53 protein-coding genes and 1 tRNA gene (2 of these 54 only partly in view) are annotated in these 56276 nt (G+C 71.0%); 35 read left to right on the top strand and 19 right to left on the bottom strand.

Annotated elements, in window-relative coordinates; all coding sequences use genetic code 11:
- A protein-coding gene (locus tag ACT2CW_RS01530; RefSeq protein WP_164435551.1) for a phosphoglyceromutase crosses the window boundary here: on the top strand, positions 1-245 show its 3' portion. 517 nt of this gene lie to the left of the window's left edge; the window shows 245 of its 762 coding nt (coding positions 518-762); the start codon falls outside the window, past its left edge; its stop codon occupies positions 243-245.
- A 98-nt stretch (positions 246-343) separates the two neighbouring features.
- Here the strand turns inward: ACT2CW_RS01530 and ACT2CW_RS01525 are convergent, their stop codons facing one another.
- A complete protein-coding gene (locus ACT2CW_RS01525; protein ID WP_445515236.1) occupies positions 344-1039 on the bottom strand; it encodes an 8-oxoguanine DNA glycosylase OGG fold protein in 696 nt (231 codons plus the stop codon).
- Positions 1040-1213: 174 nt separating this feature from the next.
- Between ACT2CW_RS01525 and ACT2CW_RS01520 the strand changes: the two genes are divergently transcribed.
- Positions 1214-1759 (top strand): GIY-YIG nuclease family protein, encoded by a 546-nt coding sequence (locus tag ACT2CW_RS01520; protein WP_445515235.1) that lies wholly within the window; start codon positions 1214-1216, stop codon positions 1757-1759.
- A gap of 30 nt (positions 1760-1789) precedes the next feature.
- Here the strand turns inward: ACT2CW_RS01520 and ACT2CW_RS01515 are convergent, their stop codons facing one another.
- A complete protein-coding gene (locus ACT2CW_RS01515) occupies positions 1790-2572 on the bottom strand; it encodes a GntR family transcriptional regulator (RefSeq protein ID WP_445515234.1) in 783 nt (260 codons plus the stop codon).
- A complete protein-coding gene (locus tag ACT2CW_RS01510) occupies positions 2569-3051 on the bottom strand; it encodes a GntR family transcriptional regulator (RefSeq protein ID WP_445515233.1) in 483 nt (160 codons plus the stop codon). Before ACT2CW_RS01510 ends, ACT2CW_RS01515 begins: the two co-directional genes overlap by 4 nt.
- A gap of 29 nt (positions 3052-3080) precedes the next feature.
- On the opposite strand from ACT2CW_RS01510, the gene ACT2CW_RS01505 reads away from it, so the two are divergent.
- Together ACT2CW_RS01505 and ACT2CW_RS01500 are read left to right on the top strand one after the other, a co-directional pair.
- Positions 3081-3560 carry an ATP-binding protein gene (locus tag ACT2CW_RS01505; protein WP_445515667.1) on the top strand — a complete coding sequence of 160 codons (480 nt, stop codon included), beginning with the start codon at positions 3081-3083 and terminating at the stop codon, positions 3558-3560.
- Complete coding sequence (locus ACT2CW_RS01500) at positions 3475-4407, top strand: NADP-dependent oxidoreductase (protein WP_182472410.1); 933 nt, start codon at positions 3475-3477, stop codon at positions 4405-4407. Before ACT2CW_RS01505 ends, ACT2CW_RS01500 begins: the two co-directional genes overlap by 86 nt.
- 76 nt (positions 4408-4483) lie before the next feature.
- On the opposite strand, the gene ACT2CW_RS01495 is transcribed toward ACT2CW_RS01500, so the two are convergent.
- Positions 4484-5095: a DJ-1/PfpI family protein gene (locus ACT2CW_RS01495; RefSeq protein WP_182472312.1), complete on the bottom strand. Its 612-nt coding sequence runs from the start codon at positions 5093-5095 to the stop codon at positions 4484-4486.
- A 232-nt stretch (positions 5096-5327) separates the two neighbouring features.
- On the opposite strand from ACT2CW_RS01495, the gene ACT2CW_RS01490 reads away from it, so the two are divergent.
- The 3 genes from ACT2CW_RS01490 to ACT2CW_RS01480 all read left to right on the top strand — a co-directional run bounded on the left by ACT2CW_RS01490 (position 5328) and on the right by ACT2CW_RS01480 (position 7582).
- The gene (locus ACT2CW_RS01490) at positions 5328-6113 is read left to right on the top strand and encodes a GntR family transcriptional regulator (protein WP_445515232.1); all 786 of its coding nucleotides are present in this window, start codon (positions 5328-5330) and stop codon (positions 6111-6113) included.
- Between the two features lie 2 nt (positions 6114-6115).
- Positions 6116-6877 carry a glycosyltransferase family 2 protein gene (locus ACT2CW_RS01485; protein ID WP_445515231.1) on the top strand — a complete coding sequence of 254 codons (762 nt, stop codon included), beginning with the start codon at positions 6116-6118 and terminating at the stop codon, positions 6875-6877.
- Positions 6878-6967: 90 nt separating this feature from the next.
- Positions 6968-7582: a dihydrofolate reductase family protein gene (locus ACT2CW_RS01480; protein ID WP_445515230.1), complete on the top strand. Its 615-nt coding sequence runs from the start codon at positions 6968-6970 to the stop codon at positions 7580-7582.
- A 12-nt stretch (positions 7583-7594) separates the two neighbouring features.
- On the opposite strand, the gene ACT2CW_RS01475 is transcribed toward ACT2CW_RS01480, so the two are convergent.
- From ACT2CW_RS01475 to phoU, 5 genes are all read right to left on the bottom strand, one after another.
- Positions 7595-8800 carry a DUF6777 domain-containing protein gene (locus ACT2CW_RS01475; RefSeq protein WP_445515229.1) on the bottom strand — a complete coding sequence of 402 codons (1206 nt, stop codon included), beginning with the start codon at positions 8798-8800 and terminating at the stop codon, positions 7595-7597.
- A gap of 135 nt (positions 8801-8935) precedes the next feature.
- Positions 8936-9859 carry an FkbM family methyltransferase gene (locus tag ACT2CW_RS01470; RefSeq protein ID WP_445515666.1) on the bottom strand — a complete coding sequence of 308 codons (924 nt, stop codon included), beginning with the start codon at positions 9857-9859 and terminating at the stop codon, positions 8936-8938.
- Positions 9860-10106: 247 nt separating this feature from the next.
- Positions 10107-14303 (bottom strand): nSTAND1 domain-containing NTPase, encoded by a 4197-nt coding sequence (locus ACT2CW_RS01465; protein ID WP_445515228.1) that lies wholly within the window; start codon positions 14301-14303, stop codon positions 10107-10109.
- Positions 14304-14789: 486 nt separating this feature from the next.
- Positions 14790-15020, bottom strand: coding sequence for a hypothetical protein (locus ACT2CW_RS01460; RefSeq protein WP_164435534.1), 231 nt, complete (start codon positions 15018-15020; stop codon positions 14790-14792).
- Positions 15021-15505: 485 nt separating this feature from the next.
- On the bottom strand, positions 15506-16183 hold the full coding sequence (gene phoU / locus ACT2CW_RS01455) for a phosphate signaling complex protein PhoU (protein ID WP_164435532.1): 678 nt from the start codon (positions 16181-16183) through the stop codon (positions 15506-15508).
- Between the two features lie 324 nt (positions 16184-16507).
- Here phoU and ACT2CW_RS01450 point away from each other — a divergent pair, with 324 nt between their 5' ends.
- Together ACT2CW_RS01450 and ACT2CW_RS01445 are read left to right on the top strand one after the other, a co-directional pair.
- Complete coding sequence (locus tag ACT2CW_RS01450) at positions 16508-17794, top strand: sensor histidine kinase (RefSeq protein WP_445515227.1); 1287 nt, start codon at positions 16508-16510, stop codon at positions 17792-17794.
- Positions 17791-18471 (top strand): response regulator transcription factor, encoded by a 681-nt coding sequence (locus ACT2CW_RS01445; RefSeq protein WP_037960596.1) that lies wholly within the window; start codon positions 17791-17793, stop codon positions 18469-18471. The genes ACT2CW_RS01450 and ACT2CW_RS01445 overlap by 4 nt, the downstream gene beginning before the upstream one ends.
- Before the next feature lie 237 nt (positions 18472-18708).
- Here the strand turns inward: ACT2CW_RS01445 and ACT2CW_RS01440 are convergent, their stop codons facing one another.
- On the bottom strand, positions 18709-19428 hold the full coding sequence (locus ACT2CW_RS01440) for a DUF461 domain-containing protein (RefSeq protein WP_445515226.1): 720 nt from the start codon (positions 19426-19428) through the stop codon (positions 18709-18711).
- Positions 19429-20093: 665 nt separating this feature from the next.
- On the opposite strand from ACT2CW_RS01440, the gene ACT2CW_RS01435 reads away from it, so the two are divergent.
- From ACT2CW_RS01435 to ACT2CW_RS01410, 6 genes are all read left to right on the top strand, one after another.
- Complete coding sequence (locus tag ACT2CW_RS01435) at positions 20094-20576, top strand: CarD family transcriptional regulator (RefSeq protein ID WP_009716930.1); 483 nt, start codon at positions 20094-20096, stop codon at positions 20574-20576.
- Between the two features lie 323 nt (positions 20577-20899).
- Positions 20900-21694, top strand: a complete 795-nt coding sequence (gene ispD, locus ACT2CW_RS01430; protein WP_445515225.1) for a 2-C-methyl-D-erythritol 4-phosphate cytidylyltransferase — start codon at positions 20900-20902, stop codon at positions 21692-21694.
- A complete protein-coding gene (ispF, locus tag ACT2CW_RS01425; protein ID WP_445515224.1) occupies positions 21684-22181 on the top strand; it encodes a 2-C-methyl-D-erythritol 2,4-cyclodiphosphate synthase in 498 nt (165 codons plus the stop codon). Before ispD ends, ispF begins: the two co-directional genes overlap by 11 nt.
- Before the next feature lie 194 nt (positions 22182-22375).
- Entirely contained in the window at positions 22376-23773 is a 1398-nt protein-coding gene (gene cysS, locus ACT2CW_RS01420; RefSeq protein ID WP_164435522.1) for a cysteine--tRNA ligase, read from the top strand.
- A gap of 151 nt (positions 23774-23924) precedes the next feature.
- Positions 23925-24875, top strand: a complete 951-nt coding sequence (gene rlmB, locus ACT2CW_RS01415; protein ID WP_138915058.1) for a 23S rRNA (guanosine(2251)-2'-O)-methyltransferase RlmB — start codon at positions 23925-23927, stop codon at positions 24873-24875.
- A gap of 261 nt (positions 24876-25136) precedes the next feature.
- Positions 25137-26885, top strand: coding sequence for a DoxX family protein (locus ACT2CW_RS01410; protein ID WP_445515223.1), 1749 nt, complete (start codon positions 25137-25139; stop codon positions 26883-26885).
- 476 nt (positions 26886-27361) lie between these two features.
- Here ACT2CW_RS01410 and ACT2CW_RS01405 read toward each other — a convergent pair whose 3' ends face one another.
- The 3 genes from ACT2CW_RS01405 to ACT2CW_RS01395 all read right to left on the bottom strand — a co-directional run bounded on the left by ACT2CW_RS01405 (position 27362) and on the right by ACT2CW_RS01395 (position 30124).
- Entirely contained in the window at positions 27362-28162 is an 801-nt protein-coding gene (locus ACT2CW_RS01405) for a nucleotidyltransferase family protein (RefSeq protein WP_445515222.1), read from the bottom strand.
- An 82-nt stretch (positions 28163-28244) separates the two neighbouring features.
- On the bottom strand, positions 28245-28664 hold the full coding sequence (locus tag ACT2CW_RS01400) for a hypothetical protein (protein ID WP_020870433.1): 420 nt from the start codon (positions 28662-28664) through the stop codon (positions 28245-28247).
- 323 nt (positions 28665-28987) lie between these two features.
- On the bottom strand, positions 28988-30124 hold the full coding sequence (locus ACT2CW_RS01395) for an ABC transporter ATP-binding protein (RefSeq protein ID WP_445515665.1): 1137 nt from the start codon (positions 30122-30124) through the stop codon (positions 28988-28990).
- A gap of 177 nt (positions 30125-30301) precedes the next feature.
- On the opposite strand from ACT2CW_RS01395, the gene ACT2CW_RS01390 reads away from it, so the two are divergent.
- From ACT2CW_RS01390 to ACT2CW_RS01360, 7 genes are all read left to right on the top strand, one after another.
- Positions 30302-30374, top strand: a tRNA-Thr gene (locus ACT2CW_RS01390).
- 387 nt (positions 30375-30761) lie between these two features.
- Positions 30762-31019 (top strand): LysR family transcriptional regulator, encoded by a 258-nt coding sequence (locus ACT2CW_RS01385; protein WP_014061570.1) that lies wholly within the window; start codon positions 30762-30764, stop codon positions 31017-31019.
- A gap of 651 nt (positions 31020-31670) precedes the next feature.
- Positions 31671-32399 carry a DNA-binding response regulator gene (locus ACT2CW_RS01380; RefSeq protein WP_445515221.1) on the top strand — a complete coding sequence of 243 codons (729 nt, stop codon included), beginning with the start codon at positions 31671-31673 and terminating at the stop codon, positions 32397-32399.
- A 114-nt stretch (positions 32400-32513) separates the two neighbouring features.
- Positions 32514-33323, top strand: coding sequence for a LuxR family transcriptional regulator (locus tag ACT2CW_RS01375; protein WP_086884556.1), 810 nt, complete (start codon positions 32514-32516; stop codon positions 33321-33323).
- 156 nt (positions 33324-33479) lie between these two features.
- On the top strand, positions 33480-34223 hold the full coding sequence (locus ACT2CW_RS01370) for a thioesterase II family protein (RefSeq protein WP_138916059.1): 744 nt from the start codon (positions 33480-33482) through the stop codon (positions 34221-34223).
- 4 nt (positions 34224-34227) lie between these two features.
- The gene (locus ACT2CW_RS01365) at positions 34228-34956 is read left to right on the top strand and encodes an IclR family transcriptional regulator (RefSeq protein ID WP_233362007.1); all 729 of its coding nucleotides are present in this window, start codon (positions 34228-34230) and stop codon (positions 34954-34956) included.
- 86 nt (positions 34957-35042) lie between these two features.
- On the top strand, positions 35043-36914 hold the full coding sequence (locus ACT2CW_RS01360; RefSeq protein ID WP_445515220.1) for a BTAD domain-containing putative transcriptional regulator: 1872 nt from the start codon (positions 35043-35045) through the stop codon (positions 36912-36914).
- 113 nt (positions 36915-37027) lie between these two features.
- Here ACT2CW_RS01360 and ACT2CW_RS01355 read toward each other — a convergent pair whose 3' ends face one another.
- Together ACT2CW_RS01355 and ACT2CW_RS01350 are read right to left on the bottom strand one after the other, a co-directional pair.
- On the bottom strand, positions 37028-37294 hold the full coding sequence (locus tag ACT2CW_RS01355; RefSeq protein WP_138915062.1) for a hypothetical protein: 267 nt from the start codon (positions 37292-37294) through the stop codon (positions 37028-37030).
- Between the two features lie 119 nt (positions 37295-37413).
- Positions 37414-37911, bottom strand: a complete 498-nt coding sequence (locus tag ACT2CW_RS01350; protein ID WP_182472328.1) for a hypothetical protein — start codon at positions 37909-37911, stop codon at positions 37414-37416.
- Positions 37912-38500: 589 nt separating this feature from the next.
- On the opposite strand from ACT2CW_RS01350, the gene ACT2CW_RS01345 reads away from it, so the two are divergent.
- The 13 genes from ACT2CW_RS01345 to ACT2CW_RS01285 all read left to right on the top strand — a co-directional run bounded on the left by ACT2CW_RS01345 (position 38501) and on the right by ACT2CW_RS01285 (position 50556).
- Positions 38501-38752 (top strand): acyl carrier protein, encoded by a 252-nt coding sequence (locus tag ACT2CW_RS01345; RefSeq protein WP_014061562.1) that lies wholly within the window; start codon positions 38501-38503, stop codon positions 38750-38752.
- Positions 38753-38807: 55 nt separating this feature from the next.
- Entirely contained in the window at positions 38808-40049 is a 1242-nt protein-coding gene (locus ACT2CW_RS01340; RefSeq protein ID WP_037961481.1) for a beta-ketoacyl-[acyl-carrier-protein] synthase family protein, read from the top strand.
- Positions 40050-40201: 152 nt separating this feature from the next.
- A complete protein-coding gene (locus ACT2CW_RS01335) occupies positions 40202-41335 on the top strand; it encodes a beta-ketoacyl synthase N-terminal-like domain-containing protein (protein ID WP_445515664.1) in 1134 nt (377 codons plus the stop codon).
- Complete coding sequence (locus ACT2CW_RS01330; protein WP_445515219.1) at positions 41332-42276, top strand: beta-ketoacyl synthase N-terminal-like domain-containing protein; 945 nt, start codon at positions 41332-41334, stop codon at positions 42274-42276. The genes ACT2CW_RS01335 and ACT2CW_RS01330 overlap by 4 nt, the downstream gene beginning before the upstream one ends.
- On the top strand, positions 42276-43199 hold the full coding sequence (locus ACT2CW_RS01325) for an alpha/beta fold hydrolase (RefSeq protein WP_445515218.1): 924 nt from the start codon (positions 42276-42278) through the stop codon (positions 43197-43199). Before ACT2CW_RS01330 ends, ACT2CW_RS01325 begins: the two co-directional genes overlap by 1 nt.
- On the top strand, positions 43196-44215 hold the full coding sequence (locus ACT2CW_RS01320; protein WP_414082733.1) for a hypothetical protein: 1020 nt from the start codon (positions 43196-43198) through the stop codon (positions 44213-44215). Before ACT2CW_RS01325 ends, ACT2CW_RS01320 begins: the two co-directional genes overlap by 4 nt.
- 31 nt (positions 44216-44246) lie before the next feature.
- Positions 44247-45434, top strand: a complete 1188-nt coding sequence (locus ACT2CW_RS01315) for a beta-ketoacyl synthase N-terminal-like domain-containing protein (RefSeq protein ID WP_445515217.1) — start codon at positions 44247-44249, stop codon at positions 45432-45434.
- Positions 45431-45958 carry a 3-hydroxyacyl-ACP dehydratase FabZ family protein gene (locus ACT2CW_RS01310; RefSeq protein ID WP_445515216.1) on the top strand — a complete coding sequence of 176 codons (528 nt, stop codon included), beginning with the start codon at positions 45431-45433 and terminating at the stop codon, positions 45956-45958. The genes ACT2CW_RS01315 and ACT2CW_RS01310 overlap by 4 nt, the downstream gene beginning before the upstream one ends.
- Positions 45958-46452 carry a 3-hydroxyacyl-ACP dehydratase FabZ family protein gene (locus ACT2CW_RS01305; RefSeq protein ID WP_330807270.1) on the top strand — a complete coding sequence of 165 codons (495 nt, stop codon included), beginning with the start codon at positions 45958-45960 and terminating at the stop codon, positions 46450-46452. Before ACT2CW_RS01310 ends, ACT2CW_RS01305 begins: the two co-directional genes overlap by 1 nt.
- Positions 46453-46508: 56 nt before the next feature.
- Complete coding sequence (gene fabG / locus ACT2CW_RS01300; protein WP_445515215.1) at positions 46509-47255, top strand: 3-oxoacyl-[acyl-carrier-protein] reductase; 747 nt, start codon at positions 46509-46511, stop codon at positions 47253-47255.
- Positions 47256-47281: 26 nt separating this feature from the next.
- The gene (locus ACT2CW_RS01295) at positions 47282-47995 is read left to right on the top strand and encodes a 2-hydroxychromene-2-carboxylate isomerase (protein WP_182472348.1); all 714 of its coding nucleotides are present in this window, start codon (positions 47282-47284) and stop codon (positions 47993-47995) included.
- A 105-nt stretch (positions 47996-48100) separates the two neighbouring features.
- Positions 48101-48307, top strand: a complete 207-nt coding sequence (locus ACT2CW_RS01290; RefSeq protein WP_037961502.1) for an MbtH family protein — start codon at positions 48101-48103, stop codon at positions 48305-48307.
- 161 nt (positions 48308-48468) lie between these two features.
- Positions 48469-50556: an ABC1 kinase family protein gene (locus ACT2CW_RS01285; RefSeq protein ID WP_445515214.1), complete on the top strand. Its 2088-nt coding sequence runs from the start codon at positions 48469-48471 to the stop codon at positions 50554-50556.
- 179 nt (positions 50557-50735) lie between these two features.
- Here ACT2CW_RS01285 and ACT2CW_RS01280 read toward each other — a convergent pair whose 3' ends face one another.
- The 4 genes from ACT2CW_RS01280 to ACT2CW_RS01265 form a co-directional block, all read right to left on the bottom strand.
- Positions 50736-51845, bottom strand: coding sequence for a prephenate dehydrogenase (locus ACT2CW_RS01280; RefSeq protein WP_164425329.1), 1110 nt, complete (start codon positions 51843-51845; stop codon positions 50736-50738).
- A complete protein-coding gene (locus ACT2CW_RS01275) occupies positions 51842-54571 on the bottom strand; it encodes an aminotransferase class I/II-fold pyridoxal phosphate-dependent enzyme (protein WP_445515213.1) in 2730 nt (909 codons plus the stop codon). The genes ACT2CW_RS01280 and ACT2CW_RS01275 overlap by 4 nt, the downstream gene beginning before the upstream one ends.
- Positions 54568-55599 carry a 4-hydroxyphenylpyruvate dioxygenase gene (gene hppD / locus ACT2CW_RS01270; protein WP_164425333.1) on the bottom strand — a complete coding sequence of 344 codons (1032 nt, stop codon included), beginning with the start codon at positions 55597-55599 and terminating at the stop codon, positions 54568-54570. The genes ACT2CW_RS01275 and hppD overlap by 4 nt, the downstream gene beginning before the upstream one ends.
- A gap of 266 nt (positions 55600-55865) precedes the next feature.
- Positions 55866-56276, bottom strand: the 3' portion of a protein-coding gene (locus ACT2CW_RS01265; protein ID WP_445515212.1) for a hypothetical protein. 201 nt of this gene lie beyond the right edge of the window; the window shows 411 of its 612 coding nt (coding positions 202-612); the start codon falls outside the window, past its right edge; it ends in the stop codon at positions 55866-55868.

The raw sequence follows: 56276 nt of genomic DNA, 5'->3' as shown, positions 1-56276 counted from the left end.
CGGACCTCCTCACGGGTAAGACGGTCCTGATCGCGGCCCACGGCAACTCCCTCCGCGCCCTGGTCAAGCACCTGGACGGCATCTCCGACGCCGACATCGCGGGCCTGAACATCCCGACGGGCATCCCGCTCTCCTACGAACTGGACACCGACTTCAAGCCGGTCAACCCGGGCGGCACCTACCTCGACCCGGACGCCGCGAAGGCCGCCATCGAGGCGGTCAAGAACCAGGGCAAGAAGAAGTAAGCCTCCACACGCAAGCCCCCTACCTGCGGTTTCACCGCGCGTAGGGGGCTTGATGTCGCGAGGCCGAGGCTGGGCGTGGGGCTGGAGCGCTGCCGCGTTCAGTCGACCCGTGGCGCGCAGGGGCAGGGCCCGTCCAGGTGGCCGTTCAGGTGGAAGAGGAGCCACTCAAGCCGGTCGGCTGTGACTCCCAGGGACGACGCCCAGCCGTGCATGGTGCTGATGTAGGTGGTGTAACGGGTTGGCCAATGACGCGTGCCGGCCGCCTGCCAGCTGAACCACTTAAGGGCATTCAGTGAATGAAAAACTCGAGTGTCCAGGATCAGGGCCCGGTCACACTCGGTATCGCGGTCGTCGATGGCCGCGAACCACTTCGTGAAGAACGATTGCCCCACCCCGTTGAGGACGAACTGCCTGTAGGCCCCGCTCAGGTCGCCGCTTTGGACCGCCTGGCGCGTGGTCCGGAGGGCAGTGGCGAGGCGGGGGTCGGCCAGGGCAGCCTCGGTGTACCGCGGGCCGCGTCCGTTCGTGGTGCCCGAGCCCCAGATCATGACGGCCACGAACAGGGCACGTAGCCCGTCGGGATCGTCACCAACGCGGTCACGGAGGTCGACCAGGTCGCCCCGACTGATGAGGCGGTCACCACTCCGCCCGCTCGCACATTCAACGCCGACATCGAGTACCTGCGCCGCTCCGTACCGCTCCAGCCGTGGGTGCCACGTGCTGGGGCGGAAGCGCACTGGCTTCTGCCTGCAATCGCGATAGCGGTCAACGAGCTTCTGAAGCTGCTCCATCATGTGCTCTCCCCCCGGAGCCACGGCGACGGTGACGGCGTGGCGTGCGACATAGCGTATGGGAGGAAATGCCAGGAGGGCGCGCTTATCTACTATCCCGGATGTATCAGGTCAGAGCAGTCTGTCGGCGCTGAGCAATAGCCTGGGGGTGTCAGCCGTGGCGCGCCTGGAGGTTTCGTGGAAGCTACCGTTCTCACCAGCCCCGACCGGTTGTGGTCGGCGCAGGAGGTCCTGACCCGGCCGAGCCCCGTCCCGGCGGTCGCGGGAGCTTACGGGTGGTACTTCGAGCAGCCGCCCCACCCGGACTTGGACGCCCGACGCCTGCTCTACGTCGGCATAGCGCCCCGGTACATGGCGAACCGCACCAGCACCCAGAACCTGCGCAAGCGGGTGCGGTACCACTACCGGGGCAACGCGGAGGGCTCGACGCTACGGCTCACGCTCGGTTGTCTACTCGGGCTTGAGCTGCGCCGCGTGGGCAGCGGTAAGCGGATGACCTTCGGCAAGGTCGGCGAGGCCACCCTGAGCCAGTGGATGGCGGACAACGCCCGAGTGTGCTGGATCGAGCAGGAGGAGCCATGGGCCTTGGAGGCACAGCTCATCTCCCGACTCGACCTACCGCTGAACCTCGACCAGAACGGCCACAACGCATTCCACAGCCGCCTGAAGGAGCTGCGGGCCCAAGCACGCCAGCGGGCGCGGGAGTTGCCCATCGGCGCGTAGGCCTATCGGACGGGCGTCCTCAGGGGGCGGTCAGGAGGGAGTGAACTCGTACCGCAGCTCGTAGAGATGCCCGGCCTTGGCCATCACCGTGGCTTCGATGGGGCGCTCGCCGTCGCTGTAGACGACGCGCAGCGTTCGCAGGACGGGGAAGTTCCCCGGCAGGCCGAGCACCGTGTACTGCTCCTGCGTCGGTACGCGCGCGGAGACCTTGTCGACGCTGAGGCGGGGCGGGTGGCCCAGCTCCGCGAGGAGGGCCGGGGTGCCGCCCTTGATCTTGCGGCGGTCCATCATCGCCGTCCCGCGCGCCAGCTCCAGCGGGTAGTACGACTTCACCAGCTCCACCGGCTCACCGTCCAGGAGCAGCACCTGCGCCCGCAGCAGCGCCGTGCCGTTCTCCGGGAGGCGCAGTGCCTCGGCGACGTCGGCGGGTGGGCGGATCTCGGTGACGTCGAGGAGCCGGCTGCTGCCGCGAGCCTGGTGGCCCGCCGCGGCCTCACTGAGCCATCGGTACGGCTCTCCGGGTGCGGCCGGGGCCATGTACGAGGCGGGGCGCATGGTGCGCTGCCGGTGTTCGCGTACGGTGACGGCCGCTCCGGCGCGGCCCACCGCCAGCCCCTCGTCCTTCAGGAGTTGCAGGGCCTTCTGCACGGTCGCGTTCGAGGCGGTGAATCGCTCCTTGAGCCGGGCGGTTGAGGGAAGCCTGGCGCCGGGAGGAAGGTCGCCGGACATGATCTCGTCGCGTAGGTCGGCGGCGATCCGTTCGTGCAGCGACCGCTGGTCGACTGCGTCCTGTTCGGCCTTCGGCACGGTCATCCCATCCTGAGTTCGTAGCGCAGACGCTGGCGTTGGGCGGGCATGGTGATCAGGTCGGCCTGAAGGGGCCGTTCGTGCGCGTCGAGCATGACGCGCTCCAGGCATAGCACCGGCTCCTCCGCGCCAGTCCGCAGCAGTTCGCGCTCCTGCGCGTCCGGCATGCGCGCCGTCACGTCCTCACGCACCCGGCGACCCACATGCCCCAGCTCGGCGAGCAGCGCCACCGCTCCTCCGCGGATCTTCGCGGTGCCCGCGAGGCCGGTGCCTGCGGCGATATGCGCCGGGTAGTAGGAGTCGGTCAGCTCGCACGGCTGCTCGTCGAGGTACATGATCCGGCGCCGTACGACGACCGTATCCCCGTCCTCGAGCCCCAGAAGGCGGGCCACGACAGCCGGAGCGGGAACCTCCCCGGCATGCAGGATGCGCTGCGTCCCACGCCTGCCGCGCGCTGCCGCAGTAAGGATGTCTCTCGCACCCAACTCTGAGGCGGTGACTCGCCAATGCCCTCCTGTACGGTGTCCCGCCGGGCCGGCTGTTCCGGGTACGGATCGAAGCCGCCGAGGAAGAGGTGCGCATCGAAGTACGCGACTCCGGCCCCGGGCGACCGGCCGCCCAATCCCCGCGCACGGACAGCGAGAACGGCCGCGGACTGCTACTCGTAGGCGAACTCGCGGACGCCTGGGGCGACATGACGACGGACCGTCTGATTGAGTCGGCCCACACCGACGTCCTCAACAAGCTCAGGCGCCAACTCGACTGCGCCGAAGGCCATCATCGGCTCCGCGGAGCGGGAGCGCGCCAAGCGCCAGCGGTGAGTCACAACTCGTTCACTCCGCTGACGTGTCCTCTGGCTGTCAGCCTGCCGGGGAACATGAACCCGGTTCCGCATGTTGTTGCTGATCATGAAGGCAATTGCCCTACAGCACTATGGCGGCGCAGACGATCTAGAGCTCATGGAGCTGCCGACGCCGGCGGTCGCGCCGGGTGAGTTCCTGGTCCGGGTCAAGGCGGCGGGCGTGAACCCGGCGGACTGGAAGGTCAGCGCCGGCAATCTCGATGGCGTCATGGAGGCTCGCTTTCCCCTCATCCCGGGCTGGGAGGTGGCCGGGGTCATAGAGGCCCGCGGCTTCGATGCCACCGAGTTCGAAGTCGGCGACGAGGTCGTTGGCTACATCAACAAGGACTGGGCGCAGAACGGCGGTTACGCCGAACTGGTCTCCGCCCCGGCTCGCACCCTGGCACGCAAGCCGGCGTCCTGGGACTGGGCGCATGCGGCGTGCCTGCCGCTGCCCGGGCTGACGGCCTACCAGGCCATCAAGCGAATCAACGTCGGTGAGGGCGACACCCTCCTGGTTCACGCGGCCGCGGGCGGGGTCGGCTCGCTCGGTGTGCAGATCGCCCACGCCCGCGGCGCCCGGGTCATCGGCACCGCCGGCGAGCGCAATCACGACTTCCTGCGCGAGCTCGGCGCCACACCAGTCACCTACGGCGAGGGCCTGGCCGAGCGGGTGCGCCTACTGGCGCCCGGGGGTATCGACGCGGCGTTCGACTGCTACGGCGGCGACGCGGTGGCCGTTTCACAGAGGGTCTTGAAGGACCCGGCGCGGGTCGTCTCCGTGGCCGACCTCACCGTCGCCGACCAGGGCGGCCAGATGGTGTGGGCGCGCCCGAACGCCGACGAGCTGACCGAGCTGGTTGATCTCGCCGAGTCCGGGAAGTTGTCCGTCACCGTGAACCGCTCCTTCCCACTGGAGCAGGCGGCCGACGCCTGGCGGGCTCTCCAGGAGGAGGGCCGCACCCGCGGCCGGATCGTGCTGGACATCGACGCCAACTGACCGAAGTCCCCTATCGCGGTTTCACCGCGGGTAGGGGACTTCGATGAACGGAGCCCGAGGGCTCATGCCCGGTGCGTCAGCGCAACGCCGCCTCGCCCGTGTGGACCGCTCGCAGGGCTCGCTCGACGGTTTCCTCGTTTTCGCCGACCGGGGCCACGTAGTCGAGGACGCCGCGGGCGGCCTCGTCTCCGAGGGTGCGGGTGATGGCCCAGGTGCCGAGGTACTGGGACGCCAGGCAGCCGCCCGCCGTGGCGATGTTGCCCTCGGCGTGGAAGGGGACGTCCAGGACGGTGACGCCGCTGGCTTCGACGAAGGGGCGGGTCTTGATGTCCGTGCAGGCGGGCATGTTGTCGAGCAGCCCGAGCTTGGCGAGGACCAGTGCGCCGGAGCACTGGGCGCCGATCAGCTGGCGTGCCGGGTCGAGGGGGAGCCTGGAGATCAGGCGGTCGTCGGCGACCACGTCGCGCGTCTTCACGCCGCTGCCGATCAGTACGACGTCCGCTTCCGTCACGAACTCCATCGGGCGCTGGCCGGTGACCTCGACGCCGTTCATGGAGGTGATGACCGGCGTCGGCGTGGTGATGAACGCCTCCAGGCCGTCCTTTCGGCACCGGTTGATCAGTGCCGAGGCGATGAAGCTGTCGAGCTCGTTGAATCCGTCAAAGGTGACCACGGCGACCTGCTGCATGGCGTCTCCCCTCGGGTACGGCAGGTGGCTCAGCCTCTCAGGCGCGCCGTGCCCGGTCGCGGGCCAATTGGTGGGTGGTGGACCTTTTGGTCCTGGGGGCGGTCCTGGGGCGGTCCTGGGTCGGTTCTGGGTTCGGTTCTGGGTTCGGTTCTGGGGCCCGTCCTTAAGACGTCTTTAGGACTTACGCTGAAAGCGTCCGCAGCGTCCGCGCAATCTGGGACGGTGAGCACACATGGCCAAGTACGAGCAGATCGCGGATGCCCTCCGCCAGAGCATCCGCGCAGGTCAGCTAAGCCCCGGCGAGCGGCTGCCGGCCGAGGACAAGCTTGCGGCGCGGTATCGGACGAGCGTGCCGACGCTTCAGCGGGCGCTGTCGGAGCTGGTGGCCGAGGGGCTGATCGACAGGCGGCACGGGGTGGGGACGTTCGTACGGACTCCGCGCCGGCGGGTCGAGCGGAGCAATGAGCGGCACCAGTGGGAGAAGGACCGGGCCCGCCGGTCCAGGGCGGAGCGGCTGCGGACCGGGTCGACCGAGCACGACACCGGGCTGGCGGTCGACGACCTCGCCTTTCACGCCGAGTACCGCGACGCGAAGGCCGACGAGGACCTGGCGTCGGTCTTCGGGATCCCCGTGGGCACACGGCTGCTGGAGCGGATCTACCGGACGAACTGCCGCGAGGAGGACGCGCCGTTCGCGCTCGTGCACTCCTACCTGGTCCACGACGTCGTGGCCGCCAACACCGACCTGCTCGACGCCGCCCATGAGCCCTGGCCCGGCGGCACGCAGAATCAGCTCTACACGATCGGCGTCGAGCTGGACCGCATAGAGGAGCGGATCACGGCCCGGCCGCCGACGGTGGAGGAGGCCGAGGCGCTCGGCCTCAAGAAGGGAGTGTCGGTGATCGTCCTCCGGAAGATCTGTACGGACATCGGCGATCGGGTCGTCGAAGTCTCCGATGTGACGCTGTGCGGCGACCGTACGGAACTCGTCTTCACCACGCCCCTGAAGAGGTGGTGACCATGCCGAACACCATCAGCGTCATCACCGCGGTCCACGCCCCGGGCGCGGTGCATCTGCCGGACGCCCACAAGTCGCTGTGCGAGCAGGAGCTGCCGGACGGCTGGGACTGGCAGTGGGTGATCCAGGAGGACGGCGAGACCGACGCCGTACGGCCCTACGTGCCCGATGACGTGCGCGTCAGCTTCGGGCAGGGCCGGGCCGGCCGGGCCGCGATGGCGCGCACGATGGGGCTCTCGCGGGCCGAGGGCGCGTACATCAAGGTGCTGGACGCCGACGACATGCTCACCCCTGGCGCCCTCGCCCGCGACCTCCGCGCGCTCACCGACCGCCCCGATCTCGGCTGGGCCACCTCCCGCGCCCTTGACCTGCTGCCCGACGGCTCCACCGTCGGTTTCGAGGGCGATCCGCCCCAGGGGCCCATCGCACGCGGCGCGGTCCTCGAATTCTGGCGGGCGAACGACCACCGCGCCCAGGTCCACCCCGCCACCCTCTTCGTACGCCGGGACCTGCTCCTCGCCCTCGGCGGCTGGATGGCCCTCCCCGCCTCCGAGGACACCGGCCTCCTCATGGCCCTCAACGCGGTCAGCCGCGGCTGGTTCACCGCCGAGACCGGTCTGCTCTACCGCAAGTGGCCCGGCCAGGTCACCAGCCAGTCCGCCCACACCGACGCGGCCGAGCGCGCGGCACGGTTCGCGGTGGTCGAGGCGCGGGCCCGGGTCCTGGCCGCCATGGACGGCTGGCGCTACGAAGACACCCGCTGAAAACCCGCTCGCCGCCACCGATGAGTTTGTGCCGCCTCCCCGGTCTGAGAGGAGGAAGAGCTCACCGACCGCATCCCATGGAGGGGCGTCATGAGGAAGATCACCGCCAGTCTGTTCATCTCGCTCGACGGGGTCGTGGAGGCGCCCGACCAGTGGCACTTCCCCTACTTCAACGACGAGATGGGCGCCGCGGTCGACGCGGGCCTCGGCGCGGCCGACACCCTGCTCATCGGCCGCAAGACCTACGACAGCTTCGCCGGAGCCTGGCCGGACCGCGAGGCGGCGGGCGGCGAGGACGCCCACTTCGCCAAGAAGCTCGGCGACGCCCGCAAGATCGTCCTGTCGCGGCAGAACCTCAGCTTCACCTGGCGGAACACCGAGCAGCTCAAGGGCGACTTCGCCGAAGCCGTCACCGCGCTGAAGAACGAACCGGGCGGGGACATCGCCCTCAGCGGCTCGGTCTCGGTCGTCCGGCAGCTCATGGCGCACGGCCTGCTGGACGAGCTGCACCTGCTGGTCCACCCGATCGCCGTGCGCAAGGGCATGCGGCTGTTCGACGAGAGCGAGACCACGCTCCCGCTGAAGCTGCTCTCCTCCGCCACCTTCAGCACCGGTGTGCTGCACCTCGTCTACGCCCCGGCGGAGTCCACCACCGACGCCACCTACGAGGACGCCAAATCCCACCTGCCCCAGGACGACCAGTAACGATCGAGTCCCTCATGAGGCAGGCGGCTGTTCCTGAGGCTGCTGTGGTTGTGGTTGCTGCGGCTGGGGCTGCTCGGGCTGAGGCTGCTGCGGTTGCTCGGGTTGGCCCGGCGGCTGCTGAGGTTGCTGCGGCTGCTGGGTCGGCGGCTGCTCCGACGGCTGTTCAGAAGGCGGCTGCTGGGAGGGGGGCTGCTCCGACGGCTGCTCGGAAGGTGGCTGCTCAGACGGAGGCGGCTCAGACGGAGGCGGGGTCGTCTCATCCGGCGGAGTGGTCGACTCAGGTGGGGTAGTCGGCGACGGAGACTCGGTGGTCCCAGGCGGCGAGGTCGAATCAGAAGGGGGCTCAGTTGTCGGCGGAGACTCGGTCTCCGTATCGGACGGGTTCGGAGTCACCTTCGGCGGAGGTGGCAGATCGATCACGCCCTGCACCCCACCCATTGCGATGTTTCTGGGGTATTCAGTCCGAGACAATATGTTGTCGTCGGAATTTTCGTCACTGCCATCGCCGACTCCGCGTACGAAGACGATATCCTTGTTGATCTGGACCATAGTGATCTGATTGACGACGGTCGATGACCTATTGACGACAGTGACCGAGTTCGATGAGAAGCTGGACCACGATGGTCCGCTGAACGTCGCCTGGGCGCCTTGCGGTGGCGCGGTCACTTTCACGGGATTGCCGCAATTGCACTTCGCGACAGGGGTTCCGCGCTTATCGATGAAGACCGCGGTCCCGGCTTGGAGGACCAGGCCGTCCCAGGTCACCTCACCACCGCGGAATCCGTAGGATGTCACATACGTGTCCGAGCGCAGAGTCACGCTCGACAGTTGATTGACGTAGTTCGGTAGGTCGGCCGACCGAATTCCTTGAATCTGGCTCCAGGCTGCCGCTTTTCTCGGATCGGCCTGTAGTTCGGTGATCAGTGCCTGTCCATCGCAAGGCGCCTGACCTGGAGTTCCGGCATACAGTCCGGGCGTGTTGCTCTGGAAGGTCCGGCCCCCGCTGGAGGGTGACGCGACGTTTCTCTGATCAGTTCCCACGGGGCGCGTGAACGCCGGCACAGAAGTCGTCCCGACCGGCTCCCGGCGATATTCAACCGCCTCCGCTTTGTGGGAGGTGTAGATGATCACGAACACCGCCACAACAACGACGATGACAATGAGTCCTATGATCAGTAGTGCGCGACGCGAGGTGAGGCGCCATGAGTTCGAGCTCATATTTCATCCTTCCCTCAGCTCCCACTCTGCTCGCGCCATGCGTGCTCTGGTTCCCCTGAGGGGGAGGTATTCCTCCCCTACTTATGGGTGATTTCAGTACATCCTGTCGATGGATGATTGGTTGTTTCAGAGGCGCTAGGGCAGCGTTTCCGCGTCGACCCGGGAGAAGACCAGGTCGCTTTCCTCCGTGACCGGCCCCCGCCAGCGGACCGGGACCTCCGGGGCGCGCCGCAGGGCGTCCGGGTAGCTGGCGGCCGCGTAGTCGTTGGGCAGGCGGTAGACGTGGAGGCCGTGGTCCTTGAAGGCGGTCAGCAGGTCTTCGACGGAGTCGCCCAGGTCGGACATGCGCTGGGGGGTGACCTCGACGGTCAGCTCGGCGTCGGGGCGCAGTTTGTCGAGGAGGGGGAGGAGGCCGCGGACCACGCTGCCTTCCGCGCCCTCCACGTCGATCTTGATGACCCGGGCGTTGGCGATCTCGTCGTCGGTGAGGAGGTCGGGCAGGGGCTGGGCCGCGATCTCGAAGGTGGACTCGGCGGGGCCGTCGTAGGGGACGACGCTGTTGGCGCCCATGTTGCGGGAGCTGGCGAGGATGAAGGTCAGCAGCTCGTCGCGGTCGGAGACGGCCGCGTTGAGGGCGCGGATGTTGGTGGAGTCGTTGCGCCGGGCGTGGCGCCGGAGGAGCTGGTGGAACGTCGGTGAGGCCTCGATCGCCACCACCGTCCCAGCACGCCCGACCAGGCGGGAGGCGAGGAGGCTGTAGTAGCCGATGTTGGCCCCGACGTCCACGAAGACGTCCCCGGGCTTCAGCCGGCGCTGGAGCCACCGCGTCATATGGGGCTCCCAGACGCCGAAGAGGTAGAGGTACCGCTGGATGAGGTCCTGGGTGTCGACGGCGAAGGTGGCGCCGAAGCGCGTACGGGCCAGGCGGTGCAGGGGGCGGTCCCGCAGGGCGGCGTTGAGGTGGCGCTCGACCAGGGCCCGCTTGCCCGCACTCCAGGGCGCGTGGCGGACGTACTCACGGCCGAGGTCGAGAGCGGCCTGGTCGACGAGCCTGCGGATCACGGGGTCTCCAGGTGGGGGAGGAGTCTTCGTGTGGTGCGTGCGGTCTCGTTCGGTGTCACCGCACCGGTGCCCAGTGTCTCCCGGACATGCCCCCGGACATGGCAGCGCCCGACCGCTGGCGACGGGGGATGCACCAGCGGTCGGGCTGTACCTAAGAGTAACGCGGTCGCCGGGGTGGGGAAGCCGACTCCTCCCCCGCGATGAGCAGTTGTGACCGCGATCACGCAACGTTCGCGCAACGTTGTCACCGACCGCACGGCGGCGCATACGAGAGCCGGGAGAGGTATTCGTCCCATTTCTCCGGGGTCAGTACGCCTCGGGTCATCGCGCAGATGCGCCGCACCGCCTCGTCCACGTCCAGGCTCCACAGCCGGACCGTGTCCGCGCCGCTGGACACCCCGAGCATCCGGCTGTGCGGGTTGAACGACAGGAAATTGCCGGTCTTGGCGTTGGGGCTCAGCGACTGGCCGATGGATGTGGCCTTGGACGGGACGGTGACGTCCCAGAGCCGGACCGCGTTGTCATTGCCGCCGCTCGCGAGCGTGCTGCCGTCCGGGCTGAAGGTCAGCGACACGATCGCGTCGGTGTGGCCGGTGAGCGGGGACCGCAGCCGGGTCACCCTGTCGAGGTCGGTGACGTCCCAGAGCCGGACCGTGTTGTCGTCGCTGCCGCTGGCCAGCGTATGGCCGTCCGGGGTGAAGACGAGCGCGTTGACGGGGCCGAGGTGGCCGGTGATCGGCCCGCCCCGCGGGGTGGCGTGGCGCGGGTCGGTCACCTTCCACAGCCGGATGGTGTTGTCCGCGCTGCCGCTGGCCAGTGTGCGGCCGTCCGGGCTGAAGACGAGGGAGTTGACGTAGCCCCGGTGGCCGGTGAGCGGTTTGCCGAGCCGGCGGACATGCGACGGGTCGCTGACGTTCCACAGCTGGATGGTGTTGTCGTTGTACGCGGTCGCCATCATGCGCCCGTCCGGCGTGAAGCCCAGCGCGCCCGCGAACCGTGTCCGCAGGGGGATGGGCGGTTTGTACGGGACGGGCCGGGTCGGATCGGCGACGTTCCACAGCCGCACCTGGCGGTCTCCGGTCATCATCGCGAGGTTGTGGCCGTCCGGGGTGAACGTCAGCTCCCGCACCGTGCCCTCCCCGGGGTCGAACGGCTCGCCCAGCGGCACCGGCCGGTTGGGATCGTCCACGTTCCACAGCCGGACCTTCTCATCGCGCCCGGCCGTGGCGAGCACCCGCCCGTCCGGGCGGAACACCCCGACCCGGCCGACCATGTCCGACGTCGGGATCGACCACAGCCGGACCGTGTTGTCGCCGCTCCCGGTGGCGAGGGTCCGCCCGTCGGGGCTGAAGCCCAGGGCGTACATCTCGCCGCTGCTCCCCGCGAGCGGCTCGCCGACCTGCGACGGATACGCCGGATCGCTGACGTTCCACAGGCTCGCCGTACTGTCCTGGCTGGCGGCGGCGAGCATGGATCCGTCCGGGCTGAAGGACACCGACCATATGGGGCCGATGTGGCCGGTGAGCGGCGAGCCCAGCGGCTCCGCGTGACGCGGATCGCCGACGTCCCACAGCCGGACGGTGTTGTCCGCGCTGCCGCTGGCGAGGGTCCGGCCGTCCGGGCTGAACGCCACGGAGTGGATCAGATCCTTGTGGCCGGTCAGCGCCTTGCCGATCCGCTTCGGACGGCGCGGCTCCGCCATGTTCCACAGCCTGATCGAGGCGTCGTCGCCACCGGCCGCCAGGGTCCGCCCGTCGGGGCTGAACGCCACGGAGCGCACGGCGGCGGTGGCGCCGGTCAGCGCGCCGATCGCCTTCGGCCGGCCCGGGCGCCTCATGTCCCACAGGCGAACGACGCGACCTTCCGTGGCGGTGGCCAGCGTGCGCCCGTCCGGGCTGAAGGCGAGCAGATAGATCGTGCCGTCGTGGTGGGAGAGGGGCGCGCCGAGCCGGCGCGGATGGCGGGGGTCCCGTACGTCCCACAGGCGGATCGTGCCGTCGTCGCCCGCGCTGGCGAGGGTGTTGCCGTCCGGGCTGAAGACCGCGCTGCTCACCCAGCTCTTATGGCCGGTGAGGGGCTTGCCCAGCGGTTTGGGGCGGGTCCGGTCCTTGACGTCCCACAGCCGGACGGTCCGGTCGTAGCTGGCGGTGGCCAGCAGCCGCCCGTTCGGGCTGAACGAGGTGAGGTAGACGGCGCCGGTGTGCCCGTGCAGCGGCGTGGCCAGCGGCGTGTTCACCACCGACAGCAGCCGGTTCCTGGTGGCCTCGTCGTGCGGCCGCAAGTCGTGTGCCACCAGGGCGAGCTGGGCGGACAGCGACGGATCCGTGTTCTGGAAGCGATCGGCCTCGGTGACCACCTGCTCGAACACCGCGTCGTCCCGCTGCTGCCACGCGACCACCGCCGTACCGGCGGCCAGCACCGCCAGTACGACCAGAGCCGACACGGCGCCACGGCGGAGCCACACCGTGCGCCTGCGCAGCCGGACCGAGGCGGCCAGGAACTCCACCGCGCTACGGGTCAGATAGGTGCCCCCGGCGGTCTTCGCCCAGGTGTGGGCCTGCTCCAGCCGGGAGCCCCGGTAGAGGAGGGACGAGTCGCGGTTCGAGCCCTCCCAGGACCGGCCGTCCTCCTCCAGCCGCTGGCGCACCAGATGGTCGTTGCGGTCCTCGTCGATCCAGTCGCGCAGCCGTGGCCAGGCGTGGAGCAGCGCCTCATGGGTGATCTCCACGGTCTCGGCGTCGAGCGTCACCAGGCGGGCGCGGACCAGCGTTTCGAGCGATTCCTCCGTCTTGCCCGGGTCCGTCGACTCCCGCGCCAGCTGGTGCCGGGTCCCCCGTCTGCGGGTGGCCTGGGTGTCCTCGCCCAGCCGGACCAGCCGGAGGAGCAGCAGCCGCGCGGCGGTGCGCGCCTCGGAGTCCAGGCTGGACCAGGCCCGTTCCGCGGTCGCCGCCACCGCCCCCTGGATGCCGCCGGCCGCGCGGTAACCGGCCAGCGTCAGTCGTCCGCCCTTCCGGCGCTGCCAGGTGGCGAGCAGGGCGTGGGAGAGGAGCGGCAGTACGCCCGCGTCATGCGACCCGCGCGGGCCGTCGGCGCTCACCTCCCGGACGATCAGCTCCGCGAGCCCCGGTTCGAGCTCCAGCCCCACGGCCTTGGCCGGGCCGGTCACCGCCTCGCGCAACTCGGCGGTGGTCAGCGGCCCGAGCACCATGTGCCGGTGCTGGAGCGCGTCGGCCAGTTCGGGGTAGCCCAGGCACAGCTCGTAGAAGTCGGCGCGGATGCCGAGGACGACGAGCACGGGGGGCGGCTCGCCGGGGCCGGCGGGGGTGCAGGCGGCGTGGAGGAGCTGGATGAACGTACGCCGGTCGGCCTCGTCGGAGCCGAGGGTGAACGCTTCCTCGAACTGATCGACGATCACGACGGGGCGGGCGTCGGAGGACGGCGTCTCGCGGTCCGCCCAGGCGGTGACGGCCTCGCGGACCGCTTGGGCGAATTGTGGGGTGCCGGGTTCGGCTGCCTGTTTGTCTGTTATCTGGGTGTCTGTTGCAGACGTTCCTGTTGTCGGTGTGTCTGCTGTCGACGTGTCTGTTGGTGGGCCGTCAGCCGCGCGTTCGGCCGTGTCGGGTTCGTTCGCGCCCGGTTCGCCCGTTTCCGGTTCGCCCGTTTCTGGTCCATCCGATTCCCGTTCATCCGGTTTCGGTTTCTCCGCCGTGGGGGCCACGCGCGCCAGTTCGGGGATATGGCGGGCCAGCTCCGCGAGCGGATCGCCGCCCGGCACGAGTTGCAGCACGCCCCTCGCCTGGCCGCCCCCGTTCCCCTCGCCCGGCGCCCCGGTGCGCAGCGCGGGCACCAGACCGGCGTTCAGCAGCGAGGACTTCCCCGCCCCCGAAGCGCCCACGAGCACGACCAGGCCGCCCGTCTTCTCCGCCGCGTGCAACTGGGTGACCAGGGCGTCCGTGCTGCGCTCCCGGCCGAAGAACCACCGGGCGTCCTGCCGGCGGTACGAGGCCAGGCCCCGGTACGGGCATACGCCGCCGGGGACCGCCGGGCCCTCGGCCGGGGGCCCTTCCTCCTCTTCCGCCGCCGGGGCGGGGCGGTCGCCGACCGGGTCGGCCAGCGCACGCTCCCAAAGCCGTTGCCAGCGGGCCATGTCGTACAGGCCCGGGGACACCGGTACGGGCCGCGAGCGCCGTGCGTCGGGTATCAGGACGTGCAGGACGGCCGCGAGGGCGGCGAACTGGGCGGGCACGTTCTTCGCTCGTCGCCAGTCGCTGATCCGCTGGGCGGAGACCCGTACGGGACGCCCCCGCTCATCGGTCCGCTGGAGTCGGACGACCGCCTCGGACACGCTCTTGAGGGGAGGATTACCGGCCTCCCTGTACAGCAGCGCGAGGCGTTCCGCGAAGGCTATGCGTGCCCCCGAGTCGGAACTCAAGGTCTCCACTCCTTACTTCCCCCGCGCTGGACATCCGGACCGGAAAACTCACTTTATATGGCTGACCAGCGGAGAAACCGGCGGCGTGAGACCGGAACCTCCTCGGTGGGAGGCGCAGCTGGCAGGATCATGGCGCGATAGCGCAGCCACCACGAGCCGTCCAGCCAGGCCATCAGCTCAGCGCACGGAGAGACAACCCATGGCACCGCATGTTCTCGGTCAGCTTTCGTCGCGGTCACGAGACGGCGGTCACGGGCGCGTCGCCTGAGCCCCGGAGATCCGTGAAGCCGTACCCCTCGGGGACGGCGGTCGTATCGACCACGGATCCGGCCCCTGATCCGCACCCGTACGGCGCGGATCGGCACCGCTCCAGCGTTCGGCACCGGTCCCCACGAGGGGAGGGACCGGCGCCGGACGTTGTGGCGGTTTTGTCGTCTCGGCTACGTCATCTGGGCGCGTGCGTCAGCCGGGCGTGTACGTAAGCCGGGCGGTGTGTCATCTGGGCGCGGCTGGCCAGTCGTCGGGGCCGCCGCCGTTCCACTCGATCAGCTCGGGGTTGTCGAGGGGCGCGTCCTCTTCCATCACACCCGCGCGGTGCAGGAGCCGCCGGAGCTCGTCCGGGCTCACCACCACTCCGACGTCGGCGCCGTCGATCAGCACACGGCGGCGGCCGTCCAGCGGTTCGTCCACCTCGACGCGAGGCGGGGCCGGGGTCTTGTCCTCCATAGGTCCAGGCTCGCCGCTTACGGCGCCGACCGCACCTCGGGCGGGACGTGATGCCGAGGAATCCGTGGCCGACGCGCGAGGGCCTGGGACCGGTCATCGGTCCCAGGCCCTCTGTTGTGCGGTTCGTATACGCGGTTCGTATACGCGGTTCGTATGCGCGGTTCGTATCGGTCGCGCCGGTCAGCCGCAGTTGCCGCCGCACTGGCACGGGCCGCCGGACTGACAGCCGCAGCCGCAGCCCGAGCCGCAGCCGCATGCGCCGACGGGGTGGGTCGGAGCGGGATCGGGCTTCGAGAGGTCCGCCATGCGTCTCCTCCTCGGGAGGGGTCACGTCACCTGCTGCTCATGGTGCCGACGACCCGGCGGCCGAGCGCAGGGGCGCGTCGACGGCGCTTTGATGCACACCGTCGCAGACGCTCACGCCCCGTAGCCGCCCGCGCCCCTTCGGCGGTCACGCCCACTCGGCGGGCACGCCCCCGTGACGGTCACGCCCCCTCGACGTCCCCCTGCGGGGACATCTCGTCGGCGTGCTCACCGGTGACCAGGTAGACCACGCGCTTGGCGACCGAGACCGCGTGGTCCGCGAACCGCTCGTAGTAGCGGCCCAGCAGCGTGACATCCACGGCCGTCTCGATGCCGTGCTTCCAGCGGTCGTCCATCAGGTGCTGGAAGAGGGTGCGGTGCAGCAGGTCCATCGCGTCGTCGTCCTGCTCCAGCTGGAGGGCGAGGTCGACGTCCTTGGTGATGATGACCTCGGCGGCCTTCGCCATCAGCCGCTGGGCGAGCTGGCCCATCTCCAGGATCGTGGCGTGCAGATCGTGCGGCACGGCCGAGACCGGGAAGCGGAGCCGGGCCAGCTTGGCGACGTGCTGCGCGAGGTCGCCGGAGCGCTCCAGGTCGGCGCTCATCCGCAGGCTGGTCACCACGATCCGCAGATCGGTGGCGACCGGTTGCTGCCGGGCGAGCAGGGCTATCGCCCGTCCCTCCAGATCCCGCTGAAGATCATCGACCTTCTCATCGGCGGCGATGACGCTCTCGGCGAGCTTGAGGTCCGCGTCGAGAATGGCAGTGGTGGCACGGCCGATGGCCGAACCGACGAGCCGGGCCATGTCGACCAGGCCGTCCCCGATCGAATCAAGCTCCTCGTGGTACGCGTCCCGCATCACTGACCTCTTTCACTGACTCTCGGTGACGATCTTTGACAGGCTCTGACAGGTTTCCTGGCAGTCCTCCGTGGCTCATGCCCCGGGGCCCCACACTTCCACGCTCCGGCCGAAACGCGTCCGCTTCCGGCATCGGGCGTTAATCACACCTGATGCACAGGTGAACTCTCGGCAACGCAGCCCCGGCCGCCTCGTGTGACACCCGCTCGACGAAACGTCCGGAGTGAACCGATACCGACTCCTCGATGAACTCTCGGCAACGTCTGACCGAGGGGATCGTCACGGGGCTGTGGAGGGGTCTCGCCGCCCGCATAACCTGGACGCATGAACGTGAACGCGGCGATCGCCGCAGTGGCGGCGCTCGCCGGGTTGTGCACCGGCGTCATCGCCATGCTGGCGTTCCGCTGGAGCGAGCGTGAACAGGCGAAGCCTACGCGCTCCTCGCTGCATACCGATGCCGTGCTGCCGCCCGGCGTGGACACAGTGCTGTCGGTGCTGCGTTCCTCGGCCGTCGTCCTCGACGAAGCGGACGCCGTCGTCAAGGCGAGCTCGGCCGCGTATGCGCTGGGCCTGGTGCGCGGCGGCAAGCTGGCCATCGAGCCGATGCTGGCGATGGCCCGCGACACCCGGCGGGACGGCGAGATCCGGCAGATCGAGCTCGATCTGCCGCGCCGTGGCACCGGCCGGGGCGGCGACGCGCTCGCGGTCTCCGCGAGAGTGGCCCCGCTGGGCTCCCGGCTGGTCCTGCTGCTCGTGGAGGACCTCACCGAGGCCCGCCGGATCGAGGCCGTACGACGCGACTTCGTCGCCAACGTCAGCCATGAGCTCAAGACCCCGGTCGGCGCGCTGTCCCTGCTGTCCGAGGCCGTGATGGACGCGTCCGACGACCCGGAGGCGGTCACCCGCTTCGCCGGGCGGATGCAGGTCGAGGCCACCCGCCTGACCAGCCTGGTCCAGGAGCTCATCGACCTCTCCCGGGTGCAGAACGACGACCCGCTGGAGGACGCCGAGCCGGTCCGGGTGGACGAGCTCGTCGCCGAGGCCATCGACCGGTGCCGTCACCAGGCGGGCACCAAACAGATCACGATGGCCACGGGCGGCACCGCCGATCTGCACGTCTGGGGCAACCGGGGCCAGCTGGCCGCCGCGCTCGGCAATCTCGTCGAGAACGCGGTCAACTACAGCCCGGCCCGCACCCGCGTCGGCATCGCCGCCCGCCGCATCCCCGCGACCGGCGGGGACCTGATCGAGATCGCCGTGACCGACCAGGGCATAGGCATCTCCGAGAAGGACCGCGAGCGGATCTTCGAGCGCTTCTACCGGGTCGACCCGGCCCGCTCGCGGCAGACCGGCGGGACCGGGCTCGGGCTCGCCATCGTCAAACATGTGGCCGCCTCGCACGGCGGGGAGGTCACCGTGTGGAGCGCCGAGGGACAGGGCTCCACCTTCACCCTGAGACTCCCGGAAGCCGGTGCGGCGCGGGACCGGGACCGCTCGCGGAGCGAGTCGAGCGAGTCGTACGACACCGGAGACCTCGACGGCGAGGACCACGGCCGGCCGTACGAGACCTTCACCAATGAACCACTCTCAGCCCCGGAGGTCCTTCCGTGACCCGAGTTCTGGTCGTCGAGGACGAGGAATCGTTCAGCGACGCGCTGTCGTACATGCTTCGCAAGGAGGGATTCGAGGTCGCGATCGCGACCACCGGCCCCGAGGGGCTCGATGAGTTCGAGCGGAACGGCGCCGATCTGGTGCTGCTCGACCTGATGCTGCCGGGCCTGCCCGGTACGGAGGTCTGCCGTCAGCTGCGCGGCCGGTCCAATGTCCCGGTGATCATGGTCACCGCCAAGGACAGCGAGATCGACAAGGTGGTCGGGCTGGAAATAGGCGCGGACGACTATGTGACCAAGCCCTTCTCCTCGCGCGAGCTGGTCGCCCGGATCAGAGCCGTGCTGCGCCGCCGTGGCGAGCCGGAGGAGGTCACCCCGGCCGCCCTGGAGGCCGGACCGGTCCGGATGGACGTCGACCGGCACGTGGTCACGGTCGGCGGCGGCAAGGTGGACCTCCCGCTGAAGGAGTTCGACCTGCTGGAGATGCTGCTCCGCAACGCGGGCCGGGTGCTGACCCGTATGCAGCTGATCGACCGCGTCTGGGGCGCGGACTACGTGGGCGACACCAAGACCCTCGACGTCCACGTCAAGCGCCTCCGGGCCAAGATCGAGCCCGATCCGGGCGCGCCTCGGTACCTGGTGACGGTGCGGGGTCTGGGCTACAAGTTCGAGCCGTAAAACCGGGCCTGAGCCCCGGACCGCCGGACGGAGTCCGGCACAGCGTGCCGAAGCCCGTGAGGCCCGCCAGGGCCGAGCGGCGCGAGGGGCGCACGCGGAAGGGGGCTCGAGCCGTAAAGAGACCGATCGGCTCGGGTGAGCCGTGGCAGGCGGCTCATGCGCGAGGGCGGCCCTGGAAAGGTCCAGGGCCGCCCTCGCGCATGCCTGGGCGGGTCTCGGAGACCCGAGGGCCGGGTCTCAGTGACCGCCGCCGTTCGGGTTGGGCTCGCCGGAGGCGATGCCGTTGGGGGCGCCGCTGCTCTCCTCGCCGCCGGGCCGGCCGCTCGCCGTGCCGGACGGGGTGCCACTGGGCTTACCACTGGCGGTGCCGGTGGGCGTCCCGCTCGGCGTGCCGCTCGGCTTGCCGCTGGGCGTCGCCGAGCCCGACGGCTTGGCGGTCGGCAGCTCGGACGGGCCCCAGCCCTTGAAGTAGCTCTTCGCCGGGACCACGAACGCGGTGATCGGGACGTTGCCGGTCGAGCTGAGGTCGAAGACGACCCGCTGCGCGTTGCCGTCCTGGGTGGCCTCGCGCCCGTCGCTGATGACGGCGGAGGCGTTGCCCTCGCCGCCGAAGGCCACCGAGCCGCCGTGCGGCACCACGACCGCGCCCTTGCCCTTGGCCGGGGACAGCTTCACCCGAGCGCTGGTGCCGGGGAGGGTGATGGCCTTGACGGTCTGGTCGTTCTTGCCGTTGTTGAAGATCCGGCCGGTGACGACGGCCGGGCCCTTGGCCGTGCGGTCCGGCTGGGTCACCACCGTGGCATTCTGGATCTTGATGTCCCCGACGGACGTCGCGGCGTTGTCGGGCTTGACCCCCAGCGTCTGCGCGTCGTTCCCGGCTCCGCAGGCGGAGAGCGGGGCGACCGAGACCACGATGGCGGCTGCGGCGAGGGCGCCGCGTCGAAGGCTGCTGCTCACGGCGGCGGCATCTCCTAGGACGAGGTAAAGGTTGGATCAGCGCGCTTAGATTACCGATCCGCCCTCTTCGGCCCGCACCCGACCCGCCCCAAGGCGACCGGCCCCGGGGTGGCAGGCCCGTACGCTGCCGGTTCCGGTGGGGTTCGGACGTGGTTCGGGCGTGGTTCGGGCGTGGTTCCGGCGCGGTTCGGACATGGCCGGGGCGCGCTTCCCGGGTGCGTTACGCGGTCCGTACGGCGCCGTCCCGAACTCCCGAATATCGTCTCGACCGGCCGCGCGGGAGATTATCGGTAAGGAATCCACGCATGTCCGAGAATTGATCACGGACTTGATCCGCCGTGCGTGATCAACTCCGTGATCAATTCGCGAATCGGGGCCGGATCCCTCGCTCCTGATCCGAACGGAGTAGCGGAAGTCCATCGACTGGACTCCGGCAAAACGGGACGTACGGCCACTCGTCCGGGCTTCTTCGGGCGCGTAACGGGCGGGTTTCGGGGTACCCGGACAGCCGCTCCCACCTGCGAATACCCGGTTCCGCAGACCTCGTGCAGCACGTCCCTGCCGCACTTGTCAAGCCCCGAGATATGCCCTGACCTGCGAAAACGCCATTCAGAAGAAGGCGTTCCCGTGTTACCCTGGATAGCCACGGAAGGGGTACCTGTCACATGACGTTCAAGGTTGGCGACACCGTGGTCTATCCCCATCACGGGGCCGCGCTGATCGAGGCCATCGAAACTCGTCAGATCAAAGGCGTGGACAAGACCTACTTGGTGCTGAAGGTCGCCCAGGGTGACCTGACGGTTCGTGTGCCGGCGGACAATGCGGAGTTCGTCGGTGTGCGTGATGTGGTCGGCCAGGACGGGCTGGACCGTGTCTTCGAGGTGCTGCGCGCACCGTATGCGGAAGAACCGACGAACTGGTCCCGTCGCTACAAGGCAAATCTCGAGAAGCTCGCCTCCGGCGATGTGATCAAGGTTGCCGAGGTCGTGCGTGACCTGTGGCGCCGAGAGCGTGAGCGCGGACTCTCCGCCGGTGAGAAGCGCATGCTCGCCAAGGCCCGCCAGATCCTGGTGAGCGAGCTCGCCCTCGCCGAGAGCACCAACGAGGACAAGGCCGAGGCCCTGCTCGACGAGGTTCTCGCGTCCTGACACATCAATGCCGTGGTGCCCGAGTGACTCAGACGTGAATTCCCGCTAAATCGTCTGTCGCCGGGCGCTGCGGCATGCGTACGTGCCGGACGTCATTGATCCCCCGAGTTTGATCCCGTTGATCCCGCGAGCGATCTCTGAACCCCCGGTCATCGCACCTGGTTGCCGATGCGCCACCGCGCGCACGGTGCGCGGTGTAGGTGTGCCGGGCCCGGGCAGCTGGCTCGACCAGTCGTCACGGAAGGGGCCGGTCGGGGCATCGCGCCCGGCACGCTGTGGCCATACCCATTTCGGCTGAGGAAGCAAACCTGAACGCCAACTCAATGTCCGCAACACCGGATCACGGCGGCTCCGGCGCGTCCGGGCGAACCGCCCGCACCGCCGCCGTGATCCCCGCGGCGGGCCGCGGAGTGCGGCTGGGCCCGGGCGCCCCCAAGGCGCTGCGCCCGCTGAGCGGTACGCCCATGCTCGTCCACGCCGTACGGGCGATGGCCGGATCCCGCTCTGTCTCCCTCGTCGTCGTGGTCGCCCCGCCGGACGGCGCCGACGAGGTGCGGCGGCTGCTGGACGCGTATCCGCTGAGCGGCAGCCTCGGCGACACCACCGAGGTGGTCGTCGTGCCCGGCGGCGAGACCCGCCAGGAGTCGGTGCGCAAGGGGCTGGCCGCCGTCCCCGGGACCGTCACCACCGTGCTGGTGCACGACGCGGCGCGGCCGCTGGTGCCCGTGGACACGGTGGACGCGGTCGTCGCCGCCGTACGGGACGGGGCGCCCGCCGTCGTCCCGGCGCTGCCGCTGGCCGACACCGTGAAGCAGGTCGATCCGCGCACCGGGGAGCGGGCCGGTGAGCCCGAGCCGGTGGTCGGCACCCCCGCGCGCGCCCTGCTGCGCGCCGTCCAGACCCCGCAGGGCTTCGACCGCGCCACGCTCGTGGCCGCCCACGAGAAGATCACCCTGGAGGGCGAGGGCGCCACGGACGACGCGGGCATGGTCGAGCGGCTCGGCGTCGAGGTCGTGGTCGTCCCCGGCCATGAGGAGGCGTTCAAGGTGACCCGGCCGCTGGACCTGGTGCTGGCCGAGGCGGTTCTGGCCCGCAGGAGGGCGAACGATGGCTTCTGACGCGGCGATGCTCCCCCTGGTCGGCATCGGCACCGATGTGCACGCCTTCGAGAAGGGCCGTGAGCTGTGGTGCGCCGGGCTGCTGTGGGAGGGCGAGGAGTACGGGCTCGCCGGGCACTCCGACGGCGATGTGGCTGCGCACGCCGCCTGTGACGCGCTGTTCTCCGCCGGCGGGCTCGGCGATCTCGGCGCCCACTTCGGCACCGGCCGCCCAGAGTGGTCCGGCGCGGCCGGCACCACGCTGCTCGCCGAGGCGGCCCGGATCGTCCGGGACGCGGGCTTCGAGATCGGCAATGTGGCGATCCAGGTGATCGGCGTACGCCCGAAGATCGGCAAACGGCGCGACGAGGCGGTGAAGGCGCTGACGGCGGCCGTGGGCGCCCCCGTCTCGGTGTCCGGTACCACCACGGACGGGCTGGGGCTGACCGGCCGCGCGGAGGGGCTCGCGGCGATCGCGACGGCGCTGGTGTTCCGGCGGCAGCGGTAGCAGTGGCGGCAGCGGTAGCGGCGACCGGTGGTCCGCACCGGGCGCGCGGGCGCCGCGGTGGCGGCGCCGCCCGGTGCTCGGGGATGGGCGTGCGGGCGCGTCCGGAGTGTCACGCGCGTCCCGAGTGTCACGCTTCTGTGTCCCCGTGGGGGAAGGGGCACGGGGCACCGTTCTCTTCCCACTACCCTTGATGCGTGACTATTCGCCTGTACGACACCAGCGCCCGGCAGATCCGTGACTTCATCCCGCTCACGCCGGGCTGCGTCTCGATCTACCTGTGCGGCGCGACCGTGCAGGCGGCCCCGCATATCGGGCACATCAGGTCGGGGCTGAACTTCGACATCATGCGCCGCTGGTTCGCCCACCGCGGCTATGACGTGACGTTCATCCGCAATGTCACGGACATCGACGACAAGATCATCGCCAAGTCGGCGGAGCAGAAGCGCCCCTGGTGGGCGATCGGCTACGAGAACGAGCGCGCCTTCAACCAGGCGTACGACATCCTCGGCTGCCTGCCCGTCACGTATGAGCCGCGGGCGACCGGTCATGTCCCCGAGATGATCGAGATGATGCGGGAGCTGATCGACCGGGGTCATGCGTATGCCGCCGAGGGCAATGTCTACTTCGATGTGCGCTCGTTCCCCGAGTATCTGAAGCTCTCCAACCAGGATCTGAACGGACTGCGGCAGCCCTCGGGCGAGGGTGAGACCGGCAAGCGCGACCAGCGCGATTTCGCCATGTGGAAGGCGGCGAAGCCGGGGGAGCCCAGCTGGGAGACCCCGTGGGGGCGCGGCCGTCCCGGCTGGCACCTGGAGTGCTCGGCGATGGCGCACAAGTACCTCGGGCGCGCCTTCGACATCCACGGCGGCGGCGTCGACCTGATCTTCCCGCACCATGAGAACGAGATCGCGCAGGCCAAGGCGTTCGGCGACGACTTCGCCGCCTACTGGGCGCACAACGCCTGGGTGACCATGAGCGGCGAGAAGATGAGCAAGTCGCTCGGGAACTCGGTGCTGGTCTCCGAGATGGTCAAGCGCTGGCGTCCGATCGTGCTCCGCTACTACCTGGGCACCCCGCACTACCGGTCGATGATCGAGTACAGCGAGGAGGCCCTGCGCGAGGCCGAGTCGGCGTTCGCGCGGATCGAGGGCTTCGTCCAGCGCGTGGTGGAGAAGGCCGGGAACGTGGAGCCCGCCGCCGAGGTGCCGCCCGCCTTCGCCGAGGCGATGGACGACGACCTCGGGGTGCCGCAGGCGCTCGCGGTCGTCCACACCACCGTCCGCCAGGGGAACTCCGCCCTGACCGCCGACGACAAGGAGGCGGCGGTCGCCCGGCTCGCCGAGGTGCGGGCCATGCTGGGGGTGCTGGGCCTCGATCCGCTCGATGAGCACTGGGCGGGCGGTTCGGACCGGGGTGAGGATCTGCACGGCGTGGTCGATTCCCTCGTCCGGCTGGTCCTGGAGCAGCGGCAGGCCGCGCGGACCCGTAAGGACTACGCGACGGCGGACGCGATCCGCGATCAGCTCCAGCAGTCGGGGCTGCTGATCGAGGACACCCCGTCCGGGCCGCGCTGGGAGCTGGGCACCCGCTGACCTGGCTGTTTGTGCCGCCCACCGCGTTGGGCGGCACACTTGTGACCGTACATACGACCGTACGACCGCAGAGGCGTGTGGCGTTCGACGTTTTCCGTTGCCGTTGCCGTTTGCCGAGCAGCGCTGAGCAGTGAAGAGACAGGTGACATTCATGGCCGGCAACAGCCAGCGCAGGAACCGCCGTACCAGCAACAAGAAGGGCGCGACGGTCGGCAGCGGCGGTAAGCGGCGCCGCTCCCTCGAGGGCAAGGGGCCGACCCCGCCCGCCGAGATGCGCAAGGGGCACGCCAAGCAGCGGATGGCCAACGCCCGCGCCCGCCAGGCCGCCAAGCGCCCCGTTCCGCGGCGCGGCGGCAAGGGCACGAACGAGCTGGTGGTGGGCCGTAACCCGGTGGTCGAGGCGCTGCGCGAGGGCGTTCCGGCGAACACGCTGTACGTACAGCAGTTCGTCGACAGCGACGACCGGGTGCGCGAGGCGCTGAAGATTGCGGCCGACCGCGGCGGCATCCACCTCATGGAGGCGCCCAAGGCCGAGCTGGACCGGATGACGAACGGGCTGAACCACCAGGGCTTGGTGCTCCAGGTCCCGCCGTACGAGTACGCCCACCCCGAGGACCTGAGCGCGGCCGCCTTCGACGAGGGCGAGGACCCGCTGATCGTCGCCCTCGACGGCGTCACGGATCCGCGCAACCTGGGCGCGGTGGTCCGCTCGGTGTCCGCCTTCGGCGGCCATGGCGTGGTGGTACCGGAGCGGCGCGCTGCCGGGATGACCGCGGGCGCCTGGAAGACCTCCGCGGGCACCGCCGCCCGCACCCCGGTCGCCCGCGCGACCAACCTCACCCGGACCTTGGAGGGCTATCAGAAGGCGGGCCTGACGGTGGTCGGGCTGGCGGCGGACGGCGATGTCGAGCTCCAGGACCTCGAGGTGCTGGACGGCCCGGTCGTGATCGTCGTCGGCAGCGAGGGCAAGGGGCTGTCGCGGCTGGTGGGCGAGACCTGCGATCTGCGGGTGCGGATTCCGATGCCGGGTGGCGCGGAGTCGCTGAACGCGGGTGTGGCGGCGGGGGTCGTGCTGTACGAGGCGGCGCGGCGGCGGGCGTAGGCGGTACGGCGGCGGGGCTGACCGTGGAGTGAGTGGTGCGCCGCCGGGCGTGACCCTGGTGTGGGCGGTTGCCGCCGCCGGGCGTGACTCTGGTGTGAGCGGTTGCCGCCGCCGGGCGTGGCCTTGGAGTGAGCGGTCGCCGCCGCTGGGCGCGTCCCTGACCGATGATCTTGACGGGCCTCGGACAGATCGGGACGTCCCCGGCAGTGTCTTTCCCGTCCGTCACTCGGTTAGTTGGGCGTGGAGACCAGAAAAGCCCGCATGCCTTCGCCCCTGGCGGGACGCGCGGGGGGATTCGACGACGAACCACAGCTGACCATGGCCAAGGTGCCATGCGATCCGGCGCAGGTCGCCGTCAATGCCCCGAGCTTCCGGGTGCAGCTCAGCGTCCCGGTCGTCAGCAACACGCTGACGGACAGGGCACGGCTCGCCCGCGTCCCGGCCCCCGGCCGGCGTCGGCCGCCCGTGGTGTGGAGCGGCCGTACCCGCCCTGGCGGGGACACCGCGGCGACCCGGCTGCTCCAGGCCGTGCGGTACTCCTCCGAGGGTCTGACCGACAGTCTGTCCGATGGCCTGAGCGACGGTTTGGGCCGTTCCCGGGCGGGCGAGGGCGCCGAGGACGTGGGCGCCACGCAGGTGCTGCCGAGGATCGCCCTCGACGACGACACGGCGCCCACGGTCATCGGCCCGCGCAACCCGCGGACGGAGTCCGTGCCCCGGTCATCCGGCGGGTCGTCCGGTGGGCGGCGGCGTCCGGGCGCGGACGGACCGCACGAGGCGGGCGGGGCGAGCGCGGTGGCCAGGGCAGCCGCTGCGGAGCGGCACGGCGCGTCCTCCGGACGGTCGGGCGCCCTCGACGGCGAACGGGAGGAGCCGCGAGGCGAGTCGCGGGGGGCCGCGGTTCCGCGTCCGCGCCGCCACTCCGAGTCCGTACGCCACGCCTACTACCCCGGGCGCCGGATGAACCTCGGCGTCGTCCTGCTCCCGCTGCGCATCTTCCTCGGCTTCATCTCCATCTACGGCGGCATGGGCAAGCTCTCCGATCCCGTCTACTTCGACGGCGGCGAGCGCGGCTCGATGGTCACCTGGCTGCGCAGGCTGCACCCCTGGCCGATCGCCGAGCCGCTGCGCGACCTGGCGCTGGAGCATCCGGTGGGCGCCGGGCTGACCGTGGCGTTCCTGCAAATCGTGGTCGGGGTGCTGACCGTGCTCGGGCTGTGGCAGCGGCTGGCCGCCTCGTTCGGCGCGCTGCTGTCCGCCGCGCTGATCGTCACCGTGAGCTGGCGCACGGTGCCGGTCTACGACGCGCCCGACATCATCTACCTCGCCGCCTGGAGCCCGTTGATCATCGCGGGCGCGCCGGTCTACTCGGTGGACGGCCGCCTCGCCGGGGAGGCGTGGCGGCGGCTCGGCCCCCGGGCCGAACTGTGGGAGCTGCGGCGCCGGGTGCTGCGCCGCGGCGGGGTGATGGCGATGGTGGTCGCCGGGCTGACGCTGCTGGTGGGCTCGATGCTGGGGGCCGCGGTGCGGTCCTCGGAGGTCGTGAAGGCGCCGGAGCCGAGCGATATGCCGACGAACCATCTGCCCGGCTCACCGTTGCCCAGCAAGCCCGCGGAGAGTCCGCGTGGCGGGCAGCGCGGGACGGTGGGCGCGGGCGGTGGCACGGCGGGCGCGCCGTCGCCGCGTGAGCGGCTGTCGCACCGTCCCCGGCCGTCCGCGTCGGACTCCTCGGCGTCGACGTCCTCGTCCGGGGTGCCGAGCGCGACGGATTCGGCGTCCGGTACGTCCGGCCGCCCCAGCGGTGCCTCCCGGCCCCGCCCGGGCCTGGGCACCACCCCCCGCTCCCCGCGCCACCCCCTCGACCCGACGGCGCCGGGCCCGTCCTCGCTGGGTGGGGCCGGCGGTGGCCTGTCCGCGGGGGGCCCGGAGGGCGGGCCGCCGGAGGACAACGCATACAACTACAGCGACCCGGCCGCCGAGGAAGCCGCCCTGGGCGGCCTCCTCGGCTGAAAACGCCCCCCGCGCCTAGCGTTGCCCGGCGGGTCTTTCCCCTACCCGCCTCTTCCCGCAGCGCCGATATGCGGCTCCGCCGCGTGGTAGCGGCTCCGCCCCTGGACCCCGGGCTCGGGGGTGGGCCCCGGACATCCCGTGGTGTGCTGGCTCGTGGTGATGGCGGGGTGGGCGGGTCTTTCCCCTACCCGCCCCTTCCCGTAACCAGGGGCTCCGCCCCTGGACCCCGGGTCCGGGGGCAGAGCCCCGGCCACCCCCTGCCGGGCCAGCACGCCCGGTATGCGGCTCCGCCGCGTGCGGGGCTTTCCTGGACCCCCGGGGTCTGGGGCGGAGCCCCAGTTTCGGGGAGGGGCGGGGAGGGGAGCAGCCCGCCGCAGGCGCTGTCGGGAAGGGCTCCGGCCCCGAGCCGTAGAGCCCAGTACCGCCCGCGGCCAGCGGGGGGCAGCCCTGTCTGTGCCGCGTGGCGCGCCCGCGGGTCAGGCGTGTGGCACAGGGGTCGTGCCGAAGGGGCCGTGGCCGTGGGGTGGGGGGCCCGCGGCCAGTTCCTTGGCTGCCTCGGTCAGATCCTTCGCGGTGTCGATGGCCCGCCAATACGCCCCCTGCGGCAGCGGGAAGCCCGCCAGCCGGCGTTCCCGCGCCAGCCGCGGAAAGGTGGTGCGTTCGTGGTCGCCCCGGTCGGGCAGCAGCGTGGTGAACGCGGCGGAGAAGACGTAGACGCCCGCGTTGATGAGGTACGGCGAGGGCGGCGACTCGATGAAGTCCAGGACGTGGCCGAACTCATTGGTCTCCACCGCCCCCCACGGAATGCGCGGCCGGGCGAGCGCCAGCGTGGCGGTGGCGCCGCGCTCGTCGTGGAAGTCCGCCATGTCGCGGAGCGAGAAGCGGGTCCAGATGTCGCCGTTGGTGGCGTACCAGGGCTGGTCGGGCTCCGGGAGCCTGGCGGCGGCGAACTTCAGGCCGCCGCCGCGCCCCAGCGGCTCCTTCTCGACGACGGTCCGCACCCGCAGCGGCAGCTCCGCCGCCTCGAGCCAGTCCTGGAGGACGGCGGCGAGGTGGCCGCAGGAGACCACGGCGTCGGTGACGCCCTCGGCGGCCAACCAGGCCAGTTGGTGGCCGATGATCGGAGTCCCGGTGCCCGGGATCTCGACCATCGGCTTGGGGCGGTCGTCGGTGTACGGACGCAGCCGTGAGCCCTGGCCTCCGGCCAGGACGACGGCCTGTGTGGGGCGCGCGGTCTGGTGGTGAGGCCCGGGCCTGCGCTCGTCGTCATCGCTCATGAACCGCACCATATGCGGTGCGGGGACCGCCGAAGGGCGAACGAGGGTGGGAAGGGCCCCGGCGGGACGGCGGGGGACGCGGTCAGCGGTACGCCTGGGTGGTCCCGGACGCGAACGAGGTGTCGCAGACGGGCCGTGCGTACGCCTGGGCGCGGCTCACACCGCCGTACTTGGCGACCGCCGCGCGGCCGAGCGCACGGGCGATGGAGGCGCAGTGCTTGGCCAGCGAGGGCCGTTCGGCCGTCGCCACCTGGAGGTGGGTGAGCGCCACGGACGGGTTCTTCTCCTGGAGCTCGGCGAGCAGCCGGTCCCGCAGCAGCTCATGCGGCGCCCGGTGGGTGGCATGGGTGGACGCCCGGTCGGAGGAGGCGGTGAGGATCTGCGACTCGGCGCTCGGCGAGGCCCAGGGGACGCGGGTGACCGCGAGGGTGCCGGAGAGGACGAGCACGACGGGGAGGACGAGGGCGAGCGTTCTGCCGATGCGGCGGGCTGCGTGGTTCACGGGCTGGTTCCTCGCGGGTGGGTGGTACGGAGTGGGTGGTACGGAACTGCGGTACGGAACTGCGGTACGGAACCGCGGTACGCCGTGATCGTAGCGAGGAGCGACGATTTGGCGACATTCCGTCACCAGGCCGGGTGATGGAAACCCACTCTTGGTGTTCGGGGAGTTGACGCTCGGGGGCGAAATGCTCGAAATGTCGGGGAATTTATCGACAACGCAACACCGCGGCACACTCGCTCCGCCCCCACCCAACGCGACGGCGCCGCCCGTCCGCGGGAAGCGGACGAACGGCGCCGTCGGTACGAACTGACGGTTCAGCGGCCTCAGTCGCTGAGCCGCTCCCCGGACGAGGTCGAGAAGACGTGGGTCTCGCCCGGCCGCGGCACGACGTGCAGCTGCGCGCCCTTCTCCGGCACCTGGCGCCCGTTCACGCGGACGACCAGGTCCTTGACCTCGCCGCCGACCTCGGCGGTGCCGTAGACGTAACCGTCGGCGCCGAGCTCCTCGACGACGTTGACGGTGACGGCGAGACCGGCCGGGGCGTCGTCGGACGCCTTGGTGAGGCCCTGCGCGGCGCCGCCGTTCTGCTCGACCACGTCGAAGTGCTCGGGCCGGACGCCCACGGTGACCGTGCGGTCACCCTTGTCGGACGCGGCGCTCAGCGCCTCACGCGAGACCGGGACGAGGCTGTTGCCGAACTTCACACCGCCGTCGGCGATCGGCACCTCGACCAGGTTCATCGCGGGCGAGCCGATGAAGCCCGCGACGAAGAGGTTGGCGGGGCGGTCGTACATGCTGCGCGGTGAGTCGACCTGCTGGAGCAGCCCGTCCTTGAGCACCGCCACCCGGTCGCCCATGGTCATGGCCTCGACCTGGTCGTGGGTGACGTACACCGTGGTGATGCCCAGCCGCCGCTGGAGGCTGGCGATCTGGGTACGCGTCTGCACACGCAGCTTGGCGTCCAGGTTGGACAGCGGCTCGTCCATGAGGAACACCTGCGGCTCCCGGACGATCGCCCGGCCCATCGCGACACGCTGCCGCTGACCACCGGACAGCGCCTTCGGCTTGCGCTCCAGGTACTCGGTGAGGTCCAGGATCTTCGCCGCGTCCTCGACCTTCTGCCGGATCTCGGTCTTGTTGACGCCGGCGATCTTGAGCGCGAAGCCCATGTTCTGGGCGACGGTCATGTGCGGGTACAGCGCGTAGTTCTGGAACACCATGGCGATGTCCCGGTCCTTCGGCGGCAGATGGGTGACGTCGCGGTCCCCGATCCGGATGGCTCCGCCGTTGACGTCCTCGAGCCCCGCGAGCATCCGCAGGGAGGTCGACTTCCCGCAGCCGGAGGGGCCGACGAGGACGAGGAACTCGCCGTCCTCGATGCCGATGTCGAGCTGGTCGACGGCGGGCTTCTCGGTGCCCGGGTACACCCGGGTTGCCTTGTCGTACGTGACGGTGGCCATGGTGATCTGTCCCTTCACCGGCAGGAACGTGCCGGACGATCCGAGTAAAGGAGGGGGTCTAGTCCACCGGAGGTGGATTGGCGTGACGCTATACCGGCGAGGGTGGCCATGTCTCTAGCCAGGACCCGGGAATTTTCGAACGGATCACCCCCCGGGGCCGGGTACACTACGGGGGACGCCGACTTAGCTCAGCTGGTAGAGCACCGCTCTTGTAAAGCGAAGGTCGTCGGTTCGAACCCGACAGTCGGCTCTGAGCCCGAGCAGGGAAGAAGCCCCGGACGGTCTGCCCTCCGGGGCGTTCGCCATCTCTCCCCACCTCTTCTCCCCCCGCCGCCTCTCTCCCCGCCTCCTCCTTCTCGTCCTCGCGACCGCCCGCCCCTGTGGGCCGCCACGTGGACCGCCACCGCCGTGAACGGCGGGTGAACTTTCATCGGGGCCGGGTTCTTCACCTCCGGCGTTGCAGCATGTTCCGCTCTTGTGAAGTCTGCGCGGCCCGTCGCATTGCAGCTTCCTGCACCGGATGTTGCCTTCCAAGATTGAGTACGTTGATATGGTCTCGACGGATCGGATAACCCGTGCCATCTCGTGGACGGGTTCTCGACGGCCATCGGATGATGGCCGCCGGACAGGGGGCAAAATGCATGAGCGGGAGTTCCGCGCTTTCGTTTCCATCGCTGAGATAGGGCGTATGGATCAGGCGGCCAAGGCGCTCGGCTATTCACAACCGGCCATTAGTTACCAGATCAAGTGCCTGGAACAGATGCTGGGCACCAAGCTTTTCACCCGCGACTCCACCGGTGCCCAGCTCACCAGGGAAGGTCGCATGATTCTTCCGTCCGCGCGGGCGGTGCTCGCGCTGATCGACAGCATGAAGGGCGTCTGCGCGGCGGCCTGACGCATGCTGCAATCGCCACTTCGGCCCGGATTGTGGCGGCGGTCACTCAGGAATGAGGAACTCCTCATGTGAATGATCGCCACATGGATTTGGAGCGGTATGACCCGCTGGTTCGCGGCTTGTCGGAGTCATTCTCCGATTCCCTGCGTTGGCTGGCAGTAACAGGACAGAAACAACCCGGGACGCTCGCTGAAAGCCTCCGGACCGATGCGTACAGTGATGATCACGACGTCAGAGGCGGGGGAGCCCGGGGGCCGCCCTACAGCTAGCTGACAACTTCGGGGGTCCGCGCGGGGGATCGAGGGGGCCGATAAGGGGGGAGGCGCGCCTACTCTTTCTGGGCCGACTCAAACGCGTTGACTGGCGTAGGAGTGGGAACTACTGTCGGCCGCGCATCGATAATTGAAGTGTTCCGCCTTTCAACCTTTGGCGAACGGAACATACCTGGCCATTCAGGGGGATGGTCACTCACTTCAACCTCCCAGCCGCATCCCGGACCTACCGGTCCGATGTCCGCTGGTGATCGTTGTGTCATAACGGGGGTAAAGCGTGACAGGTTTGGCGATGGCGCCTGTTTCCGCGAGAGCGGGGGAACCGGCGGCGGTAAGCGCGGCTTCGGGAGCCTGTGGTCCCGAACCGGGGCGAGACGGCGTGGTGCAGGCACTGCTCCAGGCCCGTAAATTGATCGATTCGACGGTGAATCTGCACCGCCGCACCGTGGCCCGGCACGCCGTGGTGACGATGAAGGGGAATGACGCGGCCGTCGGACATGCCGTGGAGGGGCTCGTCGACCGGGCCCGGCACGGCATCAGCATCGCGCTCCCCGCCGGCGGCGACCGGGCCGAGGTCATGGTGTCGGCGCTGCGCCGGCTGACCGGGCCGGGCCATGGGCGCATTCCGGTGCGGCTGCTGTGCACTCCTGACGCGCTCGCCGACCCGGCGACCCGGGCCGCCGTGGAAGGCGGTGTGAACACGCAGGTCAAGGTGGTCGACGCGGTCATGGAGATGCTGATCGTGGACGGCAGCGTGGCCATGGTCCGGTCCTCCGTGGAGCGCGGCGGAGGGGACGTGGTGTCGGTCATCGAGGACACGGCGTCCGTCCGGGCCCTGGATCTGCTGTTCGCCGGTGCGTGGTCGGGCGCGGTGCGCCTCGCGGAGCACCGCTGGATCAGCGAGCGGCTGCGGACCGAGTCCGCCCGGCGCATCCTGGAGCGGCTCTGCAAGGGCTACACCGACGATGTCGCGGCACGTGAGGTCGAGGTGTCGTTACGCACCTACCGGCGCCATGTCGCGGAGATCATGCGGGCGTTGGGGGCCAGTTCCCGGTTCCAGGCAGGGGTGCGAGCGGTCGAGCTCGGCCTGCTGTCGACGGCCGACTGACCGTGGAGTGACGCGGTACGGGGCGGGCCGTGCCGATGGGCGGACACGAGTGGGTGTTCCGCGGTTGATACGCGAAGCAGAACTCACGCGGGGGTGAGTGGTGTGCCATCCGGGGTGCCCGAGAGCTCTTCGGGCAGCAGCCGTCGAGAGGTGGACCTCGTTCCGGTCGAGGCCGCCGATGAATTCGAACGGGAGCTGCTGGAAGTCAGCGCGCTCCTCGCGTCCACGGTGGACAGACGCCGTAATCAGTTGCACCGCGACTCCATGGTGGACGTCGTCGACGCCCATGAGGACGCCGTCGAGACGGCGGCGCGGCTGGTCACGGACGCGGCCAAGCGCGTGGACGTGGTGCTCGCCGCGGAGCCCGGGTACTCCGAGGCGGTCCACGGCGCCCTGACCGCGCTGCTGTCCGGTACGGCGCGGAAGACCTCCCGGGTGCGGCTGCTGTGCACGCCCTCGACGCTCGACTGGCGGTTCGTCTCGGCGCACGCCGCCGAACCGCGGGTACGGACCCGGGTGGCCCGGATCCCCGCGCTGGTCGCCGTGATCGCCGACAATGAGCACGCGCTGGTGTGCGCCGCGTCGGTGGCCGGCCGCCGGGCCTCGGTGGTCCGCGCCCCCGGTGTCATCCAGCCCCTGGTCGCGCTGTTCGACGGGGTGTGGCGCAACGCGGTCGAGGTCTCCGACCGCATCGAATTCGGCGACAAGACGCGGGCGGATATCGCACAGCAGATACTCGAGCGGCTGCGGGCCGGGGTGACCGACGAGGTCGCGGCTCGGGAACTCGCGATGTCCGTGCGCACCTACCGAAGATATGTCGCGGAGATCATGGCATTACTCGGGGCGAATTCACGATTTCAGGCCGGGGTGCGCGCCGCGGAACTCGGTCTGCTCATCTCGCAATCCGCCGGGGAGCGGCGGTGACAGCCATCGCATTCTTTTCAGCGGCCCAATGGCAGCTTCATGACCGGCCGTTGCCCGGTGCATCGGGGCGCGGCTAGAACTGGCCGCAAGGAGTGCGGGCGGGTCACCAGGGCGACGGGGGATCGGCCGACGATGACGGGGAGGGGCGTGGAGACGATGGCCGTCGGCATCGACAGCAAGTGGTTCCGCAGATACGGGACCGGGGCGGCACCGCGCAGGCGGCTGGTCTGCCTGCCACACGCGGGGGGATCCGCCGGGTTCTTCCACGGCTGGGGGACCGCCTTCGACTACGGGGTGGAAGTGCTGGCCACGCGCTATCCGGGCCGGCAGGAGCGGCTCGCCGAGCCGGGCATCGACCGCATCGAGGATCTCGCGGACGAGGTCACGGCGGCCCTGCTGCCCTTCGCGGACGTGCCGTTGACCCTCTTCGGCCACAGCATGGGCGCGTCCGTGGGGTACGAGGTCGCGCTGCGGCTGGAGAGCCGGTACGGCATCCTCCCCCAGGCGCTCTTCGTCTCCAGCCGGAAGGCCCCGCACGAGCTGACGCCCCAGGCCACCTACCTGGACGGCGACGAGGCGCTGCTGGAGGAGGTGCGGGGGCTCGGCGGCACCGACGGCGAGCTGCTGGACGACCCGGATCTGCGCGAGGTGGTGCTGCCCGCGCTCCGGGCGGACTTCAAGGCGGTCGGGACGTACGGCCCCCGTACCGCGGTGCCGGTCGGCTGCCCGGTGGTGGCCCATGTCGGGGACGGCGACCCGCACATCACGGCGGAGGACATGGCCGCCTGGGGCGAGGTGGCACCGGCGGGCTTCGAACTGCGGGTGCTGCCGGGGAACCACTTCTACCTGGTGGAGCAGCGCGACGCCGTCGTCCGCGCGCTCGCCGCGCATCTGGGTTGACCTCATGGCCCACTCGACGATGACCTCACCGCCGCAGATGAGCGGAGTGGGCGTGCTCGACAAGGCGTCGCTGCTGCTGGGCGTGTTGGAGAGCGGCCCCGCCACACTGGCCCGGCTGGTCTCCGACACCGGTCTGAAACGGCCCACCGTGCACCGGCTGGTGGTGGCCCTGGAGCGGCTGAGACTGGTCGCCCGCGACGGGCAGGGGCGCTTCGCGCTCGGGCCCCGGCTGGGCGACATGGTCGTCGAGGCGCGCCAGGACCGGCTGAAGGCCCAGGCGGGCCCGGTGCTGGCGCAGGTGAGCGCCCGGACCGGGACGAGCGCCCGGCTCCACCGGCGCCGCGGCCGGATGCGGATCTGTGTGGCCTCCTCCGAGGTGCTGGGCGGTGAGCCGATGCCGGTGGGCACCGCGTTTCCCATGAAGTCCGGTGCGGTGGCCCAGGTGCTGCTCGCGTGGGAGGAACCCGAGGTGCTGTACGAGGCGCTGCGCGGGGCCCGGTTCTCCGCGGCCATGCTCTCCGGCGTACGGCGGCGGGGCTGGGCCCAGAGCGTCGGGGGCTGGGAGCCGGACATGGCGACCGTATCGGCGCCGGTGCGCTCCCCGGAGGGGCGGGTGGTCGCGGCGCTGTCGCTCTCCGGGCCGATCAGCCGGGTGAGCCGCAACCCGGGGCATCAGCTCGGCTGTGAGGCGATCGACGCGGCGGTGCGGATCGCCGAGTTGTCAGGTTGCTGACGTCCCGCGGACGGCGGGGCGGGGGTGGGACGAACGAGGGCGGGGGTGGTCGGGCCGAACGACACCGAGGCCGTGGGGAGGCAGCTGTGCGGCAGGTGGAGTTCGGAATCCTGGGGCCGGTGGAGGTGCGCGTGGACGGGCTGCTGCTGCCCGTCGACGGCGCCAAACAGCGGACCGTGCTGGCCGCTCTGCTGCTGTCCGGCGGCCGGGTGGTCTCGGACGACCGGCTCAGCGAGCTGCTGTGGGGGCGCAATCCGCCGGTCACGATGACCGCGCAGCTCTACACCCATATCTCGCGGCTGCGCAAGCGCTGCGCCCCCTGGCTCCAGCTGGTCCGCCGGGGCCCGGGGTACGCCATGGACCACAGCGGGGCGCGGTTCGACTGGGAGGAGTTCCAGCGCCTCGCCGAGCAGGGGCGCGGTGAACTCGCCGACGGCCGGTACGCGGACGCCGCCGAGCGGCTGCACACCGCGCTGGCGCTGTGGCGGGGGCCCGCCCTGTCGGATGTGACCGGCTTCCTGGAGGAGACCGAGCTGCCGCGGCTGGAGGAGGCCCGGATCAGCGCGGTGGAGCACCGCCTGGAGGCGGAGCTGGCGCTGGGCCGGCACGCCCGGTCCGTGCCCGAACTGACCCGGCTGGTGGCCGAGCATCCGCTCCGGGAGGGCTTGCGCGGGCAGTTGATGACCGCCCTGTACCGGTGCGACCGGCGGGCGGACGCGCTGGCGGTCTACGAGCGTGGCCGGCGGGTGCTGCGCGACGAGCTCGGGATGGACCCCGGCGCGGGGCTGCGCCACGTCCACCACGGTGTGCTGCGCGGCGATCTGCCCGGCCCCGCCGCCCCGGAGCCGGTCCGGGTGCGGCTGCACAAGGCGGGCCGGGCGGGCGCCCCCGGGCCCGAGCCGATGGCCGGGGACATCTGGGCCGGTCTGATGCCCGCCATGCTGCCGACCGACATCGCCGATCTGAGCGGGCGCGCCGAGCAGCTCGCGATGGTGTCGGACGGGCTGCGGGCCCTCGGGCGCGGCGGGGCGACGGTGCTGACCGGCGCTCCGGGGACGGGCACCTCGGCGCTGGCGGTGCACGCCGCGCACCGCTGCCGCGCGGACTTTCCGCACGGGCAGCTGTACGCCGACCTGAGGGAGGAGGACGGCGGGCCCAAGGATCCGCTGGACGTGCTCGGCTGGTTCCTGCGGGCGCTCGGCGTCGGCCATCACGATCTGCCCGCCGCCCTGGACGAACGGGCGCAGCTGTACCGCAGCCGGCTGGCCGGCCGCCGGGCGCTGGTGGTGCTGGACAACGCGGTCGAGGACCGCCAGGTGCGCCCGCTGCTGGTGAACGGCGACGGCTGTCGCACGCTGATCACCGGTCACTCCTCGCTCGCCTCGGTGGAGGGGGCGCGCCTGGTGCGGCTCGATCCGCTGGACGCCGCGGAGGGGCGGCTGCTGCTGGCGGCACTCGCCGGGCCCGGGAGGGTGGCGGCGGAGCCGGACGCGGCCGACCGGATCGTGGCGCGGTGCGACGGGCTTCCGCTGGCGCTGCGGATCTGCGCGGCGCGGCTGGCGGCCTATCCGCAGTGGCGGCTGGCGCATCTGGCGGACCGGCTGGCGCCCGCGGAGCGGCGGCTGGGCGAGCTGTCCCTGGGCAGCCTCGACGTACGGGCGACCCTGAGCCGCTGTCACGCCCGGCTGGCGCCGACGGCCCGGTACGCGTTCCGGGTGCTGGCGTACCGGGACGGGTGCTCCGCGTTCACGGCGCGTCAGGCGGCCGTGGAGCTGCGGTGGCCGGAGGGGCGGGCCGAGGACGTACTGGAGTCGATCTCGGAGGTCCGCCTGCTGGACATCATCGCTGACGGGGACCAACTGCGGTACCGGTACCGCCCGTTGGTGTGGCTGTTCGCCCGTGAGCAGCGGGGCCGCGGACCGGGGCCGCAGTCACCGCCGGGCGGCGGTACGAGCTGATCCGGGCGGCCGTACGGGCTGATCCGGGCCGGGCCCCAGGCGGTCCTGGCGGTGGCCGGGCCCCGGGTGGTCCTTGGCGGGCCCGGGACCCGGCCGATCCGGCTCGAGACGCCTCAGGGCGTGTCCGCGATGCTGCTGTGGACGGCGTTGATGAGCATGGCCACCAGGCTGGCCCAGCGGGCGCCCGCGTCGCTCATCAGCGACTGCCGGGGCCCGATGTACTCGGCGTACTCCGTGCGGTGCGGGTCGAGCGCCAGCTCCCTGACGACCGCGGCGAACTCCGCCGGATCGTCCAGGTCCCGGCGTTCCAGGTGCTGGAGCCAGGCCGTGAAATCGAGTTCCACTCCGGCCGGAATCTCAGTGGTCGATACGTTTTCCACTGCACCTCCCTGGTTCGTGCGGACCGGCATCCAAGTCCGCGGGACCAGCATGGAATGCCCGCCTATGGCCGTCCTATTCCAATGGAGGTCCGTGACTATAGGCCGGTGATAGACGGACGCTAGACGCGGGGGAAACGGGCCTGGAGATTCCAGATCGCGGGGTTGTCCGCGAGCTCCTCGTGCAGATCCGTCAGATCCGCGACCAGATCGTGCAGGAAGTCCCGGGCCTCGCGGCGCAGTGCGGCATGGGAGAAATTCAGCGGTGGCTCCGTGGCCGGTGCCCAGTCGGCGGTGATGTCCACCCATCCGAAGCGCCGCTCGAAGCGCATCCGGTCGGTGGATTCGGTGAAGTCCAGTTCCGCGCGGACGGGGGTGGCGGAGCGGCTGCCGCGCGGATCCCGGTCGAGCAGTTCGACGATGTCGCACAGCGCCCAGGCGAAGTCCAGCACCGGCACCCATCCCCAGGCTGTGGACAGTTCGCGGCCGGTCGAGGTGTCCGTCAGATGGACATCGCCGCAGAACAGGTCGTGGCGCAGGGCCTGGACCGGTGCGCTCCGGTAGTCCGTCTGCGAGGGGTCCGGGAAGCGGTGGGAGAGGGAGTAGCCGAGCTCGATCACCGACCGATGGTGTCATGGTGTCCCGCCGGCCCGCGGCGGGGGCGGCTCTTGCGCTGGCACCTGCGCTGGCACCTTCCTGTTAGCGGCATTGTGGAAGATCAACGGACTCGGATAGAAATCCAGTCAGTTGGCGGAAGACCCCGTGTCCCGGAAGTGGACGGCGGGAGATCCGACTCCGGCGGTGGTCATCCCCCGAACGACCGCCGGTGCCTCCCCTCGGCGCGCCCGCGGTGCTTCGCGCACCCGCCGCGGCATGCCGGGAGGAGGAGGTCAGGGGCTCGGATCCACCGTGTGAGCCGTCCACGGGACCGGGCCCCTGATCAGGGGACGGCGGCGGGCGGACACGATTCGCTGGCAGCTTCCTGTACCGGCTGTTGCGCGGTACCGGCCGCCCGGATAGTTCTGTTGGGAAGCGCCGATAAATAACCGCCGATGAGCGGGAATCCGGGTAGCGGGCAGGACTGCCGACCGGGATGTGGCAGCTTTATGCAGTGGGCATTGCGCGGTATCGCGGGGTGCCATAGAAAGATCCGAGTCCGAAATGGAAACGGGCCGTGGGTCGGCCTTGTTCGAAAGTGGGGGATCCATCATGAGTTCGGTTCACGAGGAGCGGGTGCAGAAGATCAAGGAGATCGTCTGCGACGTTCTGGAGATCGAAGAGGACGAGGTTACCGAGACCAGCCTCTTCAAGGAGGACCACTCGGCTGACTCGCTGCGGTCCATCGAAATTCTCGCGAACCTCGAGAAGGAATTCCACGTCACCATCGACCAGTCGGAACTCCCCCGGATGGTGCACCTCAAGGGCGTCTACGAGGTAGTCGCCGAGTCCGCCGGCTGGTAAAGCGGCGCTTTCGTATCTGCGGACACGGCCGGAACAGCGGACTTAAGGGGTCGGGATGGCGGAGTCGGGGCATGCGAGCCCGCGAAGAGTGGTGATCACCGGTCTCGGTGTGGTCTCCAGTATCGGTATGGGCGTCGATGAGTTCCGGCGGGGACTGCGCGCCGGAAGCAGCGGGGCCAAGCCGATCACGGTGTTCGACGTCGAGGGGTTCGACCACGCGAACGGCTGTGAGGTGGAGGATTTCGACCCCGAGCGGTGGATACGCCACCTCGCGGTCGAGCACCTCGGCCGGGCGACGCAGTACTCGGTCGCCGCGGCCCGGATGGCGATCGAGGACGCGGGGGTGTCCATCGCGGACTGGCGGTCGCTGCCGGGCCTGATCTCCATCGGGACCACCGACGGTGAATCGAGGGACCTGGACCACCTGGTCGAGGCCGAGATCGCGCACGGTCCCGAGCACATGTCGCCCGAACTCGCCCGCCGCGTTCCGGCCGGCCGTCTGTCGGCGGCCATCGCGCAGGAGCTCCAGCTGTCCGACGTGGAGGCGGTGACGATTCCGACCGCCTGCGCGGCCGGCAACTACGCCCTGGGCTACGGCTATGACGCGGTCCGCTCCGGGGACGCGGAGTACGCGCTGTGCGGTGGCGCCGACGCGATGTGCCGCAAGACGTTCTCCGGTTTCTACCGGCTGGGCACCATCGCGCCGGACCGGTGCCGGCCGTTCGACGTCGACCGCAAGGGCATCCTCACCGGCGAGGGCGCCGGGGTGCTGGTCCTGGAGAGCCTGGAGTCCGCGCTGGCCCGTGGCGCCCGGATCTACGCCGAGGTGCTCGGGTACGGCCTGAACTGCGACGCCTACCACCAGGTGGCGCCGAACCAGGACAGCGTCGGCCGGTGCATGCAGCTGGCCCTGGAGAACGCCGGGGTCAAGGCCGACCAGGTGGACCTCATCTCCGCCCACGGCACCGGCACCAAGGCCAACGACGTCACCGAGGCACGCGCGATCCGCGAGGTCTTCGGCAGCCGTCCGCCCAGGACCATCTCGATGAAGTCGATGATCGGCCACACCATGGGCGCCGCCAGCGCGCTGTCGGCCATCGGCTGCGCCCTGGCGATCACCGAGAAGTTCATTCCGCCGACCATCAACCACACCACCACCGACCCCGAGTGCGATGTGGACTGCGTGCCCAATGTGGCGATCGAGGCCGAGCTGAAGGTCGTGCAGAACAACGGCCTGGCCTTCGGCGGCAACAACGCGGTGGTGCTGCTCGGCCGGTACGACGGGGTGCCGGCATGAGCTGGGCGGTGACCGGCACGGAGACCGGGACCGGCAAGAGTGCCGTGGCCGGGTTGGGCGGTCGGGGTGCCGGCATGAGCTGGGCGGTGACCGGCACGGAGACCGGGACCGGCAAGAGTGCCGTGGCCGGGTTGGGCGGTCGGGGTGCCGGCATGAGCTGGGCGGTGACCGGCGTGGGAGCCGTGGCCGGACTGGGCGGGGATGTCGACGAGCTCTTCCGCAACCTGTGCGCGGGCCGCTCCGGAGTGGCCGAGCTCCGCGGCTTCGACCACGCCCGGCACACGGCCCACCACGCGTACGAGGTGGACAACCGCCCCGCGCCCGGGGTGGACGTCACCCGGCGGGCGACCGGACTGCTGCTGGACGCGGTCGGCCAGGCGGTCCGCGACGCGGGCCTCGACGACGGCGATCTGAGCGGGGTGCCGGTCCTGGTCGGCACCGGGCTGCGCGAGCTGCGCTCGGTGGAGCTGTGGCGCACCCAGGGCGCCGAATTCCCCGCCTCCGAGCTCCACTTCGGCACCGCGCTGCGCGAGGCGTTCCAGGCCGATGACACCCACACCCTGTCCAACGCGTGCTCGGCCGGGCTGTACGCCCTGGCGCTGGGCGTGGACCTGCTGGCGCAGGGGGCGGACACGGTGGTCGTGGCCGGGGTCGATGTGCTCACCGAGACCATGTACGGCCTGCTGGAGCGGGTCCAGCCGGTGCCCCCGACCCGGGTGCGGCCCTTCGACCGCGACCGGGACGGCGTGCTGATGGGCGAGGGCGCGGCGGCGGTCGTGCTCAGCCGGGTCCCCGGCGGACGTCCGGTGCACGGCCTGGTCCGGGACGTCGCGGTCAACTGCGACGCCTTCCATGTGACGGCGCCTGACCCGGCCGGGATCGCGGAGGCGATCAGGGAGGCGCACGCCCGGGGCGGGGTGAAGCCCGCGGACATCGACCTGTTGATGGTGCACGGCACCGGGACGCTGCTCAACGACGAGGCGGAGGCGACCGCGCTCGCGGACGTCTTCGGCCCGGACCGGGACAAGCCCCTGGTGACCGCCACCAAGTCGATGACCGGACACACCTCCGGCGCCTCCGGGCTGCTCAACCTGGTGGTCACCCTCCGCTGCCTCGCCGAGGGGCGGGTGCCGCCGACCGTGGGCCTGGACAACCCGGTGGACGAGGCGGCCGGATTCCGCTTCGTCACCGGCGAGGCGGCCCACCGGCCGCTGACCGTGGCGCAGTTGAACGCATTCGGCTTCGGCGGCATCAACGCCGTCGCGATCCTGGAGGCGGCCCGATGACCGTGGTGGTGAGCGGGGTCGGCGTGGTGCTGCCCCGCGCGAGGTCGGCACCGGAGCTGCTGGCGCCGGCGGCGGACGCCCCGCCGGTCGAACCGAAGGACCTGGTCGGCCGGAAGGGCCTGCGGTACAAGGACCGGGCCACGCAACTCGCGTACTGCGCGGCCGACGCGGCCCTGCGGAACGCCGGGCTGCTGGACGACGGGGGCCTGCGCGTCCCCGGCGGAAGCGTCGCGATGGTCGCGAGCTCCAACTACGGCAATCTCGACACCATCTGCCGGGCGATCGACACCATCGCCGAGCACACGGCGGCGGCGGGCAGCGCCATGGACCTGCCGAACGCCTCGAGCAACGTCATCGCCTCCTCCGTCGCCATCCGCTTCGGGCTGCGCGGCCCCAATCTGATGCTGTGCAACGGCGCCACCTCCGGGCTGGACGCCGTCCACTGGGCGGCCACGCTGATCCGCGGCGGCCGGGCCTCCCGGGCGCTGGTCCTCGGCGTCGAACCCGACAACGAGTCCGTGCGCGCCTTCACCGGCGGGTCGCGGACCATCGACGGGGCGGCGGCGCTGGTGGTGGAGAGCGAGGAGTCGGCCGCCGAACGGGGAGCGAGCGCGCAGGCCGTGCTCGGCACTTACGTCCGGGGCGCCGGGCTGGGCCGCACTCTGGAACGGCTGGCCGAGACAACCGGCGACCGGCCGGCCCTGTGGCACCTGCCCGAACGGCGGGCGGCCGCCGTGCCGGACACCCTGCTGGAGGGCGTGGACCGGCACGATCTGGGCGAGGTCTTCGGCCTGGGCTCGGGCGCGCTGGGAGTGCTCCAGTGCGCCGCGGCCGTCGGCTGGTTCGCCCGGGGCGGCGCCGGTCCGGTGTACGCCACCGCGGGCACCGACGCCGACGACGCCAGTGCGGGCATCGCGCTGCGCGGGCGGGCAGCGGCCTGATGTCCACCGGTGACCGCCTCGTGCGGGGGCTCGCCCAGGAGCACGGTGGGCCAGCCGAGGCGTCCGCGCGGGGCGACAAGGAGAGCCCCGTGGTGGTGACCCGGCGTGCCCCCGGCGACCCCGGGCGGGGCCGGGTGCTCTTCCTGCACGGACTGTCCAACAGCAGCTCGGTGTGGGACGCCTGCGTCGAGCACGCCCGGCGGGCCGGCGGGCCCGAGCTGTGGGCCGCCGACCTGCCCTGGCGGGGCCGGAGCGTCGCCGGGTGGAGCGCCCGGGGCGATCTGGTGCCGTACCTGGGCGACGTCCTGCGCGCGGTGCCGGGCGGCGCCGATGTGGTGGTCGCCCACTCGATGGGCGCGAACGTCCTGATGGAGTTCCTGGGCCGCCGGATCGAGGAGGGCCTGGACCCGTTCACCGAGTTCGGCGTCCACGGCCTGGTGCTGGTGGCCCCGTTCTACCGGCGTACGGCCGAGGAGTTCGACTGGGCGAGCCTGAAGCACTCCGTGGACAACATGGCCCCGCTGATCGCCGAGGGCATCCGGGTGCACGCCGGGGACCGGGTCCCCCGGGCGGCCCGCCACCACCTCGCCGAGCGCATCCGGGACTGGGTCGGCCCCTATGGCTGGATGCGGTTCTTCGAGATCTATCTGCGCACCCCCGCCCTGCGGCTGGGAGGGTTCACCGTGCCGTGCCTCGTCCTCGCCGGCGCGGACGACTTCGCCGCGCCGCCGGCCGAGGGCCGCGCGCTCGCGGACGGCCTCCCGGACGCCGAGTTCCACCTGCTGCCCGACTGCGGGCACTTCCTGATGATCGAGCGGGCCCGGCAGTTCGCCGCCCTGCTCGACCGCTTCGTCAGCACCTGTTCGGCCGTCCGTCCGCACGGCGGTCCCGGCCCCGGATTCCCATGGGAGCACGTTCGATGACCACAGTGGCCGAAGGCGCCGTCAAGAGGCTGCTCACCAGCGAGACGACCGCGTCGCTGCGCACCCGGTACGAGGGCTCCAACATCTGCACCTGGATCGGGTTCAAGCACATCAACTACCTGGTCGAGGAGGCCATCCTCTACCACTTCGCCGACGCGGACCTCCCGGCGCGGGCGCTGTACGCCGAACACGGCCTCGGCGTGGACATCGTCGACCTCGACACCCGGATCCTGCACGCCCTCTACATGGACGAGACGGTCCAGGCGCGGGTGGTGCCGACGGCCGGGGACGACGACACCTTCATCTCGTTCACGGTGTCCCTGCACGCCGAGCGGGACGGCGCGGACACCAAGGTGGTGGGCGCCAACGCCAAGGTGGTGCTGCGCTCGGACAGCTATGTCGAGGCGGCCGGTGAACCGCCCGCCGAGCTCGCCCGGTTCGTCACCGACCGGCTGAGCACCCCGGGCGCCGTCGCCCCCGAGCCGCCGGAGCTGACCGGCGCCGACCTCACGGCCGTCACCACCTCGCTGTCGGCCGGCCGCGGCACCTCCGGCCCCGACCCGGTGCTCGACCTGCTGACCTCGGGGAAGAACGCGTTCGGCTGGAAGTGGCGGATCCCCTACCCGTACTGCCACTTCTCGGAGCGGCTCCAGATGTCCAGCTATCTGCGGCAGATGGAGGAGGTCGTGGACCTCTTCCTCGCCGACCGGGGCATCTCGGTGAAGACCCTGCTGGACGAGCGCCGGTGGATCCCCGCCTGCCCGCACTCCCGGATCCAGATCCTGGACGAGGCGCTGATGGAGGAGGACCTCTACACGGTCTACACCGTCGAGAACGTCTTCAAGGACTTCACCTACACCTCCCGCATGGACTGCTATGTGGTGCGCGACGGCAGGCTGGTGCCGACCGCGACCGGCAAGGTCACCCATGGCTACGCCCTGATCGAGAACCGGCGGGACTGGAACCTGATCAACTTCGACGAGCGCGTCTCCAAGGCGCTGCGCGGCGAGTCCTGACCGACGACGGCGACGGAGCGACGGAGCAGACATGAGTGGCGGCACAGCTCTTGTGAATCGACCGGTCATCACGGCCTGGTCGGCGGTATCGCCCTTCGGGATCGGCCGCGCGGCCTTCACCGAGGGGATCAGGGAACGCCGGCCCGCGGCGGCCGGGCTCGACGACGAGCAGTGGCAGGCGGCCGGGGACCGCGCCTGTCTGGTGCCCGACTTCGACCTGCGCACGGTGCTCGGGAAGAAGGGGGTCCGCTCGATGGACCGGGTGACCGGCCTCGCGGTCACCACGGTCGCCCGGCTGCTGGACGACGCGCCGCGCAACCGGTGGGTGGCCACCGGCGAGGACGCCGCCCTCGTCCTGGGCACCACCACCGGCAGTGTGCAGAGCCAGATGGACTTCACCCGGGACTCGCTCACCGGGGAGAAGCCGTATCTGGTGGACCCGGCGCGCTTCCCCAACGCCGTCATGAACTGCGCCGCGGGGCAGAGCGCGATCTGGCACCAGCTCAAGGGGCCGAACACCACGATCGCCGGTGGCCACGCGGCGGGTCTTTACGCCCTCAACTACGCGCGCCGGCTGCTCACCTTCGGCCGGGCCAGGACCGTGCTGTGCGGTGCGGTCGAGGAGTTCTCGCACGCCCGCTCCTGGCTGGAGCGGCACGCACACCGGCCGGACACCGAGGGGCCCGCGCAACTGCCCGGTGAGGGCTGCGGACTGCTGCTGGTGGAGCAGCGCGGCCCCGGCGGGCGGGACGACACTGCCTGCACAGTTGGTGCGTCGCCGGCGGTGCAGCGCGGCCCCGGCGGGCGGGACGACGCCGAGCACCGGGTGCTGGCGGAGATCCTCGCGGTGGAGATGGGCATCGCGCTGGACGGCGGGGTGCGCCCCGCGCTGGCGGCCTGTCTGCGCCGGGCCCTGAACCGCGCGGGGGTGCGCCCGGAGGAGATCTGGGCGGTCTCCACCAGTGAGGCGCCCGGCCCGTCCGGGGAGCAGGAGCGGGCCGCCGTGGCGGAGGCCGCCGAGGGTGCGGACCCGGTCCACCTCACCCAGGCCGCGCTCATCGGGGACACCGGGGCCGCGGCGGCGGCGTTCCAGATCGCCGCGGTGCTGGTGCACGCCGAAACCACCCCCGAGGCCGCCGGCCGGGTGGCGCTGGTGACCTCCGTCGACCGTGACGGCGCGGTCGGCTGCGCCCTGCTGCGTCTGGCCGGTCCGCGATGACCGGGGCCGCCGGAGTGATGGGTGCCGAGTCGGGCGGTGTGGTTGCCGGGTCCGGGGCCGCCGGAGTGATGGGTGCCGAGTCGGGCGGTGTGGTTGCCGGGTCCGGGGCCGCCGGGGTGACCGGCACCCGGCCGAGCAGTCCGATCGCCGCGCGGGTGGAGGTCGTCCGTACGGCCGCCGCCGACGACCGGGGCAAGGTGCGCGCGGCGACGGCCGTCACGGTGGGCGAGGACGAGGCGGTCTTCCCCGGGCACTACCCGGGCTTCCCCATCTTCCCCGGGGTCTGCGTGATCGAGTGCGTGCACCTCAGCGGTCTGCGGACGCCTCCGCCTGGCGCGACCGGTCTGGAGCTGGTGGCGGTGGAGAGCACGCGGTTCCTCAGTCCGGTCTTCCCCGGCGACCGGCTGGAGGTGGACCTGGTGTGGACCGGTGGGTCCGGGGCGTGGCGGTGCGCCGCCAAGGTGGCCACCGAGCGCGGTGCCGCCGCCCAGGTCAGACTGCGGTTCACGGCCGAGGAGGCGTGATGTTCGGTCAGTCCGAGATCAGGAAGGTGCTGCCGCACCGGTTCCCGATGCTGCTGCTGGACCGGGTGACCGAAGTGGTCCCGGGGCAGCGGGTGACCGCCGTGAAGGCCGTGACCTGCAATGAGCCCTGGTACCAGGGGCTCGGCCCGGACGCGGCGGCGGAGACCTACGCCTATCCGCGGGTGCTGCTGCTGGAGTCCTGGTGCCAGTCGGCCGGGCTGCTGGCCACTTGGGAGTCGCCAGATCCCGATGTGCTCGAGGGCCAGGTCATGCTCTTCGGAAGCGTGTCCGGGGTCGAGTACCACCGGCCGGTGCTGCCGGGGGACGTACTGGAACACCGGGCGTCCATCACCCGGAGGGTGGACGACACCGTGATCATCGAGGGCGGTTCCACGGTGGCCGGTGAGCCCGCCCTGACGGTCGGCCTCGCGGTGCTGGCCTTCCGCCCGGCGGGAGAGCTGCGGCCCGGGGACCCGGCCCCCGCCCTCGCCTGACCGCCGGCAACAGACATCCGGCCGCACGCGGCCGGTCGAATCGCTTTGGAGAACCAATGGCAGAGAACGCATCCCGGGTGGCGCTGGTCACCGGCGGTTCACGGGGAATCGGCCGGGCGACGGTGCGGCGTCTGGCGCGGGACGGCTTCGATGTCGCCTTCTGCTACCAGTCGAACGAGGCGGCCGCCCTGGAGCTGGAGAAGGAGGTCACCGAGACCGGCGTCCGGGTGCTCAGCCGCAAGGTCGACGTCCGTGACGCCGAGGCGGTGCGTGCGCTGGTCGCGGAGACCGAGCAGACGCTGGGTCCGATCGACGCGGCCGTGACCGCCGCCGGTATCACCCGTGACAACCCCCTGCTGCTGATGAAGGACGACGAATGGCATGACGTGCTGGACGTCAACCTCGACGGGGTCTACCACGTCTGCCGTTCCGTGGTGTTCGGGATGATGAAGCGGAAGAGCGGGGTGATCGTCAACATCTCCTCGGTCGCCGGTGTGTACGGCAACGCCACCCAGTCCAACTACTCGGCCTCCAAGGCCGGGATCATCGGGTTCTCCCGGGCCCTGGCCAAGGAGGTCGGGCGGTACGGGATCCGCGCCAATGTCGTCGCCCCGGGGTTCATCGACACCGATATGACCTCCGTGCTCACCGGCCAGGTGAAGGACAAGGCGCTGGAGTCGGTGCCGCTCGGCCGGCTGGGGCAGGCCGATGAGGTCGCCGATCTCGTCTCGTACCTCGTCTCGGACCGTGCGGCCTATGTCACCGGCTCCGTCGTCCAGATCGACGGCGGCATCACCATCTAGCTTCGCCCCGAACCCAGGAGGTTTCGTTGGCCGTCAAACCACCGCGCTGGTATTTCTCACTCCGCAGCCCCTATTCCTGGCTCGCCTACCGTGAACTCACCGAGAACGCGCCCGATGTGGCGGACGCGATCGAATGGCGCCCGTACTGGGAGCCGGACGAGGTGAGCGAGCGCATGCTGGCCGACGCCGGGATCCACCTCCCTTACGTCGCGATGTCGAAGGAGAAGCACTTCTACATCCTCCAGGACGTCAAGCGGGCGACCATCGAGCGTGGTCTGTCGATGGCCTGGCCGATCGACACCGCTCCCAACTGGGACGTCTCCCATCTCGCCTATCTGGTCGCCGAGGACGCCGGCCGCGGGCGGGACTTCATCGACGCCGTGTACCGGGCCCGCTGGGAGAAGGGCATCGACATCTCCGAACGTGCCACCATGGCCGCGATCGGCCATGAACTCGGCCTCGACCCCGACGCGTTGGCCGGTGCGGTCGACGATCCGGAGATCCGCCGGCGGGGCATCGAGGCGCTGCGGGCGGTGGACCGCGACGGAGTGTTCGGAGTGCCGTTCTTCATCCACCGGCACGACAAGTTCTGGGGGCTGGACCGGCTCTCGGGCTTTGTCGCGAGCGTCCGCGCCAAGACCCGGACCGCGGTCATGGAACAGCCGGAGAACGACCGCGGGGTCGAGCCCGCCCTGCTCGTCCCCGCCGGTGACGCCGGCCACGCCGGTGGCTGCGGCTGACCGGACCTGCCCGCGAGGACTCGGCAGACCCGATAGACCCGGCAGACCCAACAGGCCCAGTAGACCTGCCAAGCCCGATAGATCCGTCAGAAAGGCGATCACACCATGAGCAACCCCTTCGAGGACGAGAACGGCAGCTACTACGTGCTGGTCAACGACGAGCGGCAGCACTCGCTGTGGCCGGCCTTCGCGGAGGTGCCCGCGGGCTGGACCGTCGTCCACGGCCAGGACAACCGCCAGGCGTGCCTGGACTACATCAACGAGAACTGGACCGACATGCGGCCCAAGAGCCTGGTCGACGCGATGGGCTGACGCCCGCCACGCCCTCCCGTGCCACGGGGCCCGACATCCCGATGTCGGGCCCCGTGGTGTGTGTCTGGCAGGTTGCTGCGTGACATACGGGCAGCACGGTCCGAGGGGGATGAGCCGGACTACTGTTGACGCACTGCTCATCGCACCCGGGGGAACGTGCCATGACCTGGCTGGCTGCCACCAGCATCGACGATCTGTCCTTCGGGCTGCTGATCGTGCTCATCGCCGTGTCGTCGCTGGGCGTCTTCGTCTTCGGCGTCTCGGCGATCTCCGGACGGCTGCTCGGCATCCGGGTGGGCCCGCTGCGCGCCCTCGGCGCCGGTCTGGTCGGTCTTGGCGCGATGCTCGTCTTCAAGCCGACCATGCACGACCAGCAGAGCATGGGCGTGCTGTACGGCGTGCAGGTCGGGGTGTCCGTCCTCGCCGCGATGGCCACCCTGGTGCTGGCCGAGGTGTTTCTGCCGCGCGGCAGCTGGGCGCTGCCCATGCGGCTGTGGCGCGCCATGCGCAGCCGGCTGCGGCGCACCCGCCGCTATTCGCAGATCAGCCGGATCTTCATGCGCCACGGGCTGAGCCGTCCGCTGCGCAGCCGGCACAGTCTGGAACGGGCGCTGCGGCCCGGCGAGTTCGGCGAGCGGATGGCCAGGGGGCTGCGGCTGGCGCTGGAGGAGTGCGGCGGGGCCTTCATCAAACTGGGCCAGCTGCTGTCCACCCGGCGCGATCTGCTGCCCCCGCACTTCATCGACGAACTCAGCCGCTTGCAGAGCGATGTGGCGCCCGCGCCGTGGGGGGACGTGGCGGCGCTGCTCCGTGCGGAGCTGGGCAGACCGGTGGAGGACGCCTTCGAGTGGATCGAGCAGGTCCCGCTCGCGGCCGCCTCGATCGCCCAGGTCCACCGCGCCAAGCTGACCGGAGGTCCGGTGGTCGTGGTGAAGGTCCAGCGCCCGGGGATCCGCGAGATGGTCGAGCGCGACCTGGACATCGTGGTCGCGGTCAGCCGCGGCCTCCAGCAGCGGTCCCGGTCCTCCCACGCCATGGGGCTGCGGGATCTGGGCGACGGTTTCTCCACCTCGGTGCGGGAGGAGCTGGACTTCCGGATCGAGGCCAACAACGCCGCGGTGGTGGCGGCGTCCTGCGGCGGGTACGAGGCGGACGCCCTGGTGCGCGTGCCCCGGGTGTACGAGGAGTTCACCACGGCCCGGGTGCTGGTCCAGGAGTGGCTGGAGGGGGTCACCTTCGACCGTGCGGCGGCCGTCGCGGACCGCAAGGGGCTGGACCGCCACCAGATCGCCCGGACCGCCTTCGCCGCGATGCTCCACCAGATCCTGAAGGCGGGGGTGTTCCACGCCGATCCGCATCCGGGCAATGTGCTGCTGCTCGACCAGGGGCGGATCGGCCTGCTCGACTTCGGCTCGGTGGGCCGTATCGACCCGTCCGTACGCCATGCCCTCCAGGAGATGCTGGTGGCCGTCGACCGCGGCGACCGGGCCGGTCTGCATGACGCGCTGATGGCCCTGCTCGGCACGAGGGCCACCAGGAGCGAGGACCTGATGCTCAACTCGCTGCTGCTGGAGCGTGAGCTGGGGCAGTTCATGGCCCAGCACCTGGGGGCGGGGGCGCGGCCGGACACCGAGATGTTCACCGCGCTGTTCGAGCTGCTCGCCCGGTTCGGGCTCGCCGTGCCGCCGGAGGTGGCCGCCGTCTTCCGGGCCCTGGCGACCATCGAGGGCACCCTGGGCCGGATCACCCCCGACTTCAACATGATCGACGAGGCCCGGGCGATCGCCGTGGACCTCCTCACCGACCGGCTGCGGTTCCGCGGCACGGGTGCCGGGAGCGAGGAGGAGGGCGGGTTCGCGTCCGGCTTCTCGTCCCTGGCGCGGAGCGCGACCCATGAGTTCCTGTCCGCGCTGCCGATGCTGCGGCGGCTGCCCCGGAGGGCGGAGCGGATCGGCGCGTCGCTGGAGGAGGGGCGGTTCACGGTCCGGGTGCGGGTGCTCGCCGACGAGCGGGAGCGGCGCTTCGTCTCCGGGCTGATCCACCAGATGACGGTCACGCTGCTGGGAGCCTGCACCGGGCTGATGGGGGTGGTCCTGGTGGTGTTCGGCACCGGGCGCGGGCCCCGGGTCACCGCGGAGGTGGAGCTGTTCCCGCTGCTCGGCTATCAGATGCTCGCGGTGAGCGCGATCCTCATGCTGCGCGCCCTCTACACCGCGCTGCGCCGGCCGAACACCCACGACACGTTCTAAGCGCTCCGCGGCAAGTGCCGCGAAATGCCGTCGTGCGTCTGCGACCGCATCGTGGCTGGTCGCGCAGTTCCCCGCGCCCCTTCGGGGCGCTGCCCGAACCGTAGCGGACTTCCTCCGACCTGCTTAGTACGGCGCCTTCCAGCACGGACCGGCTCCTGGGCGGAGCCGGTCCGGCTTCCTCAGGCGTCGCCGACCAGCAGTGGCTTCTCCCGCATGGTCCAGCCGTTGGCGTCCAGCACCCGCCGTACGCCCGCCACCGAGGTCGAGTCCACGAGCAGTTCGACCAGGCCGCGCGGCTGGTCCAGGGAGTGCTCGATGCGCACGTCCTCGATGTTGACCCCGGCCTCGCCGACGGTGGAGAACAGCCGGGCCAGCGCTCCGGGCTGGTCCGGGACGGCCACCGGGATCGCCACGTACTCGGCGGGCCGGGAACGCTGTTTGTGCGGTACGCGGGCGTGGCCCCGGTTGCCGCGCCGCAGCAACTCCTGGAGATCGGCGGCGGCCTGCCGGCGCCCCTCGGACTCCGCCCCGGGCAGCGCCCGCAGGACGGCGATCAGTTGCTCCAGGTCCTTGGCGTAGTCGTCGAGGACGTCGGCCACCGCGTCGGCGTTCGCGGTCAGGATGTCGCCCCACAGGGCGGGTTCGCCCGCCGCGATGCGGGTGACGTCCCGCAGCCCCTGTCCCGACACCCGGATGTGCTCGGCCTCGGCGTGCTCCAGCCTGGCCGCCATCATCGAGGCGACCAGATGCGGTGCGTGCGAGGTCAGGGCGACGGCGCGGTCATGGGCGTCGGTGTCCATCAGGACGGGGACGCCACCGCACAGCGAGACCAGCTCCAGCCCCCGGTTGAGCGCCGAGCGATCGGTGAGGGGCGAGGGGGTCAGCACCCAGGGGCGCCCCTCGAAGAGGTCGGCGCGGGCCGCGAGCGGACCGGAGCGCTCGCCGCCGGCCAGCGGATGTCCGCCGATGTAGCGGGACGGATCGCCACCGGCCGCGCGGACCTCCTCGTGCGGCCGCACCTTGACGCTGGCCACATCGGTGTAGGTGTGTGCCAGCCCGTCCCGCTGACAGCGGGCGAGCACGGTGCCGATGCTCGCGGGCGGCACCGCGAGGACGGCGAGGTCCACCGGCCCGGTGGGCATCTCCAGCGAGCCCGCCCCCAGGGCCTCGGCGGTCCTGGCGGCCGTGGTGTCGGCGTCGTCCAGGTACACCAGGACGCCCCGGCGGCTCAGGGCGAGGGCGATGGACGTCCCGATCAGCCCGGTTCCGACGACGACGGCGGTTCTCATGTGTCACGTCCCGAGGTGGGTCCGGTGGCGCCGGGGCGCTCGATCTCCGCGTGCAGGAAGGCGGCGAGCCGTGCGATGCCGTCCTCGATCTCCGCGGGGCTCAGATAGCTGAAGGAGAGCCGGATGGACCGTTCGCCGCCGGGGCCCGGGTAGAAGTAGGCCATCGGCGTCCAGATGACGCCGTGGTCCTCGGCCGAGCGCAGCAGCGCGGCGTTGTCGGCGGGGAACGGAACCCGGACGGTGAGGAAGAAGCCGCCGCTGGGCCGGTTCCAGCCGATGCCGAGCCGGTCGCGGACGTCCTCGGGGAAGTGGCGGTCCAGTTGCTCGAGGGTGACGCGGAGCGCCTCGCCGTAGTGCTTGGCCGGCACCGCGTTGCGCTCGGTGAGGCGGCCGCCGCAGGCCAGCAGGGCACCGGCGACGGCCGCCTGGCTCAGCGCCGGGGTGTTCACCGTCACCATGCTCTTGATCTTGGCGAGTTCGTCGGCGAGCAGGGTCTCGGCCCCCGACGGATCCCGCACGGGCTGGTCCGCGACGACGAATCCGACGCGGGCGCTGGGGAAGACCGACTTCGAGTACGACCCGAGGTGGATCACCCGCCGCGCGTGGTCCATCGACTTCAGGGTGGGCAGCTGGACGCCGGGGCTGACCAGCCGGTACGGGCTGTCTTCGAGGATGAGCAGATCGTGCCGGGCCGCCAGCTCCAGCAACTCCTCGCGGGCGCGCCGGGACATGGTGTTGCCCGACGGGTTCGAATGGTCCGGCACCACGTAGAAGGCGCGCGGGCGGCGGCCCCGGGCCCGCTCGGCGAGGACGGCGGCCTCCACATCGGCCACGTCGAGACCGTCGGTCCGCTCCTCGACGGGGTGCACGGGCACCCCCAGCAGACTGGCGGCCCCGGTGATGCCCACGTAGCAGGGGCTGGCGACCAGCAGGACGTCCCCGGGGTCCGCGAAGAGCGCGCGCAGGGCCAGCAGCATCCCCTCCTGGGCGCCCACCGTCACCACGATCGCGCCCGGCGGGGCGTCGATGCCCTCGTCGGCGCGGAGCGAGTCGGAGATCAGCTCGCGGATCTGGCCGGCGGTCGGGCCGTACTGGTACAGCGCGGTGCGGATGGCCTCGTTCGAGGCACCGCCCGCGGCCAGGTGGTCGAGGTAGCGGCGGATGTGCTCGAGGATCTCGTCCTTGTCGAAGAACTCCTCGTACGGCCGTCCGGGGGCGAAGGAGACCACGTCCGGGAAGCGGCCGGTGATCTCGTTCAGGAAGTTCATGGTGTCCAGCACGGGGTCGGACACGCTGCGGTGCAGATCCTGCTTGCGCAGTCCGGCCGTGGGGGTGTTTGCGGGTGGGGTCGGTGGCGAGGTGTCCGTCACGCTGCGGTGCAGATCCTGCTTGCGCAGTCCGGCCGTGGGGGTGTTTGCGGGTGGGGTCGGTGGCGAGGTGTCCGTCACGCTGCGGTGCAGATCCTGCTTGTGCAGTCCGGCCGTGGGGGTGTTTGCGGGTGGGGTCGGTGGCGAGGTGTCCGTCACGCTGCGGTGCAGATTCTCCTTGTGCAGGGTCGCCGTGGCGGTGCCCGTCGGCTCCGGCCGGTCGGGGAGCGGTGCCCCGCCGGAGCGGCGGTGGCGCGCCGGGGCGGTGTCCTCCGGCCCGGCCAGCAGCGAGGCGTCCGCGTCGGCGACGGTGGCGGTGCCGGTCAGCGTCATGGCCTCCGACAGCTCGTCCAGGACCAGGCCCAGGACGCCCGCCGCGCCGGCCCCGCCCGCCACGGCCAGTCCGTGCAGCACCGGGCGGCCGAGCAGCACGGCGTCCGCCCCCAGGGCGAGGGCGCCGAGGACGTCCCGGCCGCGGCGGACGCCGCCGTCCAGGAGCAGGGCGCAGCGGCCGTCCACGGCGGCGGCGATCGGGGCGAGCACGTCCAGGGTGGCCGGTGCCCCGTCCAGCTGCCGTCCGCCGTGGTTGGAGACCACGATGCCGTCCACACCGGCGGCGATCGCGCGCCGGGCGTCCTCGGCGGTCATGACGCCCTTGACCAGTACGGGCAGCCTGCTGACCGAGCGCAGCCAGGCGATGACCGACCAGTCGAGCGCGGGGTCGAGGCCGGTGCGCCCGTGCTCGGACGGGGACGAGTAATCGGCCTCGTCGGCGGGCAGGTTGGCGGGCGTGATGTGCGGCGGCAGCCGGAAGTCGTTGCGCAGGTCGCGCAGTCGGCGGCCGAGCCGCGGGGTGTCGACGGTCAGGACCAGCGCCTCGAACCCGGCGGCCTCCGCGTGTTCGATGAGCCGCCGGGTCGTGTCGCGGTCGCGGAAGCAGTAGACCTGGAGCCACAGCGGCGAGGTGGCGGCCGCGGCGATCTCGGCGAAGGTCCGCCCGGCGAAGGTGCTCACCACGAGCGGGAGTCCGGCCGCGCCCGCGGCCCGCGCGGTGGCCGTCTCGCCGTCGGGGTGCATCAGGGTGTGGTAGGCCATGGGCGCCACGGCCACCGGCGCACCCCACCGCCGTCCCAGGACCGTGGTGGACGGGTCGCACTCACCCACTCCGGTCAGGACCCGGGGGCTGAGCCGGGTGCGGTCGAACGCCGCCCGGTTGGCGGCGAGCGTCCGCTCCTCCCCGGCCCCGCCCTCGATGAAGTCCCAGATCTCCGGGCCCAGTCGGGTGCGCGCCCGCTCGGCGTACTCGTCGAGGGAGAGCGGCGGCCGGGAGGCGCCGGAGGGGGCCGTGCGGCCGGTCACGAGTTGGCCGCCCGGGCGCGCTCGACGGCCTCGTACAGCGCGCGGATGTTGGAGCTTCCGAAGCCCTGGGCCCCGTGGCGCTGGATGAGTTCGAAGAACAGCGTGCGCCGCTCGAAGGGCGAGCGGGTGAAGAGCTGCAACAGGTAGCCCCACTCGTCGCGGTCGGCGAGCACATTGGTCTTGCGCAGATCGGTGATCGTCTCGTCGAGGTTGTCGATCCGCTCGGCGAGGGCGTCGTAGTAGGTGCCGGGGGTTTGCAGGAACTCGATGCCCCGGGTCTCGAACTCGACAACGGCCGGGATGATCTCGTCCACGAGGAATGCCAGGTGCTGCACCCCCGGGCCGCCGTTCCGCTCCAGGAATTCATCGATCTGGCCCGGCTTCTTGGTGCTGTCGGGCTCGATGATGGTGAAGGTGATCCCGGACGAGGGGCTGCGCACCACGATGGAGTCCATGGCCTGCTCGCCGACGGCGACGTATTCGCTGGAGTACTGCTCGAAGCCGAATCCGTCCATGTAGTACCGGACGGTGTCGTGCAGGGTGCCGGCGTCGAGGCAGACCGCGATGTGGTCGAGCAGCCGCAGTTCGGTCGTGGTGCCGGCCTGGGCGGCGCCCTTCGGCGAGGTGACCCAGTCCCGGCCCGGGGGCAGCCCCTGCGGCCGGTCCGCGGAGCGCTTGAGGAGGGTGTGGCGGACGGCGCCGAAGCCCGAGACGGCGGGGCCGGCCGGGTTGCCGGAGGTCAGATCGCGGCCGCCGGCGGCCAGGGCGCCCTGGTGGGCCGCGAGGGGGTCCTCGCAGGCGAAGGCGATGTCGGCGATGCCGTCACCGTGTGCGGCCAGGAAGTCGGCCGTGCCCGGCCCCGAGGTGATGACGAGCTGGATTTCCTGTCGGCGGAGCAGGATCGATTCCAGCGCGCCGGTCCGGCACCGGGCCTCTTCCTGAAAACCCATACCGGACACGAAATAGTCCGTGGTTTTCCGCTGATCGCTGGTGTAGATCTCGATGTACTCGACGTCATGCGCGGTCACGATGCTCCCCATCCGACGATTGCCTCGCCACACATGTGTGTGTGCAACTCGTGGAATCGCACGGTACCGGGACGGGGAAGCGGAGCCATGGGCCGCCAAGAATTCTTCTATAGACGGAAAGAGACGGCTGTGGCATTTTCGCGGAAGGCGGCCGAGTGGCTACCGCCAAGAAGGTCCGCCGACCGCGTCAATCGCCTCTTTTCGGGCGGTCGGCGGTGATCGTGAAGACGATCGGCGGACCCTGGCAATGGCTTATTCGATTCTCTTCATTTGAACGCTTTGCGGCGCACCGCGTAAGCGTAGGTGACGGCGGCCAGCAGCGGCCCCCAGGCGAGCAGCGGCAGATAGGCGGTGACGAACACCCAGGCCCGCCAGCCGAGTTCGCCGACGTCATGCATGAGCGATCCGCGCCAGCCGCCGCCCTCGAACTCGCGGCCGTCCAGCGCGCGCCCCTGGAGCGACAGGACCAGGGTCATGGTCCAGGTGAAGGTGAGGATCACCGCCCCGAGCGCGGCGGGAATGATCGCGGACAGCGGGGGTACGGGTTTCCCGGCGAGGAAGGGAACCCAGCGCGGCCAGACCTCGCCCCAGGTGGAGACCAACCCCACGGCGAGGAAGGCCAGCCCCTCGGCGATGATGGACAGGATGACGACGTAGATCTCCAGCGGCAGCCAGCC

This window comes from Streptomyces sp. NEAU-174 (genome assembly GCF_052665095.1).
This window is presented reverse-complemented; position numbering and strand designations above follow the sequence as displayed.

What these genes read in the sequence shown, in the direction of transcription:
- ACT2CW_RS01525 (WP_445515236.1), bottom strand. Translation starts at nt 1,039, where the DNA reads ATGATGGAGCAGCTTCAGAAGCTCGTTGACCGCTATCGCGATTGCAGG.
- ACT2CW_RS01515 (WP_445515234.1), bottom strand. Translation starts at nt 2,572, where the DNA reads ATGACCGTGCCGAAGGCCGAACAGGACGCAGTCGACCAGCGGTCGCTG.
- ACT2CW_RS01500 (WP_182472410.1), top strand. Translation starts at nt 3,475, where the DNA reads ATGAAGGCAATTGCCCTACAGCACTATGGCGGCGCAGACGATCTAGAG.
- ACT2CW_RS01495 (WP_182472312.1), bottom strand. Translation starts at nt 5,095, where the DNA reads ATGCAGCAGGTCGCCGTGGTCACCTTTGACGGATTCAACGAGCTCGAC.
- ACT2CW_RS01490 (WP_445515232.1), top strand. Translation starts at nt 5,328, where the DNA reads ATGGCCAAGTACGAGCAGATCGCGGATGCCCTCCGCCAGAGCATCCGC.
- ACT2CW_RS01485 (WP_445515231.1), top strand. Translation starts at nt 6,116, where the DNA reads ATGCCGAACACCATCAGCGTCATCACCGCGGTCCACGCCCCGGGCGCG.
- ACT2CW_RS01480 (WP_445515230.1), top strand. Translation starts at nt 6,968, where the DNA reads ATGAGGAAGATCACCGCCAGTCTGTTCATCTCGCTCGACGGGGTCGTG.
- ACT2CW_RS01475 (WP_445515229.1), bottom strand. Translation starts at nt 8,800, where the DNA reads ATGAGCTCGAACTCATGGCGCCTCACCTCGCGTCGCGCACTACTGATC.
- ACT2CW_RS01460 (WP_164435534.1), bottom strand. Translation starts at nt 15,020, where the DNA reads ATGGAGGACAAGACCCCGGCCCCGCCTCGCGTCGAGGTGGACGAACCG.
- phoU (WP_164435532.1), bottom strand. Translation starts at nt 16,183, where the DNA reads ATGCGGGACGCGTACCACGAGGAGCTTGATTCGATCGGGGACGGCCTG.
- ACT2CW_RS01450 (WP_445515227.1), top strand. Translation starts at nt 16,508, where the DNA reads ATGAACGTGAACGCGGCGATCGCCGCAGTGGCGGCGCTCGCCGGGTTG.
- ACT2CW_RS01435 (WP_009716930.1), top strand. Translation starts at nt 20,094, where the DNA reads ATGACGTTCAAGGTTGGCGACACCGTGGTCTATCCCCATCACGGGGCC.
- ispD (WP_445515225.1), top strand. Translation starts at nt 20,900, where the DNA reads ATGTCCGCAACACCGGATCACGGCGGCTCCGGCGCGTCCGGGCGAACC.
- ispF (WP_445515224.1), top strand. Translation starts at nt 21,684, where the DNA reads ATGGCTTCTGACGCGGCGATGCTCCCCCTGGTCGGCATCGGCACCGAT.
- rlmB (WP_138915058.1), top strand. Translation starts at nt 23,925, where the DNA reads ATGGCCGGCAACAGCCAGCGCAGGAACCGCCGTACCAGCAACAAGAAG.
- ACT2CW_RS01410 (WP_445515223.1), top strand. Translation starts at nt 25,137, where the DNA reads ATGCCTTCGCCCCTGGCGGGACGCGCGGGGGGATTCGACGACGAACCA.
- ACT2CW_RS01405 (WP_445515222.1), bottom strand. Translation starts at nt 28,162, where the DNA reads ATGAGCGATGACGACGAGCGCAGGCCCGGGCCTCACCACCAGACCGCG.
- ACT2CW_RS01395 (WP_445515665.1), bottom strand. Translation starts at nt 30,124, where the DNA reads ATGGCCACCGTCACGTACGACAAGGCAACCCGGGTGTACCCGGGCACC.
- ACT2CW_RS01385 (WP_014061570.1), top strand. Translation starts at nt 30,762, where the DNA reads ATGCATGAGCGGGAGTTCCGCGCTTTCGTTTCCATCGCTGAGATAGGG.
- ACT2CW_RS01370 (WP_138916059.1), top strand. Translation starts at nt 33,480, where the DNA reads ATGGCCGTCGGCATCGACAGCAAGTGGTTCCGCAGATACGGGACCGGG.
- ACT2CW_RS01365 (WP_233362007.1), top strand. Translation starts at nt 34,228, where the DNA reads ATGGCCCACTCGACGATGACCTCACCGCCGCAGATGAGCGGAGTGGGC.
- ACT2CW_RS01345 (WP_014061562.1), top strand. Translation starts at nt 38,501, where the DNA reads ATGAGTTCGGTTCACGAGGAGCGGGTGCAGAAGATCAAGGAGATCGTC.
- ACT2CW_RS01340 (WP_037961481.1), top strand. Translation starts at nt 38,808, where the DNA reads ATGGCGGAGTCGGGGCATGCGAGCCCGCGAAGAGTGGTGATCACCGGT.
- ACT2CW_RS01335 (WP_445515664.1), top strand. Translation starts at nt 40,202, where the DNA reads ATGAGCTGGGCGGTGACCGGCGTGGGAGCCGTGGCCGGACTGGGCGGG.
- ACT2CW_RS01330 (WP_445515219.1), top strand. Translation starts at nt 41,332, where the DNA reads ATGACCGTGGTGGTGAGCGGGGTCGGCGTGGTGCTGCCCCGCGCGAGG.
- ACT2CW_RS01325 (WP_445515218.1), top strand. Translation starts at nt 42,276, where the DNA reads ATGTCCACCGGTGACCGCCTCGTGCGGGGGCTCGCCCAGGAGCACGGT.
- ACT2CW_RS01320 (WP_414082733.1), top strand. Translation starts at nt 43,196, where the DNA reads ATGACCACAGTGGCCGAAGGCGCCGTCAAGAGGCTGCTCACCAGCGAG.
- ACT2CW_RS01315 (WP_445515217.1), top strand. Translation starts at nt 44,247, where the DNA reads ATGAGTGGCGGCACAGCTCTTGTGAATCGACCGGTCATCACGGCCTGG.
- ACT2CW_RS01310 (WP_445515216.1), top strand. Translation starts at nt 45,431, where the DNA reads ATGACCGGGGCCGCCGGAGTGATGGGTGCCGAGTCGGGCGGTGTGGTT.
- ACT2CW_RS01305 (WP_330807270.1), top strand. Translation starts at nt 45,958, where the DNA reads ATGTTCGGTCAGTCCGAGATCAGGAAGGTGCTGCCGCACCGGTTCCCG.
- fabG (WP_445515215.1), top strand. Translation starts at nt 46,509, where the DNA reads ATGGCAGAGAACGCATCCCGGGTGGCGCTGGTCACCGGCGGTTCACGG.
- ACT2CW_RS01290 (WP_037961502.1), top strand. Translation starts at nt 48,101, where the DNA reads ATGAGCAACCCCTTCGAGGACGAGAACGGCAGCTACTACGTGCTGGTC.
- ACT2CW_RS01285 (WP_445515214.1), top strand. Translation starts at nt 48,469, where the DNA reads ATGACCTGGCTGGCTGCCACCAGCATCGACGATCTGTCCTTCGGGCTG.
- ACT2CW_RS01280 (WP_164425329.1), bottom strand. Translation starts at nt 51,845, where the DNA reads ATGAGAACCGCCGTCGTCGTCGGAACCGGGCTGATCGGGACGTCCATC.